The organism is Magnetospirillum sp. SS-4 (assembly GCF_902729425.1).
In the GTDB taxonomy this organism is placed as follows: domain Bacteria; phylum Pseudomonadota; class Alphaproteobacteria; order Rhodospirillales; family Magnetospirillaceae; genus Phaeospirillum.
Genome location: NZ_CACVCH010000046.1, coordinates 1 through 55,101, shown reverse-complemented (window position 1 = coordinate 55,101; position 55,101 = coordinate 1). Strand labels below are relative to the sequence as shown.

Here is a 55,101-nt window from a genome sequence, read left to right as displayed (position 1 = left end):
ATAGCCGATGCCGGCCTCGCCTATACCAATCCGTCAACTGAATCCGCACTCGACCAGCAGCCGATGGAAATCGCGCAGATTCTTGTCGCCCTGGCTGGGGTCGGGACAGCTGGCGACGAATTTCTCCTCGAACTGCTTCTGGCGCAGATGCTCGACGACGCGAGCCTTGGCCATGTTGAGGGACTTGCCCTCGATCAGCACGCCCGAGCCGCAGAACTTGACCAGCCGGATGGCGCGGATGGCCAGGGGGTCGTCGGCCTTGTCGATCTTCTCGATGACACCCTCGTCCTGGAGATAGCGGACCATGACGTCGTCGATCAGATCGGCCAGCGCTTTCCGGAACCCATCCACCAGCACCGGGCAGGAGCGCAGCGATTTGTTGGCGGCGGTCAACGCCGCCATGCGGGCCGGCGGCGACAGCCGAACCGGCACCCAGTGATCGATGTGACGCGACCGGCGGACATGGCCGTCCAGCACCTCGGTCAGGATGTCGCCCATGCTCTTGCCCAGCGGCGAGGCGCACAGGGTCAGCAGGAATTGCAGCCGGACGCAGCCGTCGGCGAGGGTGCCCAGCAGATTTTCCAGCGCCTGAAGGGCGGACATGGATTCGCCGTCGCCCTTCATCACCTTGGAGCCGCGTTGCAGCAGCGATTCGGCCAGGGGCGGCCCGCCGGTGACGCCATCCTTGTCCACAAGACGTTGCAGCATCTTGTGGAACATCTCGAATTCCTGGCCGGGATCGTTGCGCGACAGCGGATTGCCGCCGCCGATCTCGCGGATTACCCGGGCCATCAACACCTGACGGGTCTGGGGCAGCCCCCCGCCGGCGAACAATCCGTTCAGGGCGGCGAAGGTCGGGGGAGCGAACTTGGCAGGCTCGGCCTTGCCCTCCACCAGATTGACGATCTGGCACAGCGCCGCCGACAGGTTGGCCTGGAACCCCAGCAGATCCTGGATGACCTGGGCCGGCACCACCAAGTCGGCAATGATGCCGTCGATCATCCCCATGTGATCGGCGGCGGCGGGCTCGGCGGCCCAGGCGATCATCAGGTCCAGCTTGCCGAACCAGCTGCGCCGTTCCAGCAGGGCCAGCGTCGTCAGGGCGCGCAGCGCGAACGAATCGCCGCCGCTGCCGGCCACCGCCTCCGCCAGGGTCTGCGGCGCCTTGGCCTTCTTCTCGGCGAAGGCCTTGGCGCGGGCCAGCAACTGCTCCCACGACTTGTCGAGAAAGTCCTTGCGCGCCTTGGAATTCTCCTCGCCCGCCGCCCTGGCCTGAAGCGACGACACCCGGTCGATGGCGGAATAGAGCAGGTTGCCCTTGTCGCCGAACCGCTTCATCTCCTTGGCGTCATGCAGCAATTCGGTGGGCGTGATCAGCGCCTCGTCCAGGTACTTGCGCAACAGCCGCCCGATGGTGGTGCGGGACGGCTGGCCGTAAAGCTCCTCCAGGGTGGCGCAGGGCGGCGCCTCGGTGATCTGGGCCAGGGTGGGATCGCCGCCGCCCTTGATTTCGCCCTGCTTTTCCAGCAGCACGGTCTCGCTGTGGGTGCCGTCGATGCGCTGGTAATCCTTGACGACCCGGACGGCGGCATGGTTGCCGGCCTGGAGCAGGTTCTCGGCGAAGGCCTTCGCCTTGTCCTCGTCGCCGGCCATGGAGGCGATGACCCAGCGCTTGTCGTCCAGCACCTGGATTTCGTAGGTGGTCTTGGGCGAGCTCATGGGACCGCCTCCGGCAGGAGGCCGGCACGGCGGCGGCGGGATTCGGCCACCCCCGCCTCGCCCAGATGGGCGGCCAGCACTTCGGCGGACCGGCGGGCCGGCCCCGCCACGGCCTCGACGCCGGAATCCGCGGCGAGACAGAGCCAGCAATGGGCCTCGACCAGGTCGGCGGGAACGCCCTGTCCGCGCTCCAGCAGGATGGCCAGATGGTACTGGGCGCCGGGATTGCCGGCCCTGGCGGCGCGCCGCAGCCACTGGGCGGCGGCGGCATCGTTGCGGTCGACGCCGGTTCCGGTCAGCAGCATCAGGCCGTAATTGAACTGGGCCGAGGCCAGCCCCTGTTCGGCGGCACGGCGGCACAGCACCGCCGCCTCGACCGGATCGGCCTCGGTGCCGCGTCCCTGGCGCAGCATGTTGGACAGGTTGAACTGGGCCTCGGCCTCGCCGTGCTCGGCCGCCTCGCGATACAGCTCGGCCGCCTGGACCTCGTCGCGCTCGACACCGCTCCCGCTCTCGTACAGGGTCGCCAGGGCGAACAGGGCGGCGGCGTCGCCCTGGTCGGCGGCCTGACGGAACCATTTGGCCGCCACGTCGGGGCTGGCCTCGACGCCGCGCCCCTGGCGGATCATGTTGCCCAGGTTGAACTGGGCGGCGGCGTCGCCCTGCTTGGCCGCCTCGCGGAACCATTTCAGGGCATGGGCGTTGCTCTGGGCGGTGCCAAGGCCAAGATCGTACATCACCGCCAGCGAGTACTGGCCGCGGACGTCGCCGGCCTTGGCCGCCAGCGAATACAGCCGCACCGCCTCGGCCGGGTCGGCGGCGACGCCCCGTCCCAGGCGGTAGGCGTTGCCCAGCGCCACCATGGCGGCGGCATCGCCGCCGCCGGCCAGGGCGCGCAGACGATCGGGATCAGGGGAAGGATCATCCTCGCCGAACGCCAGGGGATCGGTCTCGGCCTCGACCGTCGGCAGCGGCGTCGCGCGTGGGTCCAAGACGGCGGCCGGCGGCGGAGGCTGCGTGGACGGATGATGGGGCGGCGAGGCGGCGGCCTCCGCCGCCACCTGGCCTCCCTCGGCCGCGTCCGGTTCGCCCGGGACAGCCCCCCAGTCGATGCGGGGAGCCGTCTGACGCGGGCCGGGCAGATCATCGACCCGGCGGCGGACGTCGACGCCTTCGGCGGCCATCTTCTTCAGCAGGCCGATGGCGTCCTTGTTGCCCTGGCGGGCCGAACGCACCAGCCACACCACCGCCTCGTCCATGTCGCGCTTGACCTGATAGCCCAGGCGGTAGAGATCGCCCAGCTTGCATTGGGCCACCGGGTCGTTCTCCAGCGCCAGCCGGCGATAGCGGGTGACGATCTCGGGTTCTCGCGCCATGACGTTCTTCCACCGAAAATACCCTGTCCCGGCAACAATGCCGGAACACCGCCGGGCTGTCGAGGCAGTAAGCTGCGGCAATCAGGCCAAGATCAAGGCGCATTCCCCCGGTCATGTCTCCACCGGCAAGCCGGCCAGACGCCATTCCGGGAAGCCGTCCTGCAGGCGCCGGGCGGCGCGGCCGCACTCCCGCAGGGATGCCACCGCCTCGAAGGCCAGGACGCAGTAGGGGCCCCGGCAATAGGCCACCACCTCGGCGCCGTCCGGCAGTTCCCCGAGGCGACGCTGCAATTCCTTGAGGGGAATATTGATGGCTCCGGGCAGATGGCCGGCGGCATATTCCTCGGGCGGGCGGACGTCGAGCAGAGTCACGGTTCCATCCCCCAGGCGCCCGACCAGTTCGTCGCGCGAGACGGGCTCCAGGGCATCCCGCTGGTGGAAGAAGCCCTGCATCAGCCGGTCGATCTCCTCCACATGGCGCGCCGCCGTCCGCCGCAGCGCGGCCAGGAGTTCCAGAACATCATCCCCGGAGGTCCGGTAAAGGACGTGCAGCCCGCTCCTGCGCGAAACAGCCAAGCCGCTCCGCCGCAGGACCTGGAGGTGCTGCGAGGTATTGGCGAAGGACAGGCCGCTGGCCGCCGCTAGTCCCTCGACACTGCGTTCGCCCTGGGCAAGCAGTTCCAGGAGGTCGAGGCGATGGGGATTTCCCAAGGCCTTCGCCACCATGGCGATCTGCTCCAGAATGGACAGTTTCGGACTGCTCTTGGCTGCCAAGCTCGCTCCTATCCTCAAGCCGACGTATTCGGGAATCATGCCCGAAGATTGACGGCCTGCCTATGGCAGCATACTATTCAACAAAGTTATTGAATAACAGGCTATCCTCATCTATCGGAGAAACCGCGCCGTGAGCGCATCCAGCATCGGCCCCACCCGTTATGCCGCGTGGCGGAAAACGTCGCTTGGGCGAATCGTCGAACGCCTGGAGCATCAGGCCCTGCTGGGAATCGCCCCTCCCTTGCGGGGGCTGAATGTCCTCGATATCGGTTGCGGCGATGGTGTCCTGGCTGCCGAGATGGCGACGGAGGGAGCCCGCGTCACCGGCATCGACGCCGATCCGGCCATGATCATGGCCGCCCGCGCTACCGTGACGGAGGGCCAGTTCCTGGCGGGTGACGCCTGCCGGCTGCCATTTTCCGACGCCAGTTTCGACCTCGCGGTGATGAACACGGTTCTGTGCCTGATCCATGATCGCCGGGCCGCCCTGGCGGAAGCGGCCAGGGTCCTGCGAGGCGGCGGCCATCTGCTGATTGGGGAACTGGGACGCTGGAGCCCATGGGCGGTGATCCGCCTCATGCGCGTCTGGCTTGGGACCCGCTTGTGGCGGCAGGCACATTTCAGCGATGCCCGATTGCTGGCGGCCGAGATGGCTTCGATTGGATTGGCGGTGGAAGCGATGCGGGGTGCCGTGTTCTTCCCGCCCTGGAGATGGGCGGCGCGCTTGATGGCGCCATTCGACCCGGCTCTTGGCGCACGGACCACGGTGGGCGCCGCCTACATCGCCATGACGGCACAAAAGATATGAGGGGGGAACACATGGACCGGCAGTCGCATTGGCAGACGGTTTACGAGACCAAGGCCGAGAACGAGGTCAGCTGGTACCAGGACCATCCGAAAACTTCCCTGGCCCTGATCCGCGACACCGGCCTGGGACCGGAAGGCAGGATCATCGATGTCGGGGGCGGTGCCTCGCGGCTGGTGGATTGCCTGGTCGAGCAAGGTTTCCGGCGTGTCACCGTTCTCGACATCGCCCCGGCGGCGCTGGAACGGGCGCGCCGCCGCCTGGGCGACCGGGCCGCCCTGGTGGAATGGCTGATCGCCGACGTGACCGGATGGACGCCGCCCTCCCGTTTCGACCTCTGGCATGACCGCGCCGTGTTCCACTTCCTCACCGAAGCCGCCGACCGGGCCGCCTATGCCGCCGCCATGGCCGCCGCCGTACCGACCGGCGGGCACGCGGTGATCGGGACCTTCGCCCTGGATGGGCCGGAGCGGTGCAGCGGCCTGACCATCCGCCGCTATGACGCCGATGGCCTTGCCGCAGAGTTCGCACCTCATTTCGAGATGCTCGCCGCCATGACCGAGGATCACCCGACCCCGGCAGGAAAAATCCAGCGCTTCCAGTTCTGCCGCCTGCGGAGGCGCTGAGCCATGCCCGCTCCCCAACCCCCCATCCTCGATCTCAAGGACACCGATGCGCCCTCGGTGTTCCAGCCGGCCAACCTGCTGCGCGAGGCGAGGCGCCAGCGCGGCCTTACCCATACCGAGGTGCCCGCCCTCTGCCTGCTCGACCCCGACGGCGACATGGTGCGCTACCTTAAGCGCACAGGCCAGGCGCGGCCGGTCGAACACTGGGCCTGCTACCATACCGAGATGTGGCGGTTCGAGCATGAGGGGCTGGAGTTCGGGGTGGTCGGCTGTGCCGTCGGCGCCCCCTTCGCCGTGCTGCTGGCCGAACAGATGTTCGCCAGCGGCTGCCGTTTCCTGATCAGCGTCACCTCGTCCGGTCAGATCACGCCGGTGGGCGAGGCTCCCTACTTCATCCTGATCGACCGGGCGCTTCGCGACGAGGGCACCAGCTACCACTACCTGCCGCCGTCCCGTTTCGCCGAAGCCGCCCCCGACGTGCTGGGGCGTTTGGCGGCACTGCATGAAACGACTCCCGTCGTTCTTCACCGGGGGGCGACCTGGACCACCGACGCTCCCTACCGCGAGACCGAGGCGGCCATCGCCGCGCATCGTGACGCGGGCATCCTGGCGGTGGAGATGGAAGCGGCGGCGCTCTACGCTTTCTCGCGTGCCCGAGGTTGTCCGGTGGCCTGTTTCGCCCATGTCACCAATACCATGGCGAGATGCGAGGGCGACTTCGAGAAGGGCGAGGCCGACGGCGCCCTGGACGCCTTGGCCCTGGTGGCCGCGGCGGGGCGGGCGTGGCTGGCCCCGGAACTACGGTGATCCTGCAACGCCAAAGCCGACCGTGACGGCGATATCGCCCTGGCCGGTGTCCTGGCTGAAGCCGGCATAGAGAAGAGAAATGGCCATCCCGATCATTACCAAAGCTTAACCGCAGCGAAATGATGCGGTAATCCTGCCGGTGGCATGATCCCATCATAAGGTTGGAACGGTGGCTCGGCGGCAAGTTTGCGCTCCCTGCCGGTGCCGTTCGAACCCGGCGGATCCGAACTCCCCGCCGCCGTGTCCCTCTCGTTCCCCCCGAGGCGGACGCGACTCCACGACGGACGTATTCCCCCCGCGTCCGGACACCGGAAAAAGGCCCCCGCGCTCCCCCCCCTGGCGCGGGGGCTTTTCCGTGGGAAGGGAAGACGTTAAGGTCGGCTGCGACGAGAGGGTTGAAGTTCATATGCGCATCCTGCTGATCGAAGACGACAACGAGGCCGCCGCCTACATGGCCAAGGGCCTGCGCGAGGCCGGCCATGTGGTCGACCATGCCGCCACCGGCACCGACGGGCTGTTCCTCGCCACCTCGGAACGCTGGGACGCCATGGTGGTGGACCGCATGCTGCCCGGCATCGACGGACTGGCGATCATCCAGGCGATCCGCGCCGACGGCAACACCACGCCGGTGCTGGTGCTGTCGGCGCTGGGCAAGGTCGACGACCGGGTCCGCGGCCTGAAGGCCGGCGGCGACGATTATCTGGTCAAGCCCTACGCCTTCGCCGAATTGCTGGCCCGCATCGAGGCGCTGGCGCGGCGGGTGTCGGCGGCCCAGCCGGAAACCCGCCTGAAGGTGGAGGACCTGGAAATGGACCTGCTGGCCCGCACGGTTCAGCGCGGCGGCCAGACCATCGACCTTCAGCCGCGCGAGTTCAGGCTGCTGGAATACCTGATGCGCTACGCCGGTCAGGTGGTGACGCGAACCATGCTGCTGGAAAATGTCTGGGAATACCATTTCGACCCCCAGACCAACCTGATCGACGTGCATATCAGCCGGCTGCGCCAGAAGGTGGACAAGGATTTCGACCCGCCGCTGATTCACACGGTCAGGGGCGCCGGATACACCCTTCGTGCAGCCCGCTAGCCTTCTTCGCACCACCACCTTCCGTCTGGCGCTGAGCTATCTCGCCATCTTCACCATATCGGCCATGGCCCTGCTGATGCTGGTGTCGTGGAGCACCACCATGTTCATCGAATGGCAGGTGCAGGAAACGGTCGAGGCCGAGGCCACCGGTCTGGCCGAAGTCTATCGGGACCGCGACCTGGTGGGGCTGGCCGACGTGATCGGCCAGCGCACCCGCCAGGATGTGGAGGGCCGCGTCTCCTATCTGCTGATGGGCCTGGACGGCTCGCCACTGGCCGGCAATCTGCGGGCGTGGCCGGCCGAGGTCGGCAGCCAGCTCGGCTGGGTGCGCTTTCGCATTCTGCCGCTGGGCGGCATCGGGCCGGGATTCGAGGTGATGGCCAGGGCCTACGAACTGGCCGACGGCTACCGCCTGCTGGTGGGACGATCGCTAGCCGACGCCAAGCGGGTCAAATCGGCCATCAACCGGGCGCTGGGCTGGGGTCTCGCCGTCACCATCCTGCTGGGCGTGGTCGGCGGCTACTTCACCAGCCGCCACCTGTTGCAGCGGGTCGAGGAAATGAGCCGCACGGCGCGCAGCATCTTCGGCGGCGACATGAGCCAGCGCATGGCGCTGTCGGGGACCGGCGACGAGTTCGACTCGCTGGCGGAAAGCTTCAACGAGATGATGGACGAGCTGGAACGGCTGCTGGAAGGCATCCGCACCGTCTCGGACAACATCGCCCACGACCTGCGCACGCCGCTGAACCGGCTGCGGTCGCGCATCGACCTGGCGCTGCTGGGACCGCCCGATTGCGAAGGATTCCGCCGGACGCTGGAAGAGACCCTGGCCGAGGCCGACAACCTGCTGGCCACCTTCAGCGCCATCCTGACCATCTCGCACGCGGAATCGGCGGCACGGCTGGAACGCCTGGAAAGCCTGGACCTGTCGCGCCTCGCCGAGGACGCGGTCGAGCTTTACGAACCGCTGGCCGAGGAAAAGGAGGTGGAACTGACCTGCCGGGCCGAGCCGGACCTGCGGGTCCGGGGTGACCGCCACCTGCTGTTCCAGGCCATGGCCAATCTGGTGGACAACGCCGTCAAATACACCCCGGCGGGCGGCCATGTGGCGGTCGGCGTCGCCGCGGGCGAGGACGGCACGGTGGAACTGACGGTCACCGATTCAGGCCCCGGCATTCCGGAGGAATCGCGGGAACGGGTTCTGGAACGTTTCATCCGCCTGGATTCGACCCGCTCGACCCCCGGCAACGGCCTGGGGCTGTCGCTGGTCCAGGCGGTGGTGCGGCTTCACGGGGCGCGGCTGGTGCTGGACGACAACGCCCCCGGCCTGATCGTCCGCCTCGTCTTCGCCCGCCATGCCGACAAGGCCGATAAGGCCGACGCCAGAAGCGGCCGGATTCACGCAGATGAAAAGGACCGCGCGAATCCGGAAACCGCCCCTACTTGCCGGGAGTGACCATCAGGCGCTCGACCGGCACGTCCTTGACGAAGTGGGACGCGACGATCTCGTCGATATCGGCCGTGGTCTGGACCTTGTACCAGACGCCCTGGGGATAGACCACCATCAGCGGGCCGGCCTTGCAAAAGCCCAGACACGAACTGGAAGCGACGCTGATGCCCGCCTCCCACAGGTTCAGTTCGCTCATCTTGCCCATCAGGTGCTGGAACAGCGGCTGGCCGCCGCCCTTGCTGGAGCAGCAGCCGCGCGGATGTCCCTCGGGACGGCTCTGGGCGCAGATGAAGGCGTGGTACTTGTTGGGATAATGATTCACGACGGTCCTCCTCTCTCTTGGTCTTCGTTACGACTGGCGCCGCTTCAGCTCCGTGTCGGTGCAAAGGTCGAAGCGGGTCATGGCGCTGTCGACGGTCTTGCCGGTCAATTCACGCCATTTTTCCATGGCGTCCTTGCGGGTGAACGGCCCGTGCACCTCCTGCCGGCGCCCCGGCGCGATGGTCTGGAAAGTGGTGTCGGCGTATTCGCCGCCCACCACGTACCAGGTCTCGTCCGACACCTCCTCGGTGGAACGGATGAAATAGCGCACCATGGCGTTGTCCACCGACTTGCCGGTCAACGCCCGCCAGCAGATATGGGCTTCCTGCTCGTCGAAGGGGCCGAAGCGCTCCTCGGCATGGCCGGGGGCGATGATGGTGAACGACGTGTCGGCATATTCGCCGCCGACGACAAAGTAGATCTTGGCCATGGGGGATGTTTCCCGTCCGAAGAAGTGCGGCGGCGTGCTTATACCCCATCGGCCGCCGGGAAGGAATGTCCTTTGGAACATGGCCGCCCGGCAGGATTTGCCGCCCCTTGCGGTGTGGAAATCCAGGATTTCCGCGCCTGACGGCATGGCACGCCCCGTGCATCGGCAGCGGCAGGCCCTCTCCATTGGAGAACGACAATGCAAGTCACCACCGTCGGCACCTCGCACCTGCTGCTGAACCGCAAGGACGACCCCGCCAGCCATGACACCCGCCCGGCCAGGACCGGCCCGGCCAGCGCTTTCGCCACCCACGCCTTCGGTCCCATGGACCTGCCCGACAAGAACAAGGCCACCACCATCGACGGCACCCGCCAGGGCGGCGCGGGCGGCAACACCTCGGTGTCGGCGGCAACCTCGTCCTCGATCGGCTGGCTGACCCATCTGGCGGTATCGCAAGGCATGAAATAACCAGGGCCGCCCGGCGCACGCGGGCGGCTTGCGCCCTCTCCCCCCGGCGGCCTATCCTCCGGCCATGACCGCCAGCATCACCCTTTGCGCCGACGATTACGGCCTTGCCCCCGGACTGGGCCGCGCCATCCGCGCCCTGATCGCGGCCGGCCGGCTTCAGGCCACCGGCTGCATGACCGCCAGCCGGTTCTGGCCGGACGAGGCCGCCCTGCTGAAGCCACTGGAAGGCAAGGCCCAGTTCGGCGTCCATCTGATGCTGACCGATCACGCCCCCATCGGGGAAATGCCCGATCTTGCCCCCGACGGCCGGCTGCCCGGAATCGGCGCCCTGGTCAAGCGGTCGTTGCTGCGCCGCCTGGACGCCGCCGAGATCAAGGCCGAACTGGAGCGGCAGGTGGAGGCGTTCGAGGCCGCCATGGGCCGCCCGCCCGACTTTCTTGACGGCCACCATCACGTCCACCAGTTGCCCATCATCCGCGACGCGGTGCTGGATATCTGGCGCCGTCGCCTGAAACCCGGCGGCGGCTGGGTGCGGTCGTGCTGGGAAAACCCCGTCGCCATCCTGGGCCGGGGCATCGATCCGGTGCGCGCCACCATCATCGCCCTGCTGGGACTGCGGTTCCGCCGGATGCTGAAGACCGCCGGCATTCCCCACAACCGCAGTTTCCGGGGAGTCTACGACTTTTCCGGCAAGGTGCCCTATGCCGAGCTGTTCCGCGTCTTCACCGATGCCCCCGGCCCCGCCACCCTGGTCATGTGCCATCCCGGCCTGGTCGACGAGGCGCTGAAAGCCTGCGAATGGCTGACCGGGCAACGCGAGGTGGAATACCGCTTCCTCGCCTCCGACGACTGCCTGGAATCCTTGGACCGGCGGGGAATCGCGCTGGCATCCCTATGACCCGCCGCTCCGCCGCCATCCGGTTGGCAGCGTTCTACGCCGCCATCTTCGCCGCCGTCGGCATCCACATCCCGTTCTGGCCGCTATGGCTGAAGGATCAAGGCCTCGGCCCCACCGAGATCGGCCTGCTGGTCGCCGCCGGCTACCTGACCCGGCTGGTGGCAACCCCGCTGGTCGGGCATTGGGTCGACCATCGCGGCGACCGCAAGCGGCCGATGCTGATCCTGGCGGTGGCGGCGACCCTGCTGTGGCTGCTGTTTCCCGCCGTCCAGGGCTTTCCCGCCCTGCTGGCCGTCACCGTTCTGGCCATCTTTCCTTTCACCAGCCTGATGCCGGTGGGCGATTCACTGTCGATGATGGTGGTCCAGAACCACCGGCTGGATTACGGCCGGGTGCGGCTGTGGGGGTCGCTGTCGTTCATCGCCGCCGCCACCTTGATGGGCAAAGCGCTGACCGACTGGCCGGTGGCGTCGGTGCCCTGGCTGGTCGCCGGGCTGCTGGGCCTGACCGCCGTCACCTGCGCCATGGTGCCAGACACCCGGGTTCCGCCCAGGGACGAACCGCCGCCACCGCTGCGGCCGCTGCTGGCCAGCGGCGTCTTCCTGCTGTTCCTGGCCGCCGCCTCGCTGAACCAGGCCGGCCACACCGTCTATTATGCCTTCGCCTCCATCCACTGGAAGGCCTCCGGCCTGTCCGACTGGGCCATCGGCCTGCTGTGGTCCGAGGGCGTGGTGGCCGAGATCATCCTGTTCGCCTTCAGCGGACGGGTGGTGGCCAGATTTGGCCCGGCCCGGCTTCTGCTGGCCGCCGCCCTGGGCGGCGCCCTGCGCTGGGCCATCTTGGGAATCACCGCCGACATCGCCTGGGTCGCCGCCGCACAGATCCTCCACGCCGCCACCTTCGGCTGCGCCCACCTGGGCGCCATGCATTTCATCCAGCGCGCCGTGCCGCATTCGCTGTCGGTGCGCGCCCAGGGGCTTTACGCCGCCATCGCGGTCGGACTGGCCCCCGGCCTGATGACGCCGCTGGGCGGATTCCTGTACGAACGGGGCGGCGGAAGCTCCTTCCTCGCCATGGCCGCCCTGTCGGCGGGCTCGGCGGCGCTGGCCTGGCATCTGGTCCGCCGCTGGAATGGCGGCCGGCTGATCGGGGAGTGACGCCGGCTCACCCCCGATCCAGCGGAACCAGCCGCCCCCCGCGCTTCAGCGCGTAGGGCTGGCCGCGCCACACCACCCGGCGGCTGAAGATCGACCAGAACCACACCGCGAAGCACAGGATTTCCCGCAACGGCACCATCCAGAACGGCGCCGGCCGCACGATGGCGAAACGGACCCGCACCGCCCGGTCCAGCGCCAGCCGCAGCAGCAGGTACAGCCCCAGCAGCAGCCCCCCCCACCAAGTGGGATGGAACACATGCAGCGCCAGCAGCAACGGCAGCACGCAGGTCACCACCGTCAGCAGATGGTCGAGCGGCCGCACCGCCCGCACGGTATGGGCCCAGCGAACCTCGTGACGGAACAGGGTGGACAGGCTTTCCTCGTGCACCATGGTGTGAACGGTGTGGGCGGACAACCGCACGGCCCAGCCGGCCCCGGCCAGCCTTTCGCCGATCTCGTGATCCTCGGCCAGGTAGTCGGCCACCGCCTCGAATCCGCCAATGGCGTCCAGCGCCTGGCGCCGCAGCAGCATGGCCGGGCCAAGGCTGGCATCGACTCCGTTCAAGGCCCGGTCCAGCAGCACCGACGGCACGATCCAGCCGTTGATGTTGAGCGCGCCCAGCACCGAGACCCAGCCTCGGGTCGGATACCCCTTGTAGATGCAAGAGACCGCCCCGACATCGGATTGCGCCATGTCGGCGACCATGGCGCGGAAGCAGTCGCGCCCCACCTCGACATCGCTGTCCGACACCAGCAGCAGATCGTGACGGCAGGCCGTCATGATGTTGAGAACGTTGCCAATCTTGAGATTGGCGCCGTGAAGCCGGCCGTCGCTCACCAGGGTGATGGAAAGATCGGGAAAGTCGCGCCGCAGCCGCTCGACCACCGTCACGGCGGGATCGTCGCCCTCGCGTACCCCGAATACGATCTCGAAATCGGGATAATCCTGATCGCAGAACGAGCGCAGGCATTCGTACAGCCGGGGTTCGGCCCCGCACAACGGCTTCAGCACCGACAGCGGCGGCAGCACATCCGGCACGGGGGCGGCGACGCATTCCCGAAACGCCAGGACATGGCGCAGCGACAACGACAGATAGACGATACCGGCCAGGGCAAGCAGCAGCAGGACGATGTCGCTGACGCCGGCGTTCCAGTCCGTCACCCTACTTGCCTTGAATCAGTTCGATCCGGTAGCCGTCCGGGTCCTCGACAAAGGCGATGACGGTCGAGCCGTGCTTCATGGGGCCTGGCGCCCGCACGATCCTGGCGCCTTCGGATTCCAGCCGGGCGCAGGCGGCGTGAATGTCGCCAACCCCCAGGGCGAGATGGCCGAAGCCGCCGCCCAGGTCGTAAGACGGCGTATCCCAGTTATGGGTCAGCTCGACGACGGTATTGTCCGCCTCGCCGCCATAGCCGACAAAGGCCAGGGTGAAGCGCCCCTCGGGATAATCCTGCCGACGCAGCAGCTTCATGCCCAGCAGGCGGGTGTAGAAGTCGATGGACCGGTCCAGGTCGCCGACCCGGATCATGGCGTGCAGAAATTTCCAACCGCTGTCGTTCATGTGGTCTCTCCGATGAAATCCAGCACCGTCGCGGCCGCCTTGGCGCTGGGACTGTCGCCGCCCAGACCCAGCTTGACCAGGGCGCGCCGCGCGCCTTCCACCTGGGCCTGCCGCGCCGGGGCGTCAAGCAGCAGACGCTCCACCGCCGCGGCCAGCCGATCGGGGCGGCAATCGTCCTGAAGCAGTTCCGGCATCACCCTTTCGTCCACCAGGATGTTGACCAGGGTGACGAATTTGAGGTTGAGCCCCAGGAAGCGGGTGGCAATGAAGGCGGACAGCCGGGACACCTTGTAGGCGATCACCGCCGGCAGCCCGGCCATGGCCAGTTCCAGCGCCACCGTCCCCGATGCCGCCAGGGCGACGTCGCAGGCGGCGAAGGCGTCGTGCTTTTCCGCCGTTCCACGGACGACCACGTTGGGACAGGGCCAGAAGCGGGCGGCGGCGGCGACCTCGCCGGCCACCGTCTCCACAGTGGGCGCCACCGCCCACAGGCCGGGATGACGCGCCGACAACAGGGCCAGCGTCCCGGCGAAGGGCTTCAGCAGCCGCCCGGTCTCGGAATGGCGGGAACCGGGCAGCACGCAGACCACCTTGGCCTCGGCTGGAATGCCGTGACGGGCGCGAAAGGCGGCGCCGTCGCCCTTGCCGGCATCGCCCTCGATGACCGGATGACCGACATGGACGCTGCGCAGGCCCTCCTTCTCGAACCATTCCGGCTCGTTGGGCAGCAAGGTCAGCAGCAGGTCGAGGACGCGGGCCAGGGTCCTGGTCCGTCCCGACTTCCAGGCCCACACCATGGGAGCGACGTAGTGGATGCGGCGGATGCTCGAACCGCGTTTCTTCAGTCCGGCATGAATGCGGCCGGTGAATCCCCAGGAATCGATGGTCAGCACCGCGTCGGGCCGCTTCGCCTCGATGTCGGCCAGGGTCTGGCCGATGCGGCGGAAGATGTTGGGCAGGCGCGGCAGCACCTCCACCAGCCCCATGACCGACAATTCCGACATGGGGAACAGACTGTCCAGCCCCTCGGCGCGCATGGCCTCGCCGCCGATGCCGGCGAAACGCACCCGCCCACCGCCGCGCTTTTTCAGGGCGGCCATCAGACGGCCGCCGAGCAGATCGCCCGAGGGTTCGCCGGCGATGACGTAGATGAGGGTCATTCGCCCTCCCCGCTCCCGATGCCGACCACGAACAGACCCAGCCGGTCGGCCTCGGCCGCCACGGCGTCGCGCCCCAGCACCAGGGCTCCGCCCGCCTCGACCGCGACGCCGCGCAACCCGGCGGCGGCGGCGTTGGCAAGGGTGGCGGCGCCAATGGTGGGCAGGTCGACGCGACGGTCCTGGCCGGGCTTTCTCAGCTTGACCAGCACTCCCCCCGGTCCCTGGCGGGCCAGGTCGCCGCAGCGGGCCAGCAGCCGGTCGGTGCCCTCGACAGCCTCGACCCCCAGCACGATGCCCTGCTGCACCACCACCGCCTGACCGACGTCCAGCGCCCCCAGACCCCGCGCCACCTGGACGCCGCGGGCGATATCGGCCTCGGCCTGGGCATCCGGGGCATGACGGCCATAGCGGCCGGGGACGGCAAGGCAGTCGGACAGCACCTCGTCGACCCCCACCACCTTGAACCCCTCGCCCTCCAGCTCGGCCACCACCGCCCGCAGCAGGCCGTCGTCCCCCAAAGCCTTCAGCCCGACCCGGGCGAAAAAGCGGGCGGTGCGGAAATCAGGGGCAAGTTCGCCAATGGACGGCCGGCGCACCGGCCCGATCATCACCACCTCGGCGACACCGGCCTGGCGCAGCTTGTCGAAACCGGTTCCGGCCTCGCCCAGCCGAATCCAGTCGGCCGGCCCATCGCCGATCACCAGGGGATCGGCGTGGCCGCTAAGCGCCAGAATGTGGTAATCGCGCCCCTCGGCCCGGCAGGCGGCGGCGACGAGCCCGGGAAGCTCGCCCCCCCCCGCCACGATGCCGAGCTTAGCCCGCATCGCCGGTGAATTTGGGAGTGCTGAGCGAGCGCGACGAATCCGAACGGATGAACGCAACGATCTCCATCACCGCCGCGTTGCCCTGGAACTGCTCCTCCACGTCCGACAACCGCTCCTGCAACGTTCCTTCCGGCGCGAACAGCAGGCGATAGGCGTTGCGCAGGGTGTGGATGTCGTCGCGGGAAAAGCCGCGCCGCTTCAGCCCGACGATGTTGAGACCGTTGAGATGGGCGCGGTTGCCGATGACGGTGCCGAACGGAATCACGTCGGCCTCGACCCCGGACATGCCGCCGATCATGGCATGGCGTCCGATGCGCACGAACTGGTGCACCGCGCACAACCCGCCCAGGAAGGCGAATTCCCCCACCAGGACATGGCCGGCCAGGGTGGCGTTGTTGGCCATGATGACGTTGTCGCCCAGGATGCAGTCATGCGCCACATGGGCGCTGGCCATGAACAGGCAGTTATCGCCCACCCGCGTCACCATGCCGCCGCCCTCGGTGCCGGGATTCATGGTGACATGCTCGCGGATCTGGTTGTTGCGGCCGATCTCCAGGGTCGAGGGCTCGCCGCGATACTTCAGGTCCTGCGGCCGGTGACCGATGGAGGCGAAGGGAAAGACGCGGGTGCCGGCGCCGATGACGGTCCGCCCCGCCACCGCCACATGCGAGACCAGTTCGACGTCGTCGTCCAGACGGACCTCGGGACCGATCACGCAGAACGGACCGACGACGGCGGAGGCGGCGATCTCGGCCCTGGAATCGACCAGCGCGGTGGGGTGAATGTTGGTCATCGTGTCCTATTCATCCAGGATCATGGCGGCATAGGTCGCCTCGGCGACCAGGGTCCCATCCACCTTGGCCTCGCCACGGAATTTCCAGACATTGCCGCGCGAGCGTTCCTTGGTGACATGGATGTGAAGCTGGTCGCCCGGCCCCACCGGCTTGCGGAAACGGGCGCCCTCGACGCTCATGAAATAGACCAGCTTGCCCTCGGCCGACGGCCCCAGGGTCTCGACCACCAGGACGGCGGCGGTCTGGGCCATGGCCTCGATGATCAGCACGCCCGGAAATACCGGCCGCGAGGGAAAATGCCCCTGGAAGAACGGCTCGTTGATGGTGACGTTCTTGATGCCGACGGCGCTTTCGTTGGCCACGACTTCGACTACCCTGTCCACCATGAGGAAGGGATAGCGGTGGGGGATCATCTGGATGATCCGGCTGATGTCGATGACCTTGCCCTGGTCGTTGACGGTAGTGTCCATATGCAGCCCTGCCTTGTCGATACCGGTCCCGAATGCAACTCAACCCTTCTTGCGCGCCATCCTGGCCAGGATGGCGCTCTGGCGCAGCCAGTCGGCCATGGGCACCGCCGGGGCGCCGCCCACGGTCTCGCCCGGCCCGACGTCGCGCATCACCCCGGCCTGGGCGGCGATACGCGCCCCCGAGCCGATCTTGAGATGGCCGGTAAGCCCGGCCTGACCGCCGGCGGCGACGAAATCGCCCAGCCGGGTCGAGCCCGAGATGCCCACCTGCGACACGATCACGCAGCCGCGCCCCATCTGGACGTTGTGCCCAATCTGGACCAGGTTGTCTATCATGCAGCCGTCGCCGATCACCGTATCCGGCCCGGCGCCGCGGTCGATGGTGGCGTTGGCGCCGATCTCGACATTGTCGCCGATGACGACGCGCCCCAGCTGCGGCACCTTCAGGTGCCCTTCCGGCCCCATGGCGAAGCCGAAGCCGTCCTGGCCGATCCGCGCTCCCGGATAGATGTTGACCCGACGCCCCAGCAGGGCATGGGAAACGGTGGCGTTGGCGCCGATGATGCAATCCTCGCCAAGACGCACCCCCCTGCCAATGACGGCGTTGGCGCCGATGCGGCAGCGCGGCCCGACCTCGGCGCCGGCCTCGATCACCGCGCCCGGCTCGATGCGGCACCCCTCGCCGATGGTGGCGTCGGGATCGACCCAGGCGGTGGGCGCCACCCAGGGATCGGGAGCCGGAACCGGGTAGAAGGCCTGGGCGATGCGGGCATAGGACCGATAGGGGTCCTTCGACACCAGCAGGGCCATGCCGGCGGGGGCCTTGTCCACCATCTCGGGCGCGACGACGCACAGCCCGGCCTTGCTGGCCTGGAACGCCGCCACGTATTTCCTGTTGTCCAGAAACGACACGTCCGAGGCGCCGGCGGTCTCCAGCGGCGCCACGTCGGCGAACATCGTCTCCGGATCGGCCCCGGCAGAGGGAACGGCAACGGCGACATCCGCCAGCCGGCCCAGGCTGAACGGTCCGGAGACGGTGAAGAATCTCGAATCGGCCATGACTCTACTTCCTGCCCGGCTTGGTTCCGGCCGGAGCCTGGGCGGGCTCGTCAACCACCGGAACGGGGAAATTGATGGTGGACATCCGGCGGTTCAGCCGCTCGATCACCAGACCGGTCACGTCCATACGCGGCTCGTGCAGCACCACCTGCTGCTTGGGCAGCACCAGATTGGCCCCCATCTCGCTGGCGATCTCGCCGGTGATGCCAAGGATTCCGTTCATCAGTTCGGCCCCGGCCAGTTCGGTCGACTTGTCCAGGGCGCGGACCGCCACCTGGGTCCGCCGCTGGAAGGCGATCACCCGCTGTTCCAGTTCCTTGGCCTTCCGCTCGTAGGCTTCCTGGGTCAGGCCGCCCTTCTGCTTGGCCAGCTCCTGGTCGGCGGCCTGCAATTGCTGGCGGGCGGTATTGAATTCGTGCTGGAAGCTCTGCTGGTACTTGTCGCGCTGGGCGAGCAGGGCCTTGCCCGCCAGGGATTCCCGCTGGGCGGCCTGGACATCGACGATGATGATGGACACCGGAGCGGCGGCGGGGGCCTTCTGGGCCAAGGCCGGGCCGGCCGTGACCGTGGCCACGGCCAGGGCCGCCGCCGCCAGCCAGGCCCTCATCCTCGATCGACCTCTGGTATCGGACATCCGGGACAACGGCTAGAACCTGGTTCCGAAGCTGAACTTGAAGATTTCCTTCTCGTCGAAGGCCTCCTTCACCAGCGGATAGCCGATATCGATGGCGACCGGCCCCATGGGCGATTTCCACGACAGGCCGAAGCCGGCGGAAATGCGGATGGAACTGGCATGGTTGACGTCCGAGAGATCGTCCACGTCCGCCTGCCCGACCGTTCCCACGTCGGTGAAGGTGTGGCCCATGACGCCGAATTCCTCCGGCAGGCCGAGCGGGAAGCGAACCTGCGCCGAACCGGTAGCCATCCAGTTGCCGCCAAGGGCATCGTTGGTCTGCTTGTCGCGGGGACTGACGCCGCCGGTGGCGAAACCGCGAAGGGAATCGCCGCCGGCATAGAAGCGGTCGGTGATGCGCACGCGCTCGCCCAACCCATAGATGTACGAGCCGCTGGCGGTCAGCGACAGGACCCAGCGCTCCACCCACAGCGGGAAATACTGACCCGCCATGGCGGTTCCGCGCAGGTAATGGGCGTCGCCGCCAAGACCGGCGGCCTCGGTGATGCCACGCAGGAAATAGCCCTCGGAAGGCTCGATGCGGCTGTCGCGCTTGTCGTAGGTGACGGACTGCAACACCGACGACGTGATGCGCGAGCCGACCTGCTCGCGGATATAGCGCGAGGAGGTGTTGACCGACTTCACCGTGTCCTGCTTCAGGGTGTACTTCCAGTCCTGGCGCAGCGGCTCGGTGATCTGGTAGCCGATCCGCAGGCCGCCGCCCTCGGTGGTCGCGCTGTACGAGCTTTCATCCTGAAGCTTGCGCTCCATGGCGAACAGGTCGAATCCGGCGGCGATCTCGCGTTCCAGGAAATAGGGTTCGGTGAACGAGAAGTCGATCTGGGTCCGCTTGGTGCCCAGCAGGCCCGCCAGACGGACATCCTGGCCACGGCCCAGCAGATTGCGCTCGCGCAGCGACGCCTCGATCATGGGACCGATCAAGGTGGAATAGCCGACGCCCAGGGACAGTTCGCCGGTGGACTTCTCCTGGACGTTGACCTTGATGACGGTGCGGTCGGGGGCGCTGTCGGACGGGACGTTGGTGACTTCGGCCTTCTCGAAGAAGTTGAGATCGCGAATACGCTGCTGGGACCGGCGCAGCTTGGCCGAATTGAAGGCGTCTCCCTCCACCAGTCGGAATTCGCGGCGGATCACCCTGTCCAGGGTGCGGACGTTGCCGGAAATATCGATGCGCTCGACAAAGACCCGCGGGCCTTCCTGGATGTTGTAGACGATGTCGATGGTCTTGGTTTCGGCGTTGCGGTTGACCTGGGGGCGCACGTCGACGAAGGCGTAACCCTTGGTTCCGACGGCGGTGGTCAGCTTCTGGACGATATCCTCGACCTGATCGGCGTTGTACCAGTCGCCCTCCTCGCTCTCCAGCAGCGGAACGAGTTCCTCGGCCTTGAGATCGCGCAGGCTGGCGTTGATGGTCGACTTGCCGAACGCGAAGCGCTCGCCTTCCTCGATGGTGTAGGTGATGAAGAAGCCGTCGCGATTGGGGGTGAGTTCGGCGATCGCCGACGACACCCGGAAATCGGCATAGCCGCGCTTCAGGTAGAAGCGGCGCAGCAGCTCGCGGTCATAGGTGACGCGGTCGGGATCGTAGGTGTCGTCGGAGGACAGGAAGCGATACCAGCGCTCCTCCTTGGTGTGAAGGACCTCGCGCAGCTTGTCCTCGTCATAGCGCTTGTTGCCGACGAAGGAGATGCGGCGGACATTGGTGGACTGGCCCTCGCTGATCTCGAACACCAGGTCGACGCGGTTCTGCTCCAGCTCGATCAGCTTGGGCTCGACCACGGCGGCGAAACGGCCACTGCGGCGGTAGAGTTCCAGGATGCGCTTGACGTCGTTCTGGACCTTCGAGCGGGTATAGACCGTGCGCGGGCGCAGTTGCACCTCGGTCTGCAACTGCTCGCTGTTGAGGCGCTTGTTGCCCTCGAAGGCGATGCGATTGATGATGGGGTTCTCGATCACCCGCACCACCAGCTGGTCGCCTTCGCGGCGAAACGACACGTCCTTGAACAGACCGGTGTTGAACAGCGCCTTCAACGAACGGTTGATCCGGTCGGGATCGTAGAGGTCGCCCTCGGCGATGGTCATGTAGGACTTGACGGTCTCGACCTCGATGCGCTGGGTTCCCTGCACCGAAATGGATCGGACGCTCCCGCCCTCCTGGGCCACGGCGGCGAACGACCCCACCAGCAGGCCTGCGAGCACGACCGACAACAGCACGAAACGCATCGAGCCCCCCCTTCAGGTCCGCCACACCGATTCGCGGACCTGGGTCACGAAAACAGCTGCTTCACCACTTGCCAGATGGGCAACGCCACGATGTCATTCCTGGTGGCAAAGACCATCAACGCCAATACCAGAAACAGCCCGACTCGGAAACCATATTCTTGGGCCCGTTCTCCCAGGGGACGGCCAAGAATCGCCTCGATGGCGTAGAAAACAAGATGGCCGCCGTCCAGCACAGGGATAGGAAACAGATTGATCAGCCCCAGATTGAGGGACAGCAAAATCGTGTAGAACACTACGCTGGACAGCCCCAACTGGGCGGCCTCGCCTGCACCCTTGGCGATTCTGATGGGACCGCCCAGTTCGTCGCTGTCGCGGGTCCCGTTGATCATCTGGCCGATGCCGATGAAGGTGGAGCGGACCATGCCCTCGGTCTCGCGCAGCGCCTCGGCCAGGGCGGAGCCCGGCGTATGACTGATCAGGGTGGTGCGCGCCGAATCGGCGGCGATGCCCAACACCGGCACCTTCTCCATGTCGCCGAACACGCCTTTGCGCTGGACCACCTTCGGCCTGGCCTCGATGGCGAGGGTTTCGGTCCCGCGCTGAACCGACAGGTCCAGCGGCCGCTCGATCTCAATGCGGACAATGCGCTGGATGTCCTGGAAACGATCGACCGGAGTGCCGTTGATGGCGTTGATGCGATCGCCGGCCCGCAGCCCGGCGGCCTCGGCGGCGGAGCCGGCCTGGACGGCGCCGACCACCGGTTCGGTCACCGCCTGGCCGAGGACCAGGAACAGTCCGGCGAGGCCCAGGATGGCGAAGATGAAATTGGCGGCCGGTCCGGCGAACACCACGGCGGCGCGCTGCCCCACCCGCTTGTGCTGGAACGAGACCGCCTTCTCCTCGTCGGTCATGGGGCGGTCGTCGCCGGTGGCCGACGCGGCGTCGGCGTCGCCGAAGAACTTCACGTAACCGCCCAGCGGCACCAGGCTGAACCGCCAGCGCGTGCCGGTCTTGGGATCGGTCCAGCCCCAGACCTCCGGCCCGAAGCCGATGGAGAAGACATCCACCCGTATCCCGTTCCAGCGGGCCACCAGGAAATGCCCCATCTCGTGGACGAACACCACCACGGTCAGGATCAGCAGGAAGATCACCACGTAGTACCAGACTCCGTGGATCACGCTGTTCAGCAGGGTCGAAAGTTCCATGGTGCTCCGGTCAATCAGGAAACGCGCCCGACCGTGGCGGATGCGAACGCGCGCGCCTTGTGGTCCTGGGCAAGAACATCGTCAATGGAGCCGAGATTGCAATGCTCCACCCCTTCGATCGTCCGCTCGACCACCTGGGCGATGTCGAGGAAACCGATGCGGCGATCAAGGAAGGCGGCCACCGCCACCTCGTTGGCGGCATTCATCACCGCCGCCGCCGAACCGCCGGCCCGCAACGCCTGGCGCGCCAGACGCAACGCCGGAAAGCGCACCGGGTCCGGGGCCTCGAAGGTCAGGGTGGCGATGGCGGCCAGATCGAGCTTGGGCGCGGGCGCCTCTATCCGGTTGGGCCAGCCCAGGGCGTAGGCGATGGGGGTGCGCATGTCGGGCGAGCCCAGCTGCGCCAGCACCGAGCCGTCCACATAGGCCACCAGCGAGTGAATCACCGATTGGGGATGGACGACGATGTCGATCCGTTCCTCCGGCATGTCGAACAGATGATGGGCTTCGATCAGTTCCAGCCCCTTGTTGAACATGGAGGCGGAATCCACCGATATCTTGGCGCCCATGGACCAGTTGGGATGGGCCACCGCCTGTTCCGGGGTCATGTCGGCCATCTCGTCGCGGGTCCTGGTGCGGAACGGCCCGCCCGAGGCGGTCAGGATGATCTTCTCGATCTTGTCCTTCTGGTCGAACTCAAACACCTGGAAGATGGCGGAATGCTCGGAATCCACCGGCAGCAGGGTGGCGCCGTGCTTTTGCACCTCGGCCATCATCAGCTGGCCGGCGCAGACCAGGCATTCCTTGTTGGCCAGGCCGATCACCGCGCCGCGCCGCGCCGCCGCCAGGGTGGGGGCCAGGCCGGCGGCGCCGACGATGGCGGCCATCACCCAATCGGCCGGCAGCTCGGCGGCGGCGATCACCGCCCCGGGACCGGCGGCCGCCTCGATGCCGGTTCCGGCCAGGGCATCCCTCAGGGCGGGATAGGCGGCCTCGTCGGCCACCACCGCCAGCCTCGCCTTCAGCCGCCGCGCCTGATCGGCCAGGATGTCGACCCGCGAATTGGCCACCAGCGCCTCGACCCGGTAGAGATCGGGACGGGCTTCGATCAGTTCCACCGTGTTGCAGCCGATGGACCCGGTCGAGCCGAGAATGGTGACGCCCCGTCTTGCGCTCATCGCGATACCTCTTTCACCAGGCCAGGACCGAACGGCCGCCGGCCAATGTCAGGACCGCCACGGCCAGCGCGGCGGACAGCAGGCCATCGACGCGGTCCAGCACGCCGCCATGGCCGGGAATGATGCCGCTGGAATCCTTGACGTTCCAACGGCGCTTGACCCAGGACTCGAACAGGTCGCCGGCCTGCGCCACCACGGCGCCGACGGCGCCGAGGGCCATCACCGCGCCAGGAGCGGACAGGCCGAAGGCCCAGGCCACCGGCGGTCCGACCAGGGCGGCCGACGCCATGCCGCCCAGCAGCCCGGCCCAGGTCTTCTTGGGACTGACCGCCGGCAGCAGCAGCGGCCCGCCGATCAGCCGGCCGCAGGCATAGGCGCCGATGTCGGTCGCCCACACCATCAGCAGTAGCCACCACACCACCGCCTCGCCGAAGACCGGGTCCAGACGCAGCCAGACCAGCGCCACCGAGGGCAATCCGACATACAGCAGGCCGCCCGTAGCCCAGGCGCGGCCGGCGCGGCCGGCCATCACCGCCATCAGCGCCGCCGCCGCCGCCACGACGGCCATCGCCGCCGCCGGATGGGACACGGCCAGGATGGAGGCGGCGACGCATCCCGCCGCTGCGGCCTGCCCCGCCCTGCCAAAGCCGCCGAGGGCGATGCGGTGCCACTCCCAGCACATCAGCGCCGCCGCCAGCGCCACCATGGCGGCGAAGGCGTAGCCGCCGGCCCAGGTGGCCAGCAGAGCCGGCGGCGCCAGGGCCAGAGCGGAAAGGGCACGGGTCTTCAGCACGCGGCGGTCACTTGGTGGCGCCGTAGCGGCGGTCGCGGCCATGATAGTCGCGGATGGCGTTTTCCAGTTCGGCACGGCCGAATTCCGGCCACAGGGTCTCCATGAACACCAGTTCGGCATAGGCTCCCTGCCACAGCAGGAAATTGCTGATCCGCTGCTCGCCGCTGGTGCGGATGATCAGGTCGGGGTCGGGAATGCCGGCGGTGAACAGATGGCCGGCGACCACGCCTTCGTCGATGGCGTCGGGCGCCAGCCGTCCCGCGGCGACATCGGCGGCGATGCGCCGGGTCGCCTCGACCATCTCCTGCCGGCCGCCGTAGGACAGGGCCAGCACCAGGGTAAGGGCGACGTTAGCGGCGGTCTTCGCCTCAGCCTCGTCGATCAGCCGGACGATGTCGGCGCCCAGACGGTTGCGGTCGCCGATCACCTTGAGACGGATGCCGTTCTTGTGAAGGGCGGCGACCTCACTCCTCAGATAGAGGCGCAGCAGGCCCATCAGGTCCGACACCTCGCCGGCCGGACGCTTCCAGTTCTCGGACGAAAAGCCGTACAGCGTCAGGTAGGACACCCCCATCTCGCGCGCGGCCTCGACCGTGCGGCGGACGGCTTCGGCGCCCCGCTTGTGCCCGGCGGTTCGAGGCAGCCCCCGCGCCTTGGCCCAACGCCCGTTGCCGTCCATGATGATGGCGACATGGGTGGGCGGCGGCGGCGGGCCGGCGTGGGACGGGGCGGGTTCCATTCCGTCTAAACCTGCATGATTTCTTTTTCTTTGTGCGCCAGATGTTCGTCGATCTTCTTGATGGTGTCGTCGGTCAGAAGCTGGATTTCCTTCTCGTGCTTCTTGATCTCGTCCTCCGAGACGTGACCGTCCTTTTCCATCTTCTTCAGCGTGTCCATGCCGTCGCGCCGCACGTTGCGGACCGAGACGCGGGCCTGCTCGGCATACTTGCCGGCCACCTTCTGCAATTCCTTGCGGCGTTCCTCGTTGAGCGCCGGAATCGGCACGCGGATCATCTGGCCGTCGGCCTGGGGGTTGAGACCGAGGCCGGCATCGCGGATGGCCTTTTCCACCGCCTTGACCTGGCTCTTGTCCCACACCTGCACGGTCAGCATGCGGGGCTCGGGCACGCCGACGGTGCCGCACTGGGACAGCGGCATGGTCTGGCCATAGGCCTCGACCACCACCGGGTCCAGCAGATTGACCGAGGCGCGGCCCGAGCGCAGGCCGGTGAATTCCTTCTTCAGGACTTCGAGGGCGCTGTCCATGCGGCGCGACACGTCCTTCTTGAGGTCGTTCCAGTTGGTCGGAGCGGACACGATCGACTCCCCTTTCCTATTCGTTCGCGATGATGGTGAACAGCCCGCGGCCCGACACCACTTCGGCGAAGGCGCCGGGGCGGTGCAGGTCGAACACCACGATGGGAACCCGGTTCTCGCGGCACAGCGCGATGGCGGAGGTATCCATGACCGCCAGATCGCGGGAAATCACGTCGTTGAAGGTCAGGCGGTCATAGCGGGTGGCGTCCCTGACCTTCTTGGGATCGGCGGAATAGACGCCGTCCACCTGGGTCGCCTTCAGCAGGGCGTCGCAGCCCATCTCGACGGCGCGGAGCGCGGCGGCGGTGTCGGTGGTGAAGAACGGGTTGCCGGTGCCGGCGGCGAAGATCACCACCCGCCCCTTTTCGAGATGGCGGATGGCGCGGCGGCGGATGAAGGCCTCGCACACCGTCGGCATGACGATGGCCGACTGGACGCGGGTCTCGCAGCCGACCCGCTCCAGCGCGTTTTGCACCGACAGGGCGTTGATGACGGTGGCCAGCATGCCCATGTTGTCGGCGGCGGCGCGTTCCATGCCGCTGGAGGCGCCGGAGACGCCGCGGAAGATATTGCCGCCGCCAATGACGACGCAGACCTCGATTCCGAGGTCGCGAACCGACTTCACCTCGCGGGCGATGCGTTCGACGGTGGCGGGATCGAGCCCGTATTCACGGGTTCCCATCAGGCCTTCGCCGGAAATCTTGAGGAGAACGCGGCGGAATTTGGCGTCGCTGTCCATGGTCTCCCTCGGGTCTGGTGAGGCCGGCATCGATGTTTCACGGCGGCGGGCGGCGGCGATCATACACCATTCCGTCCGCCTGTCGCGCCCCTTGTCGGGGAAACCGGGCCGCCTTCGCGGGAAAGGCGGCCCGGAGGTCACGGAGCGGATGGCCGCGCGACGTCAGCGGCCGAGCTGGGCGGCCACTTCGGCGGCGAAGTCCTTCTCTTCCTTCTCGATACCCTCGCCCAGGGCGAAGCGGACGAAGCCGGTCAGCTTGACCGGCGCGCCGATCTCCTTGCCGACGGTCTCCAGCACCTTGGAGATCTTGTTCTCCTGGTCGATGACGAAGATCTGCTCGACCAGGCAGACTTCCTCGTAATACTTGCGGATGCGGCCCTCGACCATCTTCTCGATGACGGCGGCCGGCTTGCCCGAGGCCTTGGCCTGGTCGGTCAGGACGGCGGTCTCGCGCTCCAGGGCGGCGACATCGACCGAGCTGGGGTCCAGGAACTGGGGATTGGCGGCGGCCACATGCATGGCCAGCTGCTTGCCCAGTTCGGTCAGGCGGGCCTGGTCGCCGGTGGATTCCAGGGCGACGAGGCAGCCGATCTTGCCCAGACCGGGAGCGATGGAGGAGTGGACGTAGGAGGCGACGACGCCGCTGGACACTTCCAGGCGGACGGCGCGGCGCAGGTTCATGTTCTCGCCGATGGTGGCGATCAGCGCGGTCAGCTGCTCGGCCACGGTCTTGCCGGCGCCGGGGCATTCGGCGGCGTTGATGGCGGCCACGTCGCCGCCCTTGTCCAGCGCGACGGCGGCCACGGCCGACACGAAGCCCTGGAACTGTTCGTTGCGGGCGACGAAATCGGTCTCGGCGTTGACCTCGACGGCGACGCCCCGGGTGCCGACGGCGGCGACGCCCACCAGCCCCTCGGCGGCGACGCGGCCGGCCTTCTTGGCGGCGGCGGCCAGGCCCTTCTTGCGCAGCCAGTCGATGGCGGCCTCGACGTCGCCGGCGGTCTCGCCCAGCGCCTTCTTGCAATCCATCATGCCGGCGCCGGTCTTCTCGCGCAGTTCCTTGACCAGCGAAGCGGTAATTTCGGCCATGGGTCTTCCCTCTCTCGGATAAAGGCTCCCGCGGAGCCCTAAAAGGACACGGATGATCTCTCAAGCGAATGGCGGCGAACGTGTGTCGCCGCCATTCCGATACTCACACGCGGTTCAGGCCGACTGGGCGGGCGCGGCCTCTTCGGCGGCGGCCTCGGCCACTTCGGGGATCTGCTCCACCGGGGCCTCGGCGCTGGCGCCGACATCGCCGCCGCTGCGGGTGATCTCGGCCTGGATGCCGTCGAGCACGGCGCCGGCCATCAGATCGCAATAGGTCTGGATAGCGCGGATGGCGTCGTCATTACCGGGAACCGGATAGGTGACGCCGGCCGGGTCCGAGTTCGAGTCCAGCACCGCCACCACCGGGATGCCCAGCTTGTTGGCTTCCTGAACCGCCAGCTGCTCCTTGTTGGTGTCGATGATGAACAGGATATCGGGCAAGCCGCCCATCTCCTTGATGCCGCCCAGGGCGCGTTCCAGCTTGTCGCGCTCGCGCTGGAGCACCAGCTGTTCCTTCTTGGTCAGGCCCGACAGGGCGCCCGAGGCCAGCTGCTCGTCCAATTCGCGCAGGCGCTTGATCGAATTGGAAATGGTCTTCCAGTTGGTCAGCATGCCGCCGAGCCAGCGGTGGTTGACGAAGTACTGGCCGCAGCGCCGCGCCGCCTCGGCGACGATGGGCGACGCCTGGTGCTTGGTGCCGACGAACAGGACGCGGCCGCCGCCGGCGGTCACGTCGCGCACCGCCTGCATGGCGCGATGCAGCATCGGCACGCTCTGCTGGAGGTCGATGATGTGAATGCCATTGCGGATGCCGAAGAGGTACGACGACATCTTCGGGTTCCAGCGGCGGGTGTTGTGGCCGAAATGGACGCCGGCCTCGACGAGCTGACGCATGGTGAAATTGGGCAGAGCCATCGGAAAATCCTTTGCTTCTCCGGTTGAACCTCCGCGGGAGTAGTCGAGCATGGCTCGACACCGGAGCGAACGGACGACGCAAACACGCCGCCGCCGCGATCCCGCGTGCGGATTGGTGGCCGGGTTCTACGCCCTTGCGCGGTGATTTGCAAGGGGCATGAACGGATTCAGCGGGCCGGAATGCCGCGGCACGCCTCGGGCAGCCGGCGGCTCTGGACATGGGCCTTGTCGGGCGGAGCCGGCGACGTGGGCCTGACCAGCCACGACGACAATTCCTCGCCGCAGCCGTCGCCCTCGGGAAACGGCTTCTGGGGTTCGCAATCGGGACTGTCGGCCGGGCAGGCCAGCCGGACGTGGAAATGCTCGTCATGCCCCCACCAGGGCCTCAGCTTGCCCAGCCAGCCGCGATCATCCGCCGGATGCGACCGGCACAGCGCCTGCTTGATGACGGGATTGACGAAGATGCGCTCGACCCGCCCGGACCGGGCCGCCAGTTCCAGCAGGCGGGCCTGGGCCGGCATCCACTCGGCCGAGACCCCCAGGCGGTCGGCGGCGACCATGCGCGCCGGACGGGGCGAATTCAGTTCGTCGGCGCCAAGCCGCTCGGGAGACAGCCGGAACCAGATATCAACGTCCAGGCCGTTCTGGTGGCTGGCATGGCCGAACGACATCGGGCCGCCCCGAGGCTGGGCCATGTCGCCGATCAGCAGACGGCCGATGCCCTCGGCCGCCGCCGTCCGCGCCAAATCCTCGACGAAGGCGACGGTGGCCGGATGCCCCCAGTAGCGATGCCGCGCCGGCCTTAGCGCCTGATGGTTCTCGCCTTCCAGACGCAGCGCCTGGGCGCCCTGGACGCAGCCGGCGGCGGCCGAGCCGATCACCGCCGGCGCCCCGGCCAGCGGCCGGCGTACCGACGACCAGCCATCCTGCGGCTGGGCCAGAACCGGTCCCGGAATGGCCGACAGCAGGACCAGCGCGGCAGCCACCGCCCGCTTCAATCGAACACCGTCTGTTCGACCCGGGCCTGGATGGAAACGATCTCGGCCTCGCTTTCCAGCAGGGCCGCGACGCATTCCGCATCGAACTTCCCGCCGGAATTCTCCCGCAGAAGATCGAAGGCCTCCCGGTTGGTCCAGGCCTTCTTGTACGGCCGTTCCGACGTCAGGGCGTCGAACACGTCGGCGACCGCCGAGATGCGGGCCTCCAGCGGAACCGCCTCGCCCGACAGGCCGTTGGGATAGCCGCTGCCGTCCAGCGCCTCGTGATGACAGGCGACGATATTGCGCAGGATGCGGAAATGGGGCAGCGACTGGATGCCGAAATTGGCGGCCATCATGTCGATGATCTCGACGCCCTTGCTCACATGCCCCTGCATCACCTTGATTTCATGAGGGCTCAGCCGGGCCGGCTTCAGCAAGATGTGATCGGGCACGGAAATCTTGCCCACGTCGTGGATGGGGGCGAACTGGTAGACGTATTCCACGAACTCGTCGCTGAGGCCATGGCGCGCTGCCAGCCGGAGGGCGATCAGGCGGGCATAGGCGGCCATGCGGGCGAGATGGGCGCCGGTCTCCTCGTCGCGGGCGGTGGAGACCTGCCGGATGACCTTCACCGCCGCGTGCATCATCCGGACGGTGTCGAGTTCGCGCAGGATCACCTGGGCCATCAGTTCGGCATAGGGGCGCAGCCGATGGATCACCTGGGGGGAAAAGAAATCCTTCCGAAACGAGTTCAGGAACAAAAAGCCGTAGAACCGTCCCTTGGAGCGGATGGGAACCGTGTAGCTGGAGCGATAGCCGAACGACAGCAGCCGGCGGGCCTGATCCTGCCCGGATTCGGCCACCGCCTCCAGGTCGTTGATGGTGCGCCGGCCGCCGGTCATGGCCAGCGTCCTCAGCGTCGGCATGGCGGACAGCCGGGCCGAGGCGTGATCCAGCGGATTGGCGGTCTCGCTGGAATGGACGAAGGTTTTCAGGATGTCGCTGGTCTCGTCGTAGATGGCGACGGCGATGCGGCTGAGCTCCATCAGATCGGCATCGCCCTTGATCTCGTCATGAAGACAGATCAGGCGGTCGGCCAGCCCCTGGTGCATGTCCGGCAATGACTTCCCCTGCTGCGGGACCACGGCGTCACCAATGCTCCAAAGTCTTGACAAAAATCAATTTAATCATAGCCTATGACCGCGCCTCCGGTCAAATGCGGTATGACCACTTCTGCCCGGAAATACTTGTGGAATCAAGGGCGATACCATGGACATACCCACAACGGGATGCTGGTCCGAGGCGGTGGGGCGAGCCCCTGGGACGACACACAATATCCATTGAAAAATTGTGGATACTTCAATAGCCTCCACCCCTCGCCGGACCCCAGTTCCCGGCCGTCCAAGCGGAGAGATATCTTGAACCATCCCGGGCGTATCCAACCCGATATCATCGCCGACGACATCGAATCCCCAAAGGGCTGGCGGTCCTTCGCCGCCCACCTGTTCGCCCCCATCAAGATCACCTGGGGCCAGTTCTTCGACCTGCTGGTGCCGCTGCGCCATTCCCCCCACATCCGCCGCCACGCCGCCTCGGTGATCATCTCGCGCATCCAGTTGGTGGCCGCCCTGTTCGCGGTGATGGTGCCGCTGTGGTCGATCATCGACTGGTTCGTCTTTCCCTGGCCGCAATGGGCGCAGATGACGGCGCTGCGGCTGGCCTCCGGCGCGATCTTCCTGCTGCTGGCCTGGCCCTGGACCATGGGGAAGACCCGGATTCAGGCCGACGCCATGCTGATGGTCATGCTGCTGGTGCCGCCGGTATTCTACCTGCTGTCCATCGTGATCACCGCCGATCTCCAGGTCACCGGCACCGCCCTGCTGGTCACCAAGATGTACGCCCTGATGCCCAACATCGTCCTGGCCGGGCTCGCCATTTTTCCGCTGACCGCCTTCGAGGTGGCGCTGTTCTCGGCGCCGGCCTTCATCTTCGCGGTGGCCGGCCTGATCATGGGCGGCGAGGCGCTGTCGCTGGACCAGCACGGTCCCATGCTGTGGCTGATGGTGCTGGTGATGGGGGTGGCCATGTTCTCGGGCATGAGCCAGCTTCACTACATCACCGCCCTGGTCAACCGCGCCATGATCGACCCCCTGACCGGGGCCTATACCCGGCGGTCGGGAGGCGAGGCGCTGGACCTTCAGTATCGTCTGGCGGCCATGAAGAACACGCCCATGGCGGTGGCGTTCTTCGATCTCGACAAGTTCAAGTCCATCAACGACACCTATGGCCACGACGAGGGCGACAAGGCGCTGAGGGGACTGGCCGACAAGCTGCGGGAGGGATTGCGGCGCGGCGACGTGCTGGTGCGCTGGGGCGGCGAGGAATTCGTCGCCATCCTGACCGAGACCGGAGCCGACGGCGCCAAGATCCTGCTTGAACGGCTGCGTCAGAGCGGCTTCGGACTCCGCCCCGACGGAACCCCCATGACCGCCTCCATCGGGGTGGCCGAGCGCAACGCCGACAATGTCAGCGACTGGCCGCAACTGATCGAGCTTGCCGACCAGCGCATGTACGAGGCGAAACGCGGCGGCCGCGACCGCGCCGTCCTGCCGGGCGGCGTGGTGCTGAAATTCGGTGACAGGGATATCTTCTGACAGGCGCGGCCGGCCCTCTCCCCCGCATCGCGGCGGGAAGAGGGCCGGAGCGGCTCAGTCCTCGCCGAGCGGATCGCCGCCGGCCGCGTCGGGATCGAAATCGACGCCGTTCTCGTTGATGGACATGCCGTCCTCGACCATCTCGTCCTCGTTGGCGACGGTCTCGAAGGCCAGATCCCCATCGGGGATGAAACCCTCCATCTCGTCCTCCTCCGGCTCGTCCACCTCGACGTGCTTTTGCAGCCCCTGGATCAGGGCGTTCTGCAAGCCGTCGAGCGGAACCGTCTCGTCGGCGATCTCGCGCAGGGCCACCACCGGATTCTTGTCGTTGTCGCGTTCCACCGTCAGCCGGGCGCCGGAGGAAATGTCGCGGGCGCGCTGGCCGGCCATCAGCACCAGCTCGAAGCGATTGGGAACCTTGAGAACGCAGTCTTCAACCGTAACGCGGGCCATCGGTGATCCTTGAACTGTCCGGATAGCGAAAGAAGTCAGCTTATATATGCCGGGCCGGGGGGAACGCAAGCGCCAGACACTTGCAGTTCAGCCCGCATACGCATAACGTGGGTCATTATACCCCGATCACAATAGCCGATCCACACATATTTCAAGAAAGAACAGCGATGCAATTCTATTCAACAGAGAGAATCGGCCTGTTCATCGATGGCTCGAACCTGTACTCGGCGGCCCGCGCCCTGGGCTTCGACATCGACTACAAGAAGCTGCTCCAGCTGTTCGCCGCCAGGGGGCGGTTGATTCGCGCCTTCTACTACACCGCCCTGATGGAGGATCAGGAATACTCCCCGATCCGTCCGCTGGTGGATTGGCTGGACTACAACGGCTACACCATGGTCACCAAGCCGACCAAGGAGTTCACCGACGCCGCCGGCCGCCGCAAGATCAAGGGCAACATGGACATCGAACTGGCCATCGACGTCATGGAGATGTGCCAGTACCTGGACCATGTGGTGCTGTTCTCGGGCGACGGCGATTTCCGCCGGCTGGTCGAGGCGGTCCAGCGCAAGGGCGTGCGCGTCACCGTGGTCAGCACCATCCGCTCGCAGCCCCCCATGGTCGCCGATGAATTGCGCCGCCAGGCCGACACCTTCGTCGAGCTGCTGGACCTGGAACAGCAGATCGCCCGGTCCCTCGGCCCCCGCGACGACCGTTCCGTCCCGCAAGGCGACATGGATTGACGGACGCGGCCGAGACCCGGCGGCACCAGCCCGAATCCGACTGCCCGCTGTGCCCCCGTCTGGCCGATTTCCGGCGCGCCAACCGCGTCGCGTGGCCCGGCTGGTATCACGATCCGGTGCCGTCGTTCGGCACCCTGGACGCCCGCGTCCTGGTGGTGGGGCTGGCGCCGGGACTGAAGGGCGCCAACCGTACCGGCCGCCCCTTCACCGGCGACTACGCCGGCGACCTGCTCTATTCCACCCTGATCCGGCTGGGACTGGCGAGCGGACCCTATGACGCCCGCATCGACGACGGCCTTATCCTGGTGGATTGCCGCATCACCAACGCCGCCCGCTGCGTACCACCGGCCAACAAGCCGCTGCCGGCCGAATTCGCCGCCTGCCGGCCGTTCCTGGCCGCCGAGATCGCGGCCATGCCCCGTCTGCGCGGCATCTTGTGCCTGGGCCGCGAATCCCACGATCAGGTGCTGACCGCCCTGGGCCACCGCAAATCGGCCCATCCCTTTGGCCATGGCGCGCTGCACCGCCTGGGCTCCGGTCCGGTGCTGGTCGACAGCTATCATTGCTCGCGCTACAACACCAACACGCGGCGTCTGACCGAGGCCATGTTCGTGGCGGCGGTCGAAACCCTGCTGGACGCAATTACTGGCGAGTAGCGGCGGACAGGCCGGCCCTGGCGTCCATGAAGCGGGCGCGGCGCAGCTGATATTCCGCCACCCTGGCGGTGCGGTAAGCGGCGGCGATGCGGCTGGCCTCCTGACGCTCCAGGGCCGCCTGCTCGCGCCAGGCGCGGCGGGCCTCCTCCACTCTGGGCGATCCAGGAACCGCCGTCAGCGCCGGGGCGTGCGGCACCGGCCTGATGCCGCGCGGCGGCGCCGAAGCCACCTGGGTGGCGGCCGAACCGGTTCCGTTCCACACCTTGACCAGACGCTCGCGATAGGCGGCGGCCAGGTTGGGAGTCTGGGAGTGGTAATAGGACGCCGCCGTCAGCCAGTGGCCGGTGGCGTCGAACAGCCCCTTCAGGAAGCGGGCGGCATAGGCGACGTTGGCCGCCGGGTCGAACGCCATGTCCAGATTGGCGAAAGCGTCGGGGTGATAGCGCAGGTTGATCTGCATGCAGCCGACGTCAATATTGCGGACTCCCTCGGCCTTCAGCTTCCTCACCTCGGCGATGGCCTCGGCCTTGGTGGGAAAATAACGCCCCTTGCCTTCCGCCATCACCGTCCACGGCCAGGCAATAACTGCCCGGCGGTCCGAATTGTAGCGGCCGGATTCGACGATGGAGATGGAGTGGAGCAGGGCGGCGGGAATACCGTACAGACGTTCGCTGGACGAGGTCTCGGCGGCGCAGGCGGCCTCGGGATGCACCGGAACCACCGCCCTGGCGGCGACGGCGGCAAGCAGGATGACGGTGAATGCCGCCGTTCCCCATATCGCCCGTCCGATGATCATGGCTCCGCTCCGCATGCCCTGTCTCGCCAATCATTCTTGCACGGACCGTGCCAACCACGCCAGCCTCAGTGACGACAGGTGGTCATACCTGTATCCCATGCAGGACAACCCATTGTAAATGGATGACTTTCCAACGCCGCGATCAATTGCCCCCAGCTTTTCTCTTGCAGTGCAGCATCTTAATCGCTATATATTGCACTGCAACAAACGGAAAGCCCTCTGGCGGTCCCTTGTTGCCTTTCTTGGACGTTTCCTCCCAAACTCAAGCCGCCGGGGCGACCCGGCGGTTTTTTTTGGCGGCAACATCATACGCCTACCTGGCGGGAGCGGAGGCGGGCGCGGAAGCCGCCGCCGGGGCGGAACCGCTCTTGTAGGGAGTCTCGGAGGGAATCCCCATGGGCGGCGAACAGCGTTCCGGGGCGCATTCGACCACGGTGGAAACTCCGCCCGGCTGCCAGGTCTTGCCGGTGCCGTAGCGCACCGTCACCGCGTTGCCGCCACCGGCCGACACCACCACGGTGGCGTCGAACACCACCTTGCCGGCTCCGTCGATCACCGACAGGGTGGTGCCGCCGGGATACTTGCCGAACAGGGTGAGACCGCGCGAGCCCTGCACGGTGACGTCGGCGATGGCGGGATTGCCGACCACCACCTGCCGGGCGGCCTGCTTCAGCGGCACGGCGACGGCGCCGCCCAGCGGAACCACGATGCTCTCGCCGGCCCAAGCCGCCGGAGCAGCCAGCAGACCGGCCGCAAGCAAGGCCAATGACAATCCAGAACGCATCGACAGCCCCGCTCCATTAGGTTATGCTTAGCCCCACGATGATAGCGCCCAAGCAACGGCACAGCAACGACCGTTTTGTTTTACGCCCAACAAATAACCATGCAAATTAACCGAAAATTCAGGCGATTTCATCTGTTGCCGGAGACCGCGTCCATGACTGTCCGCCCTGCCCTCCTCGCGATCCTGCTGCTGACCGGCTGCGCCGGCTCTCCCGGGGATGGCGAACGCGCCGTGGCCGAGGCGGTGGAACCGTCGCTGCGCGCCGCCGCCGCCGCCGCCGAGGCCAACCGCGACTACAAGGGGGCGGTGCAGCATCTCGGCACCATCCACCTCCGCCGGCCCGAGGATCGCGGCATCACCGTCGCCCTGGCCCGCAACCTGCGCTATGGCGGTCAGCCGCAAGCGGCCGCCGACGTCATCCAGACGCTGTTGCCCCGCTTTCCCGCCGATGCCGACCTGTTGATCGAACTGGGCAAGGACTATCTGGCCGCCGACCGGCTGGCCCTGGCCCGCCGGACCCTGGACCAGGCCCTGGCGGCGGCGCCGGAACGCTGGGACGCCCATGCCGCCATGGCGGTGGTGCTCGACACCCAGGGACTGGGCGACGAGGCCAGGGCGGCCTATGCCCGCGCCCTGGCGCTGTCGCCGGACAATCCTCCGGTGATGAACAATCTGGCGCTGTCGCTGGCCCTGGCCGGGCGGCTGGACGAGGCGGTGACCCTGATGACGCGGGCCGCCGACCTGCCCGCCGCCACCACCCAGATCCGCCAGAACCTGGCGCTGCTGCTGGCCCTGAAGGGCGATTCCGCCCAGGCGGAAAAACTGGCCCGCCACGACCTGCCGCCCGACATGGCCCGGTCCAACATCGAGATTCTGCGCGCCCTGGCGGCGGCGGCCGGCAGGCAGTAGCGGGACGGACGGAATCACTGGGTGATGCGCAGGTTGCTCAGTTGCACCGCGATGGCGGCAAAAGCGCTCTTCAGATCCGCCTGAGTGGGCGAGTCGAAGTATTTCTGCGGGTCCGACGCGCAATTGCGGTAGATGTCCTTGGTGCTTGAAGCCAGGTTCGACGTGAAGGTCACCGTATAGACCACGATGTTCTTGGCCTTCATCTCGGCGCACAGGGTGGCCAGCCGCCCGTCGATGATGGTTCTGGCGCCGCTGATGGTGGTGGCGCCGACCATGCCCAGTTCATCCAGCCGGCCATAGGCGGTGAAGTCGGAATTGACGGCGGTGTTCTTGTTGTTGGGACCGGCCGCGCCGGGCAGCTTGTAGACCTCGTTGTTGCCGTCGGTCATCAGGATCACCGCCTTGGTCAGGTCCTTGGTTCCCCAGGGCTGCCCCTGGGTGAAGGGCGGTTCCGGCGACAGCGCCCGCAACCCCCAGGCCATGCCGATGTCGCCCAGGGTGCCGCCCCGGCTCCAGGCGGCCATGGCGTTGACCGCCCCCTGAAGCTCGGCCTTCACATTGGTCAGCGGCGTGATGGCGGTGGGACATCCCAGATTGGGGCCGGTGCTGCCGTTGCCGTAGGACGGATTCGACAGGATGCTGGACGGGTTGGACAGGCTGTAGTTGTTGTCCACCGCCGGCTGCCAGACATAGCGCGCCCACAGGGCGGTCGAGGCGGGTACGTCGGCGTGGGTGTGGGGAGAGGCGCGCTCCATGACGCAGCCCTTCCAGCCGGCCGGATCGGTGGGGGCATGGGCCGAGCCCGCCCCCACCAGCCCGGCGGCTTCGTTCCCCGGATTGACGGCGGCGGAAAAGGGGACCAGGGCGATCTTCAGGGTGGGATGGGTGGTGTAGCTGCCGAACAGGATGTCCAGCAGGCTGGCGGCGGCGTCGCGCAGGGCTCCGATATTGTTGTTGGAGGTCATCGAGCCGGTGTTGTCCAGCACCATGGCCAGTTCCAGGCCGGTGATCTTGCGCATCACCGTACTGGTGGCGGCCACGTTCAGCTGGTTGATGCCGACCACGTTCATGATAACCGTCGGAATGCTCGCGCTGGCGCTGCCGGTGATGATGTCGCCGTTGACGGTGAAAGTGACCGCCGGCGTCGCGTCCAGGGTGCCGGAGGGGAAGTTGGCGTTGAAGAAGTTGCTGCCCACCTGCTGCAACTGGGCATTGGTGCCGGTGGAGGACCCCACCGCCAGGGCGGCGGCGTCCAGGGCGGCGGCCATGCGGCTTTTCACCGCGTAGGCCCGGGTGATGTCGACGCCGAAGCCGACGCTGGCGATGACCGGGATCAGGCTGAGGGCGAACATCACCGCGATATTGCCGCGCCGGCAATGGATCAGTCGCGAGAGCGGTCCGGGCGAATGGTGTGTCATGGCTACCCCGTCACTCCGTTCAGGGCGATCTTGCGGACCAGCCTGGGTCTCGAATACGACACCTCGTTGAAGGTGATCTCGGGCACGATCTGATGGATCAGGGGGATGCAGGTGTAAGACAGTGACACCAGGATGACGCTTTCGCCCGCCACGCCCAACCCTTGGGCGCCGGTCAGCGGAATCGAGGGCGCGCTCTTGCCCCAGCTGAACTGCCACAGCTTGACCGGCTTGTTGGTGGAATCGTAGCCGACGCTGACGATGTCGATGCCGAGATTGGTGGCGTCGCTGGCGAGCGGGTCCAGCACCCGCTGGGCGGCGACGACGATGGAATTCATCTGCGACGTGGTCAGGCTGGACGATTGGCTGGTGAGGTCGGCCACGGTCTGCGACGCCGACACCGCCTTGGAATAGGAACTGACCAAGTTGGAAATCTCCACCGTCCCCAGCATGGCGGTCAGCATCAGCGGCAGGATCAGGGCGAATTCCAGGGCGGCGAGACCGCCCTTGTCACGGGCCAGGGACCGGAGCCGGCGGCGGGTCATTGGTAGGGCTCCGTCTTGAAGACGGCGGTCGCCACGATGGGCAGGCTGTTGCTGGCCCCGGTTCCCATCATGGTTCCCACCAGCGGCGTGGCGAAAACATACTGATGGGCGACCCTGACGGTGGTGACGCTGCCGGCTCCGCCGGGCTGGAACACCACGTTCGAGGGAATACCGTTGGCATCGTACTGGATGGCCGGCAGGTTGATGGCGGCGAAATCGGAGAAGGTCCGGACGTCGAAGCTGAACGTATTGCAGTCGTAGACGCCGAACAGATTGTCGCAGAAGGTCTGCTTGAACGCTCCCAGGGGATCGGCGCTGGCCTGGACCGAGCCGGTGCGGACCTTGCGGGCGGCCTCGCGGGTGGCGCCTTCCACCACCGCCTCCTCGAAGATCATCATGCCGATTTCGATGGTGCCGAACAGGATCATGAAGGTGGGAACCGCCGCCAGGGCGAATTCGATGGCGGTGGTTCCCTTGGTGTCGCGACCCAGCCTGCGGAACGGGGACAGCATGTCCAGACCCTTTCTCGACGGCCGGAACGCCTGGGCGCGCCGGGCCGTGCATGTAAGTCCGCATGCTAGACCCTGGAAACGACCGTGTCGGTGGTCTCGCTCACACAATCGGCGACGGGGACGGCCGGCAAGACGACGGTGACGGTGGTGCCCGCCCCCGGCCGCGACTCGATGGCGATGGAACCGCCCAGCAGCCCGGCGAGGCGATGGCAGATGGCCAGCCCCAACCCGACGCCGCGGGCGGGGTCGGCCCGCAGCGGGTCCACCCGCTGGAACGGATCGAAGACATGGTCCAGCTTGTCGGCGGGAATGCCGCAGCCGGTATCGGCGATCACCAGCCGGACCGAAGCGTCATCGCCACGCCCGACCGCCAGGGTGATGGAACCACCCCGCGGCGTGTATTTGATGGCGTTGCCCAGCAGGTTGATGAGAATCTGCCGCACCGCCCGTTCGTCGCTGCCGCCCCTGACGGCGGCGCCCTCGTCCATGTCGATGCCGATGGCCTTGGCGATGCATTGCGGCCGCAGCATGGCGACGCATTCGCGGCCGATGGCGGTGAAGTCGGTCGGCTTTTGCTCGATGCGATAGCTGCCCAGCTCGATCCGGGTGATGTCCAGCACCTCGTCGATGATCGCCAGCAAGTGGCGGCCGCTGACCACGATGCTGTCCACATAACCGGCATAGGCTGGGGGCAGCGGGCCGGCGACCTCCAGCGCCATCATCTCGGAATACCCCAGAACGGCGGTCAGCGGCGTGCGCAGTTCGTGGCTCATGTGAGACAGGAACACGGTCTTGGCGCGATTGGCCTCGTCGGCGGCCTGCCAGGCGGCCCGCAGGTCGGCTTCGGCCTGCTTGCGCTGGGTTATGTCCTCCTTGACGGCCAGATAATGGATGACGGCGCCATCGGGCGAACGGATGGGAGAGATGGAGGCGCGTTCCCAGAACAATTCGCCGTTCTTCCGGCGGTTCTGCATCTCGCCTTCCCAGGTCCGGCCGTCCGAGATGGTGGACCACAGGTCGTGATAGGTCGCGTCCTGGGTCATGCCGGACTTGAGGATGCGCGGATTCTGGCCCCTGACCTCGTCGGGGCCGTAGCCGGTGACGGCGACGAATTTCGGATTGACGTATTCGATGTTGCCGCGGGGATCGGTGATCACCACCGAAACCGGGCTTTGCTCGACGGCGCGCGACAGGGTCAGCAGGCTTTCCTGCGAGCGCTTGGTCTCGGTGATGTCGGCGTGGGTGGTGACGAAGCCGCCATCGGGCAGCGGCGTTCCCACCACCTCCAGGACGCGGCCATCGGGGCGGATGCGCTGGAAACGGTGCGGCAGGAAATTGGCCGCCAGTTCAAGCCGCCTTGCGACCAGTTCATCGACGTCGCAGGGGCCGTATTCGCCGCGCTCGGCGTTATAGCGGAAATAGTCGGCCAGCGGCGTTCCCGGCCGGTCCATGCCGGACGGCAATCCCAGCAATTCGATGAAGCGCCGGTTGCAGATGACCAGCCGCAGATCCCGGTCGTAGAGACTGATGCCCTGGCTGATGTTGTCCATGATGGTTTCCAGCGTCGCGGTCTTGCGCTGGAGTTCCCGACGGCTGTGGTCGAGATCGGCGGTACGCTGGCGAACCCGGTCCTCCAACTCGTCGTGGGCCACGGCCAGGGCGAGGCGGGCGGCGTCCCACCGCCCGGCGACATGGCTGGCGATGGCGAAACCCAGGGCCGAGACCAGCAGCAGCAGGCCGCCGACGATGGCGGTGATCCGGGAGACCTCGGGCCGGATCTGGCTGATGAAGGTGGAACGCCCGCGGGCCAGCGCCACCGCCCAGCCGGATTCCAGCCCCACCAGATTGGCCAGGACCTCCTCGTCGCGGCCGGGGTCGGAATAGACCCGGCTGACGACCTCGCCAGGCCGGGGATTTTCCGCCTGGAACCGCCTCACGGCGGCGATCAGGGCGTCTTCCGACAGACCGGCATCCTCGGCATGACGCGAGGCGGCGATCACCTGCCCCCGCCGGTCGAGCAGCAGGGCCACGTCGAAGGGTTCGGCGATGGTGGCGGCGAACAGCTCCTTCATCCGCTCCAGATGCAGCACGCCGCCCAGATGCAAGACGATATTGCCCGAGGAATCGCGCCTTGGAATATTGATGACCACCGCGGGAACGCCGTCGGCGCCGACAAAGGCGTCGGAGACCACCGGCTCGCCGGTCCGCGTCGCCTCCTGGAAATAGCCGCGGTCGGCGAGGTTGAAGCGGGTCAGGCGGGCCTGGACCTCGTAGGGATGGCTGAGATAGTGATCCCCATTGGGCAGAAGAACGAACAGGACCGAAAAATGGCCGTGTCCCATGACGCTGTCGAGAATCGTCCGCTTCTCGACGTCGACGCCCGGAGGAATGCCGTTGAAGCGGCGATCGACCTGATGGGCCTCCGGCACGGTGGCCATGGCCGGAAGATGCGCCGCCATCTTCAGGTCATCGGTCATGTCCCTGATGGAGCGGTCGAAGCCTCGGGCAAGGGCAAGCGTTCCGACACCGCGCTCCTTCTGCCATTGGGCAACGGCGGAATGCTCCAACTCCCATTGCAGGTAGGACATGACGACCACAATCAAAACAAGGCACGTAGCCGCCATTGCAATCGCAATGCGGGTCCTTAATCTGATCCAGCTTTCTCCAGCCATGATACCCATAGCATCCCTGCGGGTTTGCCTCGTCGATTTGGCATCAACTGGCCGCCCGGCGCAAGTTTACTTATCACCTGATGCCGCAATATCACAGTTTGTCACTGGGAAAAGCGGGACCGTCAGTCGTCGTGGTCCTCGCCGCCGCGCTGGCCGGCCTTGACGTAGATCGGCGAATAGGCGCCGCCGTCCTGGCGCAGCACCAGACGGCCCTGCTTGGCCAATTCCAGGGCGGCGACGAAAGTAGACGCCATGGCCGACTTCATCTTGAGGTCATCGCCCTCCAGCGCCGGAAGATAGGCCATCAGGACCGACCAGTCGGGCAACCGTCCCAGCCCCAGCATGCTTTCCAGCCGTTGCAGCGCGTCTTCCACCGACCACAGATCGGAAGCCTCCACCGTCAGGGTGCGGACCGAGTGGCGCACCACATGGTCGGCATAGGCCTTCAGCAGGTCGTAAAGGTCAAGGTCGAACACCGAATGGCTGATCACCTCGATGCCGTCGGGCTGGCCGGAACGGAACACGTCTCGGCCCAGCAGCTTGCGGGCGAACAGGCCGGCGCCGGCATCCTTCATGGCCTGAAGCCGTCGCAGTCGGAAGGCCAGCGCCGCCGCCATCTCGGCCGGCGACGGTTCGTCCTCGGCCACCGGCTCGGGTTCGGGCAGCAGCAGCCGCGACTTCAGGTAGGCCAGCCACGCCGCCATCACCAGGTACTCGGCCGCCAGGTCGAGCTGGGTATGGCGAATCCGGTTGACGAAATCCAGATACTGGTCGGCAAGCCTCAGGATCGAGATGCGGGCCAGATCCACCTTCTGGTCGCGGGCCAGTTGGAGCAGGACGTCCAGCGGCCCTTCCCAGACGTCGAGATCGAGCATCAGCCGGTCGGCGGCGGGGCGGCCGCTCCGCTCTGTCTCCTCCTCGAAGGCGTCGATCTGCACGGCCGGCCTATTTCAGGATATCGACCAGGAAGCGCCCGACCTGCTCCACCGGCCCATGGACCAGCCAGCGGAAGATATCGAGGTCGAAACCCAGCTTGTTGCCAAGAACCGGCAGCAGGAACAGCGTCGCCAGCAGGATCAGGATACCGGCCTTCTCCAGCCGCGCCACCCGCCAGGCCAGCGGCGCCGGCAAGATGCCCACCAGCACCCGCCCGCCGTCCAGCGGCGGCAGGGGCAGCATGTTGAAGATCGCCAGCAGCAGGTTGAAATAGATGGCGTTGTCCAGGTTGAGAAGCAGCCACCCCTGTACCGTCTGGGGCATGTGGGGCAGGATGTGGATGGCGACCAGCACCGAGACGACGGCCAGGGCGATGTTCATGCCCGGTCCCGCCGCCGCGACGACGATCATGCCGAGGCGCGGATCGCGCAGGCGGGCGAAATTGACCGGCACCGGCTTGGCCCAGCCGAACATCACGCCCCCCAGCAGCAGCAGCAGACCCGGCAGGATCACGGTGCCGAACGGGTCGACGTGGCGCAGCGGATTGAGCGATATCCGGCCCATGCGCTGGGCGGTGTCGTCGCCCATGGCCAGGGCGGCATAGCCGTGGGCGGCCTCGTGCAGGGTGACGGCGAAGATCAGCGGCAGCGCCCAGATGGATATTCCGAACAGCAAGGCGGCGACGTCGCCCATCAGCCGCCCCCCGCCAGCAATTCCTCCACCCGCCTCGCGGCGGCGGCGGCATCGAAGACGGCGGGAGAGCGCTTCATGGCCACACCCCGCGCCAGACGTTCCTCGGCGCGTTCCGACAGCGGCGTCACGGCGGAGGCGATGGCCCGCATTTCCGCCATGTCGCCGTTGCAGTGCAGCACCACGTCGCAGCCGGCTGCCAGCGAGGCGCGGGTACGTTCGTCGAAGCCGCCGCCCAGCGCCTTCATGGACAGATCGTCCGAGATCAGCAGCCCATCGAAGCCGATGGCGCCGCGAATGACCGTTCCGATCACCGTGGCCGAGGTGGTGGCCGGCGCGGCGGCATCCAGGGCGGTATAGACCACATGGGCGGTCATGGCCCAGGGCGCGTGGGCCAGGGCGCGGAACGGCGGAAAATCCTGGGATTCCAGTTCGGCCAGCGAGGCGTCCACCACCGGCAGGCCTTGGTGGCTGTCGACCATGGCGCGGCCGTGGCCGGGAATATGCTTGATCACCGGCAGCACGCCCTCGTCCAGCAGACCATCCATCACCACGCCGGCCAGACCGGCCACCTCGGCGGCGCTCCGGCCATAGGCGCGGTCGCCGATGACGTCGTGGGCGCCGGCCACCGGCACGTCCAGCACCGGAGCGCAATCCACGTCGATGCCGAGATCGGCCAGTTCGCGCCCAATCAGCCGGAAATTGAGGCGCAGCGCCTCGCGGGCGGCGGCCGGATCGCGCCGGGCCAGCCGGGCGAAGGGCTCGCCCGGCGGCGCGCTTCGCCAATGGGGCGGCCGCAGCCGCTGGACCCGGCCCCCTTCCTGGTCGATCAGCACCGGCGCGTCGGCGCGGCCGACCGTTTCCCTGAGATCGCGCACCAAGGCCCGGACCTGATCCGGCGACTCGATATTGCGGGCGAACAGGATGAAGCCCAGCGGATCGGTCTCGGCGAAGAAACGGCGTTCGTCATCGGCGAGAACCGGACCTGAACAACCGAAGATGGCGGCTGCGACCTTACCTGCGGACAAGAATGCACCCCTGGTTGCGCAGCGCCATTTCGGCGCAGATCTGGCGGGCGGCCTGCTCGGTCAGCGGCACGCCGCGAATCCGCCAATAGGTCCCCTTTCCTTCCAGTTCCACCTTGACGATATCCGGCTTCAGATTGCCCAGCAGATCGGCATTGCCCTTCTGGATGCGAAGCCATTCCTTCTCGGCCAGATCCTGGGCGCGAACCGCCCCCAGCTGGACCGCGTAATCTCCGAACGTCGCGGTCTTGGCCGGCGACGGCGCGGCGGGAACGGGCGGCGGCGGCGGCGCGCTGGCGACCTGGGCAGGGGTGATCACCTGATCAGCCGGATTGGGCTTGGCGGAAGCGGCGACGGCCGGCGGGGCTGGCGGCGGCGTCTCCATGGATTGGGCCGCGACCTTGGGAGCGGGAGCCGCCTTGGGGGGCGGCGGCTCGCCCGGCTTGGGCGGCAAGGGCTGGGTCGGACGCTGAGGCGCCTCGACCACCGGCGCCGGACGCGGCGGCGCCTTGGGAACCTCGGCCTGGGGCAGCAGGCGCTCGACCTTCGGTTCGGCCTCGCCGCCCTGTTCCATGCGCTCGTAGACCAGCTTGTCCTGATTGGGCACCTGCATACCGCCGCGATCATCGGGGCGGACCTTGATGGGGCGGTCGTCGGCCTTGATCACCGGCACGCCCATGCCGCCGCCCTTGCGGCCGCCGAGGAAGTGCAGGCCGGCGGCGACGATGGCGCCCACAGCCACCACCGCCAGGGTGATGGTGACGATGCCGCGCAGACGATGCCCGGCCTTGGCCTGGCGGGAATCGGCGTCGAAATCGTAGCGTTCGGGAAGGTCCGGGATGTCCCGGTCATAATCGTCGTCGGGACGCTTTGCCATGTCAGCGCATCTCCTCCACCGGCCGGACGCCGAAAATGGCGAGGCCGGAAGCGATTACATTGGTCACCGCCTTCAGCAGGGCCAGCCGGGCCAGCGACAGCTCGCGGTCGTCCTCGATCAGGAAGCGCAGACGGGACTCGTCCTTGCCCTTGTTCCACAGGCCGTGGAAGCCGGCGGCCAGATCGTAGAGATAGAAGGCGATGCGATGCGGCTCGTGAGTCTCGGCGGCGGTCTCCAGCAGGCGCGGCCATCCCGCCAGCAGCCTGATCAGGCCCAGTTCGGCGGGGTCGAGCAGGCGGCCCAGCACGGCGGCGTCGGGGTGCTCGACGACGGCGGTCCAGTCGGGCCAGAGTTCGGCGGCGTGGCGCATCACCGAGTGACAGCGGGCATGGGCGTACTGGACGTAGAACACCGGGTTGTCGCGGCTTTGCTCCATCACCTTGTCCAGGTCGAAGTCGAGATGGGCGTCGTTCTTGCGCGTCAGCATGATGAAGCGCACCACGTCCTTGCCGACCGCCTCGACCAGATCGGCCAGGGTGACGAAGGTGCCGGCCCGCTTGCTCATCTTGTAGGGCTGGCCGCCCTTCAGCAGGTTGACCATCTGGCACAGCTTGACGTCCAGGTCGGCCTCGTTGCCGCTGACCGCCTTGACCGCGGCCTGCATGCGCTTGACGTAGCCGCCGTGGTCGGCGCCCCACACGTCGATCATGGCGGTGAAGCCGCGCCGGTATTTGTCCAGGTGATAGGCGATGTCGGACGCGAAATAGGTCCACGATCCGTCCGACTTCCGCAGCGGCCGGTCGACGTCGTCGCCGAACGAGGTGGCGCGGAACAGGGTTTGCGGCCGGGGCTCCCAATCGTCGGGCAGCTTGCCCTTGGGCGGTTCCAGCACGCCTTCGTAGATCAGCCCCTTGGAATCGAGGAAATCCAGCGCCGCCTGGACCTTGCCGTCCTCGACCAATCCGCGCTCGGAGACGAAGACGTCGTGCCTGACCCCCAGCCCGGCCAGATCGTCCTTGATCATGCCCAGCATGGCGTCGACCGCGAATCCCCGGAACGCCGCCAGCCACTCGGCCTCGGGCGCATCCTTCCATTTCGGGCCATGAATCCGCGCCAGTTCGGCGCCGGCCGGCTTCAGGTACTCGCCGGGATAGAGCCCCTCGGGAATCTCGCCGATGGCGTCGCCCAGCGCCTCCAGATAGCGCAGATGGACCGAGCGGGCCAGCACGTCCACCTGGGCGCCGGCGTCGTTGACGTAGTATTCCCGCGTCACGTCAAAGCCGACCCTGGCCAGCAGCGAGGCCAGGGCGTCGCCGGTCACCGCGCCTCTGGCGTGGCCGATATGCATGGGGCCGGTGGGATTGGCCGAGACGTATTCCACGTTGATCCGCCGGCCGCCCCCCAGATCGGACGAGCCGTAGGCGTCGCCCTCGCGCAGCACGTCGGTCAGGCGCTCGATCCAGAACCAGTCGGCCAGACGCATGTTGATGAAGCCGGGACCGGCGACCTCGACCCCGGTCACCGCCTTCAGGCCGCGCAGCTCGGCGGCCAGCCGCTCGGCCAGATCGCGGGGCTTCTGGCCGGCGGCCTTGGCCAGAACCATGGCGGCGTTGGTGGCGACGTCACCGTGGGCCTGCTCGCGCGGCGGCTCGGCGGTGATGCGCGAGGTGTCAAGACCGGGAACGACCCGTTCGACGATGGCGACGATCTCTTGGCGGAAAAACTTGAACAGATTCATTGTGTCAGGGCTTCTCTTGCATGTCGAACAGCCGGCGATGCTCGTCGAGGGCGAAGCGATCGGTCATGCCGGCGATGTAATCGGCCACCACGCGGGCGGTCTTGGCGGTTTCCCGTCCGTCGGCCAGCCGCCGCCATTCGGGCGGCAGGCATTCCGGCTCGGCGAACAGCAGGCGGAACAGGTCCTTCACCACCCGCCGGCCCTTACTGGTCATGCGGTTGACGGTGAAGTGACGGTACATGTTGGCGAACAGAAACTTTCTCAGCGCCGCGTCGTTGGCGCGCATGCCGTCCGAGAACGCCACCAGCGGACGGCCCAGCCGGCGAACGTCATCGGCCGAGCGCGGATTGGATTCCGCGATGCGCCGCCTTGTCTCCTCGATCAGGTCCAGGATCATGATGCCGATCATGCGGCGCACCACCTCGTGAATGCGCAGCGAATCGTCGGATTCCGGATAATCGCGGGCCACCCGATGAAACAGCGGCCCCACCAGGGGCACGTCGGCGAGATCGTCGATGCTGAACAGGCCGGCGCGCAGGCCGTCGTCGATATCGTGGTTGTTGTAGGCGATGTCGTCGGCCAGGGCCGCCACCTGCGCCTCGGCTCCGGCATAGGTGTCGAGGTCGAGATCGTGCAGCAGGGCGTATTCGGCGATGGCGCCCGGCAGCGGCCGGTCCTTGCCGACCGCCAGCGGGCCGGTCAGCGGGCCATTGTGCTTGACCAGCCCCTCCAGGGTCTCCCAGGTGAGGTTCAGTCCCTCGAACTCGACATAGCGGCGTTCCAGCTTGGTGACGATGCGCAAGGACTGGGCGTTGTGGTCGAAGCCGCCGTATTCGGCCAGGACGTCTTGCAGCGCGTCCTCGCCGGCATGGCCGAACGGGGTGTGGCCGAGATCGTGGGCCAGCGCCAGCGCCTCGGCCAGATCCTCGTCCAGGCCCAGGACCCGGCTGATGGAGCGCGCGATCTGCGACACCTCCAGAGAATGGGTCAGGCGGGTGCGGTAGTTCTCGCCCTCGTGATAGACGAACACCTGGGTCTTGTATTGCAGGCGGCGGAAGGCGGCGGAATGGATGATGCGGTCGCGGTCGCGCTGGAACGGGGACCGGGTGGGACTGTCCGGCTCGCCATGGAGGCGGCCGCGCGTCTCCTCCGGCCGGCAGGCATATCCGGCCAGCGCAAGAGAGCGATTTTCAGCGGTCGCGATCATGGCTGGGACACTACAAGCCGCCGCGATCCAGCGCAACCGGCGTTGGTGCCCTTGAATTCGGTATTCGCATACCTAAATTGCATCCGGTCCCCCTTTCCTCCGGGAGCTCCAGGGTGATATTGTTCTAAAAGATCTCCCGACCGCCAGATCAGAGGACCACCATGGCCGAGACCGAACACAACTACGCCGCCCGCGTCAGCGTCACCGAAAGCGCGGCAGAGCGGGTGCAGACCCTGATCCGCATGGAGGGAAAGCCCAACATGATGCTGCGCGTCGGCGTGTCGGGCGGCGGCTGTTCCGGCTTTCAGTACGGCATCTCGCTGGACGACACCATCGGCGACGAGGACCGCGTCTTCGAGGAATTCGGCATCCGCATGGTGATCGACCAGACCTCGCTGGACATGCTGGACGGCTCGGTGGTGGATTTCGTCGAGGACCTGGTCGGCTCGTCATTCCAGATCAGGAACCCCAATGCCTCGTCCACCTGCGGCTGCGGCAGCTCGTTTTCCGTCTAGCCCCACCCGCTCCGCCAGGGAAACAAGATGACCGATCCCCAGGCGCTGCGCGTGGCCGAGGCGCTGATCTTCGCCGCCACCGACCCCATCACCGAGCAGGCCATCGCGTCCCGCCTTCCCGACGGAACCGACGTCCCGGCGCTGCTGGCGGAATTGCAGACCCATTACGCCGCGCGCGGGTTCAACCTGGTGCGGCGGGGTGCCGGCTGGGGGTTCCGCACCGCCGCCGACCTGGCCGAGGAACTGAAGGTCGAGCACACCCAGGAACGCCGGCTGTCGCGGGCGGCGGTGGAAACCCTGGCCATCATCGCCTATCACCAGCCGGTCACCCGCGCCGAGATCGAGGAGATCCGGGGGGTGGCCCTGTCCAAGGGAACCCTGGACATCCTGTTCGCCGCCGGCTGGGTGCGGCCCAGGGGACGGCGGCGCACTCCGGGACGGCCGCTGACCTGGGGAACGTCCGAGGCCTTCCTGGATCATTTCGGCCTGGAATCCCTGGACGACCTGCCGGGGGTAAAGGAACTGGAGGCCGCCGGCCTGCTGGATTCCCGCGCCGCCGCCGGCGCCTATGGCAACCGTGCGATCGATGGCGATCGGTTGGTGGACACCGGGCCGGAGGCCGAGGATACTCAGCTGGAATTGCTGGACGACGACGAATTGCTGGGAATCGGCTGATCCTGGCGAGGGAGGGTGAGCGATGCCTGGCCTCAGCAACAACCTGCTCAAGGGCGCCAGACTGATGCTGATCGGCGAGCGCCAGCTCGCCCGCGAACTGCTGGTGTCGTCGCTGAAGCAGGCCGGGGCCGGAACCACCATTCACGGCCCCGCCCACGAGATGCTGCAAAGACTGGCCGAGTTCAAGCCGCAGATGATCTTCTGCGAGTACGACATGGAGCCGCTGAACGGCTGTTCCTGCGTCCAGCACATGCGAAAGCACAAGGTGGAAACGCCGGTGGTGATGCTGGTGCACAAGGGCGATGCGGCAGCGGTGACGCGGTCCAAGGCGGCCGGAGCCGATCAGGTGATCCAGATTCCCTTCACGGTGGCCGACGTCCTGGCGACGGTCCGACGGATCGTCAGCCCCGACCCGACGCCCAAGCGGCGGGAGCTCTATTTCGGCGATTAGGGTTTCCGGCCATTGCGGAGGGCGCGGTCTTTTGCGATGATCCGCCGCCGGGCCGGAAACATGGCCCGCACGTTGTCAGGGAGTGGTTTGGTATGGGAACCTGGAGTATCGGCCATTGGCTCATCGTCCTCGTCATCGTGCTGCTTCTGTTCGGCGCGAACAAGATTCCCAAGCTCATGGGCGACATGGCCAAGGGCGTGAAGGCGTTCAAGCACGGCCTGAAGGACGAGGACGATGCTGCTGCGGCGGCCCCGCAGACGCCCCCGTCGCCGGCCCAGCCCCAAGCTCGCGTCACCGAGGGCGAGGCGGCGAAGCCCGCCGCGCAGCCCGACACCGCCGCCAAGTCGTGAGCGGCGTCACGGCGCGGGTGATGGTGCTGCACCTTCACTCGCCCGCTCACCGGGGGTAGCCGGATGTTCGACATCGGCTGGGACGAGATGGCGCTGATCGCCGCGGTCAGCCTGATCATCATCGGCCCCAAGGATTTGCCGACGGTGCTTCGCCAGGTCGGGCGCTGGACCCGCAAGGCCCGCGAGATGGCGTCCGACTTCCAGCGCGGCATGGACGACATGGTGCGGGATTCGGAACTGGACGACCTCAGGAAGCAGGTCTCCAGGGTGGCCGAGCAGCCCAATCTGCTGCGCGAGGAAATCGACAAGGCCATCGACCCCACCGGCGAGATGGCCAAGGCGATGCAGGTGCCGCCGCTCGACCTCTCGTCCGGCGCCAGCCCCGCCCCCACGCCCGCCGACCCCGTTCCCGTGCCCATCGGCCAGGATGCGCCGCCGTCGCGTCCGCCAGAACCCTAGGGACGCATCTTGAGCGCTTCTTCCGACGACAAGACCATGCCCCTGCTCGAACATCTGGTCGAACTGCGCCAGCGGCTGATCTGGTCGGCCCTGGCGTTCCTGGTCGCCTTCGGCATCTGCTTTTATTTCTCCAATGCCATCTACGAGTTCCTGCTGGAGCCCTATTCGCGGGTGGCGCTGGAAAAGGGCGGCAACCGCCGCCTGATCTACACCGCGCCGACCGAGGCATTCTTCACCTTCATGAAGGTGGCCGCCTTCGCCGCCGCCGCCCTATGCTTCCCGGTGTGGGCGGGACAGTTGTGGGCCTTCATCGCCCCGGGGCTCTACAAGCACGAGAAACAGGCCTTCTACCCCTTCCTGCTGGCGACGCCGGTGCTGTTCGCCATGGGGGCGGCGCTGGTCTATTTCATCGTGCTGCCGGGATTGTACACCTATCTGCTCAGCTTCGAGAACCTGGCCGCCGCGCCGGGGCAGTTGCCGATCCAGCTGGAAGCCAAGGTCAACGAGTCCCTGACCCTGATCATGACCCTGATCTTCGCCTTCGGCATGGCCTTCCAGATGCCGGTGCTGCTGACCCTGCTGGCCCGCGTCGGCATCATCACCGCCGAGGGCATGGTGGAAAAGCGCCGCTTCGCCATCGTCGGGGTGTTCGTCTTCGCCGCCATCGTCACGCCGCCCGACGTGGTCAGCCAGCTGTCGCTGGCCATTCCCATGGTCATTCTCTACGAGATGTCCGTCTACTCGGCCCGCTGGGCCGAAAGGAAGCGCGCCGCGGCGCTGGAGGATGACGGGGACGGCGACGACAAGGCCGTGGACGAAACCGATTTCAATTCCTGAACCCGGAACCCTTGCCATGCATGACCTGAAGTCCATTCGCGACAACCCGGACGGATTCGATTCCGGCCTGAGGCGGCGCGGGCTGGAGCCGCGTTCCGCCGGAATTCTGGCGCTGGACGAACGCCGCCGGGCGGCCCAGACCGCCTTCCAGGAGATGCAGGCCCGCCGCAACGAGGTCTCGCGCCAGATCGGCGTCCTGAAGAAGAGCGGTGGCGACGCCCAGGCCCTGATGGACGAGGTCGCGGCGCTGAAGGAGCGGATTCCGGCGGTTGAGGAGGAGGACCGGCAGTTGGGCGCCGAGATCGATTCCATCCTGGCCGCCATTCCCAACCTGCCCGCCGCCGACGCGCCCGACGGCCCGGACGAGGATCACAACGTCGAACTGCGCCGCTGGGGCACGCCCGCCGTCTTCGACTTCGAGGCCAGGGACCACGACGCCCTGGGCGCCGGCCTGGGGCAGATGGATTTCGACGGCGCCGCCCGGCTGTCGGGCGCCCGCTTCGTGGTGCTGAGGGGGCCGCTGGCGCGGCTGCAACGCGCCCTGGGCCAGTTCATGCTGGACCTTCAGACCCTGGAGCACGGCTATACCGAGATCGACCCGCCGCTGATGGTCAAGGACGGCGCCGCCTTCGGCACCGGCCAGTTGCCCAAGTTCGGGGACGACCTGTTCAGGACCAATACCGGCCACTGGCTGATCCCCACCGCCGAGGTGCCGCTGACCAACCTGCTGGGCGACGCGATCATCGACGAGAAGGCGCTGCCCATCCGCATGACGGCGCTGACGCCCTGCTTCCGCTCCGAGGCCGGCGCGGCGGGCAAGGACACCCGCGGCATGATCCGCCAGCATCAGTTCCACAAGGTCGAGATGGTCTCCATCGCCCACCCCGACGCCTCCGACCTGGAGCATTCGCGCATGACCGCCTGCGCCGAGGCGGTGCTGCAACGCCTGGGGCTGGCCTATCGCGTCGTGGCGCTGTGCACCGGCGACATGGGCTTTTCCGCCCGCAAGACCTACGACATCGAGGTCTGGCTGCCCGGCCAGCAGCGCTATCGCGAGATTTCGTCCTGCTCCAATTGCGGCGACTTCCAGGCCCGGCGCATGAAGGCACGCTTCAAGGGCGAGGGCGAGAAGGGAACCCGCTTCGTCCATACCCTGAACGGCTCCGGCCTCGCCGTCGGCCGCGCCCTGATCGCGGTGATGGAGAACTATCAGCAGGCCGACGGCTCGATCCGGGTGCCCGAGGCGCTGCGGCCCTACATGGGCGGGCTGGAGGTGATCGGTTGAGATGTTCCAGCCCGTAGACGACCTGTCAGGCCTCCGCATCCTGATCTCCAACGACGACGGCGTCAACGCGCCGGGAATCAAGGTGCTGGAACGCATCGCCCGCTCGCTGTCCAGGGACGTGTGGGTGGTGGCGCCCGAGCACGAGCAGAGCGCCGCCGGCCATTCCCTCACCATCCGCCGTCCGCTCAGGGTGCGGCAATTGTCCAGGCGGCGCTTCGCCGTCGACGGCACACCGACCGACGCGGTGCTGCTGGGGGTCAACCATGTGCTGAAGGGCCGCAAGCCCGACCTGGTGCTGTCGGGCGTCAACCGGGGCTCCAACCTGGGCGAGGACGTCACCTATTCCGGCACGGTGGCGGCGGCGATGGAAGCCACCATCCTGGGCATTCCCGCCATCGCCCTGTCCCAGTACGTCAACCATCCCCACCCGGTGAAATGGGCCACCGCCGAGCATTGGGCGCCCGACATCATCCGCCGGGTCATGGCGGTGGGCTGGGGCCGCAACGTGCTGATGAACGTCAACTTCCCCGACGTCGTCCATTCCCATGTCTGCGGCATCGAGGTGACCCGCCAGGGCAAGCGCAAGCTGGGCGATTCCATCGTCGAGCGCGCCGACCCCCGGGGCGAGCCCTATGTGTGGATCGGCGCTCAGCGGGCCGAGGAACGCACCACCCCCGGCACCGACATCGAGGCGGTGTGCCGCGGCGCGGTGTCGGTGACGCCGCTGTGCTTCGACCTGACCGACCGCGCCACCATGCAGGCGCTGGCCCCGGTCTTCCCCTGAGTCCCCGCCGTCCTCCCCCCTGCCCCGCCCGCCCGGCCGGGCTTCGAATCGAATCTCGGAATCATGGCACGGCATGTCTTGACAGTACCGGGGAAAGCACTTTATACCGTCCGCTCTCGAGCCGTGGCGGGGTAGCTCAGCTGGTTAGAGCACGGGAATCATAATCCTGGGGTCGGGGGTTCAAGTCCCTCTCCCGCTACCAATTAAATCAAGGGGTTAGCTCAGAAATGGGCTAACCCCTTGATCGTTTTTGGGGCTCTAGGGGACATTCTAGGGGACAAAAAAGTATAGGGGATGCGGGCTTGATGCGGCCAATGCGGCAGTTTCCCCAATCCTGCACGGTTTTCCTGGGTTTTCGTGGGCTCCTATCGGCCCGGATTTTTGTTACCCACGGGTGGTGAGGCTGGGCCGTTTGTCCCCTAGGCGTCCCCTAAGAGTGTCCCCTAAAGCCGTTGAGGGGGGCATGCCTGCCGTTGGCGAATCTCTCGACAGGTATGCGACCGTGGCGCTACCATTCCCCTGCCTACCGGTGCGGCTTTTTAACCGGGGCATCGCGATGCCTCCCGAGAGGGAGAAATCCGATGATCCAGTTTGATAAGCGGCTCGTGTCGAAGAAAGAGCTCAAGAGCGTCTGCGGCATCCCGTATACGCCTCAACATATCGGGCGGCTCGAAGCGGCGGGAAAATTCCCCAAGCGGGTAAACCTTGGTCCGGGTCGGGTCGCGTGGTTGATGTCCGAGGTGGATGCGTGGGTGAGCGAGCGTATTGCCGAACGCGATACACCCACTCACGAGACTTCCTTTTGACGGGGCGGGGATGGCCGGTGTGCACAACCGGCCATCCCTTTTTCCGAATCTATGAATATATGGTTCTGAGTGCTATAGTTCTCAGTGTTAGGGTTCATCAGTGCGAATTTTCAAGACGAAATGGCTGGCGCGGTTTGTCCGGCGCGGACAGATTTCCGACCACAGCTTGCGTGAAGCTATCGAAAGGGCGGAGCGCGGTATCATTGATGCCGATTTAGGCGATGGCCTTATCAAGCAGCGTGTCGCCCGCACCGGCCAGGGACGATCCGGCGGCTATCGGATGTTGGTTGCGTATATGGCGCAAGATCGAGCCGTGTTTTTGTATGCGTTCGCCAAGAATGAACGGGATGATATCGGCCAAGACGAATTGCTGTCTCTTCGAGAGATTGCGGCCCGATGGCTGGCCATTGATCTCGCTCAAATCACGAAAGCTATCGAGGCGGACGAGCTACAGGAGGTTTCCTATGACGAAGACGGCATCTGATCGCTTGACGAAAGCCATCCTTGAAACATCCGAGGGCATGCACCGGATTGGCGTCATGGATGACGCTACGCATGAAAAGATCACGCTTCGGCACCTTGGGGAAAAAACCGTCAGCACTGCCGCCCCTATCAGTGGCGACGAAATCCGATCCATCCGTGAGCGGGCACACCTCAGCCAAGCCGTATTCGCCCGATATCTCAACCTCACCGTCGGCTATATCTCGCAGTTGGAACGTGGAGCGAAACGGCCAACGGGGCCAGCGCTGGTGTTGCTCAACGTCATCCGCCAAAAGGGGATTGACGCCATTCTATAGCCGATATCTTGGCGGACTTGGACGCGGGAGGTTGTGCCGGTAAATCGGCGGCCAGGGCAAAAGAGGTTCTTCCCCACCGCCCAAAATCAAGAACTCCATACTGCCTGGGAAAATCTAATTTGATTCTTCTATTTCTTTAATTGTGAAATCAGCAAGAGCTATTGATGAAACTGATATCATCGACGAAATCCAGCCAGATGAAATTAGTGCCGCCGCTGTGCTTGCATAGGAATTAACATTTATTTTAATCAGTACGTATGCAACTGCTGATCCAATAAGAGTTGCAATCGTTAATACACATCCAAAAATAACTCTATTTTTACACCGTATATATAGACCTGAATCCAATAGCAACCGCCTATTCTTCGATAGCAAGCTTGTTCCGGAATTGTAGGCAGCAACAACAAGTGCTGTTGGGAATGCGAAGAAGCCGAGGATAAAATTTGGAGTGTCCCACGGAAAATATGACAGTATGCTTTGCGCATACTTGTCGAAAATTATGCATGCTGTTGTTGCGATTAGTGTCGCAACAAATTCAGGAGATATTATAATTAGCCTGGCTATATCGGCAATATTGTTGCGCATCAATGACCAAGGCCCCTCCTCACCATCCATC

At 66.7% G+C, this 55,101-nt stretch carries 61 protein-coding genes and 1 tRNA gene; 24 read left to right on the top strand and 38 right to left on the bottom strand.

What is annotated here, in order from left to right:
• Positions 1–33: 33 nt before the first annotated feature.
• The 3 genes from MTBSS4_RS06480 to MTBSS4_RS06470 form a co-directional block, all read right to left on the bottom strand.
• Positions 34–1,719 carry a hypothetical protein gene (locus tag MTBSS4_RS06480; protein ID WP_173982585.1) on the bottom strand — a complete coding sequence of 562 codons (1,686 nt, stop codon included), beginning with the start codon at positions 1,717–1,719 and terminating at the stop codon, positions 34–36.
• Complete coding sequence (locus MTBSS4_RS06475; protein WP_173982584.1) at positions 1,716–3,095, bottom strand: tetratricopeptide repeat protein; 1,380 nt, start codon at positions 3,093–3,095, stop codon at positions 1,716–1,718. The genes MTBSS4_RS06480 and MTBSS4_RS06475 overlap by 4 nt, the downstream gene beginning before the upstream one ends.
• Before the next feature lie 111 nt (positions 3,096–3,206).
• Positions 3,207–3,869 carry a metalloregulator ArsR/SmtB family transcription factor gene (locus MTBSS4_RS06470; protein ID WP_254432417.1) on the bottom strand — a complete coding sequence of 221 codons (663 nt, stop codon included), beginning with the start codon at positions 3,867–3,869 and terminating at the stop codon, positions 3,207–3,209.
• A gap of 130 nt (positions 3,870–3,999) precedes the next feature.
• Here MTBSS4_RS06470 and MTBSS4_RS06465 point away from each other — a divergent pair, with 130 nt between their 5' ends.
• The 5 genes from MTBSS4_RS06465 to MTBSS4_RS06445 all read left to right on the top strand — a co-directional run bounded on the left by MTBSS4_RS06465 (position 4,000) and on the right by MTBSS4_RS06445 (position 8,647).
• Positions 4,000–4,677: a class I SAM-dependent methyltransferase gene (locus MTBSS4_RS06465; RefSeq protein ID WP_173982582.1), complete on the top strand. Its 678-nt coding sequence runs from the start codon at positions 4,000–4,002 to the stop codon at positions 4,675–4,677.
• 11 nt (positions 4,678–4,688) lie between these two features.
• On the top strand, positions 4,689–5,300 hold the full coding sequence (locus MTBSS4_RS06460) for a trans-aconitate 2-methyltransferase (RefSeq protein WP_173982581.1): 612 nt from the start codon (positions 4,689–4,691) through the stop codon (positions 5,298–5,300).
• Positions 5,301–5,303: 3 nt separating this feature from the next.
• Positions 5,304–6,107: a nucleoside phosphorylase gene (locus MTBSS4_RS06455; protein WP_173982580.1), complete on the top strand. Its 804-nt coding sequence runs from the start codon at positions 5,304–5,306 to the stop codon at positions 6,105–6,107.
• A 406-nt stretch (positions 6,108–6,513) separates the two neighbouring features.
• Positions 6,514–7,191, top strand: coding sequence for a response regulator transcription factor (locus MTBSS4_RS06450; RefSeq protein WP_173982579.1), 678 nt, complete (start codon positions 6,514–6,516; stop codon positions 7,189–7,191).
• A complete protein-coding gene (locus tag MTBSS4_RS06445) occupies positions 7,178–8,647 on the top strand; it encodes an ATP-binding protein (protein ID WP_173982578.1) in 1,470 nt (489 codons plus the stop codon). Before MTBSS4_RS06450 ends, MTBSS4_RS06445 begins: the two co-directional genes overlap by 14 nt.
• Here the strand turns inward: MTBSS4_RS06445 and MTBSS4_RS06440 are convergent.
• Together MTBSS4_RS06440 and MTBSS4_RS06435 are read right to left on the bottom strand one after the other, a co-directional pair.
• On the bottom strand, positions 8,631–8,963 hold the full coding sequence (locus tag MTBSS4_RS06440; protein WP_173982577.1) for a ferredoxin: 333 nt from the start codon (positions 8,961–8,963) through the stop codon (positions 8,631–8,633). The genes MTBSS4_RS06445 and MTBSS4_RS06440 overlap by 17 nt on opposite strands.
• Before the next feature lie 27 nt (positions 8,964–8,990).
• Positions 8,991–9,392 carry a DUF4170 domain-containing protein gene (locus MTBSS4_RS06435; protein ID WP_173982576.1) on the bottom strand — a complete coding sequence of 134 codons (402 nt, stop codon included), beginning with the start codon at positions 9,390–9,392 and terminating at the stop codon, positions 8,991–8,993.
• Positions 9,393–9,590: 198 nt separating this feature from the next.
• On the opposite strand from MTBSS4_RS06435, the gene MTBSS4_RS06430 reads away from it, so the two are divergent.
• The 3 genes from MTBSS4_RS06430 (at position 9,591) to MTBSS4_RS06420 (ending at position 11,915) form a co-directional block, all read left to right on the top strand.
• Positions 9,591–9,860: a hypothetical protein gene (locus tag MTBSS4_RS06430; protein ID WP_173982575.1), complete on the top strand. Its 270-nt coding sequence runs from the start codon at positions 9,591–9,593 to the stop codon at positions 9,858–9,860.
• 64 nt (positions 9,861–9,924) lie between these two features.
• Positions 9,925–10,758 carry a ChbG/HpnK family deacetylase gene (locus MTBSS4_RS06425; protein WP_173982574.1) on the top strand — a complete coding sequence of 278 codons (834 nt, stop codon included), beginning with the start codon at positions 9,925–9,927 and terminating at the stop codon, positions 10,756–10,758.
• Positions 10,755–11,915: a 3-phenylpropionate MFS transporter gene (locus MTBSS4_RS06420; RefSeq protein WP_173982573.1), complete on the top strand. Its 1,161-nt coding sequence runs from the start codon at positions 10,755–10,757 to the stop codon at positions 11,913–11,915. Before MTBSS4_RS06425 ends, MTBSS4_RS06420 begins: the two co-directional genes overlap by 4 nt.
• A 7-nt stretch (positions 11,916–11,922) precedes the next feature.
• Here MTBSS4_RS06420 and hpnI read toward each other — a convergent pair whose 3' ends face one another.
• The 19 genes from hpnI to MTBSS4_RS06325 form a co-directional block, all read right to left on the bottom strand.
• Positions 11,923–13,077, bottom strand: coding sequence for a bacteriohopanetetrol glucosamine biosynthesis glycosyltransferase HpnI (gene hpnI / locus MTBSS4_RS06415; RefSeq protein WP_173982572.1), 1,155 nt, complete (start codon positions 13,075–13,077; stop codon positions 11,923–11,925).
• Between the two features lies 1 nt (position 13,078).
• Positions 13,079–13,477, bottom strand: a complete 399-nt coding sequence (gloA, locus tag MTBSS4_RS06410; protein WP_173982571.1) for a lactoylglutathione lyase — start codon at positions 13,475–13,477, stop codon at positions 13,079–13,081.
• Positions 13,474–14,637: a lipid-A-disaccharide synthase gene (gene lpxB, locus MTBSS4_RS06405; protein ID WP_173982570.1), complete on the bottom strand. Its 1,164-nt coding sequence runs from the start codon at positions 14,635–14,637 to the stop codon at positions 13,474–13,476. The genes gloA and lpxB overlap by 4 nt, the downstream gene beginning before the upstream one ends.
• Complete coding sequence (locus MTBSS4_RS06400; RefSeq protein WP_173982569.1) at positions 14,634–15,461, bottom strand: LpxI family protein; 828 nt, start codon at positions 15,459–15,461, stop codon at positions 14,634–14,636. Before MTBSS4_RS06400 ends, lpxB begins: the two co-directional genes overlap by 4 nt.
• Positions 15,451–16,254 carry an acyl-ACP--UDP-N-acetylglucosamine O-acyltransferase gene (gene lpxA / locus MTBSS4_RS06395; protein WP_173982568.1) on the bottom strand — a complete coding sequence of 268 codons (804 nt, stop codon included), beginning with the start codon at positions 16,252–16,254 and terminating at the stop codon, positions 15,451–15,453. The genes MTBSS4_RS06400 and lpxA overlap by 11 nt, the downstream gene beginning before the upstream one ends.
• A gap of 6 nt (positions 16,255–16,260) precedes the next feature.
• Positions 16,261–16,725 (bottom strand): 3-hydroxyacyl-ACP dehydratase FabZ, encoded by a 465-nt coding sequence (gene fabZ, locus MTBSS4_RS06390; RefSeq protein ID WP_173982567.1) that lies wholly within the window; start codon positions 16,723–16,725, stop codon positions 16,261–16,263.
• Positions 16,726–16,764: 39 nt separating this feature from the next.
• Positions 16,765–17,784 carry a UDP-3-O-(3-hydroxymyristoyl)glucosamine N-acyltransferase gene (gene lpxD / locus MTBSS4_RS06385; RefSeq protein ID WP_173982566.1) on the bottom strand — a complete coding sequence of 340 codons (1,020 nt, stop codon included), beginning with the start codon at positions 17,782–17,784 and terminating at the stop codon, positions 16,765–16,767.
• A 4-nt stretch (positions 17,785–17,788) separates the two neighbouring features.
• The gene (locus MTBSS4_RS06380) at positions 17,789–18,391 is read right to left on the bottom strand and encodes an OmpH family outer membrane protein (protein ID WP_254432416.1); all 603 of its coding nucleotides are present in this window, start codon (positions 18,389–18,391) and stop codon (positions 17,789–17,791) included.
• Positions 18,392–18,430: 39 nt separating this feature from the next.
• Positions 18,431–20,701, bottom strand: coding sequence for an outer membrane protein assembly factor BamA (gene bamA / locus MTBSS4_RS06375; protein WP_173982564.1), 2,271 nt, complete (start codon positions 20,699–20,701; stop codon positions 18,431–18,433).
• Between the two features lie 44 nt (positions 20,702–20,745).
• A complete protein-coding gene (gene rseP / locus MTBSS4_RS06370; RefSeq protein ID WP_173982563.1) occupies positions 20,746–21,906 on the bottom strand; it encodes an RIP metalloprotease RseP in 1,161 nt (386 codons plus the stop codon).
• Positions 21,907–21,920: 14 nt separating this feature from the next.
• Positions 21,921–23,084, bottom strand: coding sequence for a 1-deoxy-D-xylulose-5-phosphate reductoisomerase (locus MTBSS4_RS06365; RefSeq protein WP_173982562.1), 1,164 nt, complete (start codon positions 23,082–23,084; stop codon positions 21,921–21,923).
• A 13-nt stretch (positions 23,085–23,097) separates the two neighbouring features.
• Positions 23,098–23,877, bottom strand: coding sequence for a phosphatidate cytidylyltransferase (locus tag MTBSS4_RS06360; protein WP_173982561.1), 780 nt, complete (start codon positions 23,875–23,877; stop codon positions 23,098–23,100).
• A 7-nt stretch (positions 23,878–23,884) separates the two neighbouring features.
• Positions 23,885–24,616, bottom strand: coding sequence for an isoprenyl transferase (locus tag MTBSS4_RS06355; RefSeq protein WP_173982560.1), 732 nt, complete (start codon positions 24,614–24,616; stop codon positions 23,885–23,887).
• A gap of 5 nt (positions 24,617–24,621) precedes the next feature.
• Entirely contained in the window at positions 24,622–25,194 is a 573-nt protein-coding gene (gene frr, locus MTBSS4_RS06350) for a ribosome recycling factor (RefSeq protein ID WP_173982559.1), read from the bottom strand.
• 16 nt (positions 25,195–25,210) lie between these two features.
• Positions 25,211–25,933: a UMP kinase gene (gene pyrH / locus MTBSS4_RS06345; RefSeq protein WP_173982558.1), complete on the bottom strand. Its 723-nt coding sequence runs from the start codon at positions 25,931–25,933 to the stop codon at positions 25,211–25,213.
• Between the two features lie 162 nt (positions 25,934–26,095).
• Positions 26,096–27,022, bottom strand: a complete 927-nt coding sequence (gene tsf, locus MTBSS4_RS06340; RefSeq protein ID WP_173982557.1) for a translation elongation factor Ts — start codon at positions 27,020–27,022, stop codon at positions 26,096–26,098.
• Positions 27,023–27,136: 114 nt separating this feature from the next.
• On the bottom strand, positions 27,137–27,937 hold the full coding sequence (gene rpsB / locus MTBSS4_RS06335) for a 30S ribosomal protein S2 (protein ID WP_173982556.1): 801 nt from the start codon (positions 27,935–27,937) through the stop codon (positions 27,137–27,139).
• A 167-nt stretch (positions 27,938–28,104) separates the two neighbouring features.
• Entirely contained in the window at positions 28,105–28,923 is an 819-nt protein-coding gene (mepA, locus tag MTBSS4_RS06330) for a penicillin-insensitive murein endopeptidase (RefSeq protein ID WP_254432415.1), read from the bottom strand.
• Positions 28,924–28,931: 8 nt separating this feature from the next.
• On the bottom strand, positions 28,932–30,029 hold the full coding sequence (locus MTBSS4_RS06325) for an HD-GYP domain-containing protein (RefSeq protein ID WP_173982619.1): 1,098 nt from the start codon (positions 30,027–30,029) through the stop codon (positions 28,932–28,934).
• Positions 30,030–30,335: 306 nt separating this feature from the next.
• Between MTBSS4_RS06325 and MTBSS4_RS06320 the strand changes: the two genes are divergently transcribed.
• Entirely contained in the window at positions 30,336–31,571 is a 1,236-nt protein-coding gene (locus MTBSS4_RS06320) for a diguanylate cyclase (RefSeq protein ID WP_173982554.1), read from the top strand.
• Between the two features lie 54 nt (positions 31,572–31,625).
• Here MTBSS4_RS06320 and rpoZ read toward each other — a convergent pair whose 3' ends face one another.
• Complete coding sequence (gene rpoZ / locus MTBSS4_RS06315) at positions 31,626–32,024, bottom strand: DNA-directed RNA polymerase subunit omega (protein WP_173982553.1); 399 nt, start codon at positions 32,022–32,024, stop codon at positions 31,626–31,628.
• A 167-nt stretch (positions 32,025–32,191) separates the two neighbouring features.
• Here rpoZ and MTBSS4_RS06310 point away from each other — a divergent pair, with 167 nt between their 5' ends.
• A complete protein-coding gene (locus tag MTBSS4_RS06310) occupies positions 32,192–32,764 on the top strand; it encodes an NYN domain-containing protein (protein WP_173982552.1) in 573 nt (190 codons plus the stop codon).
• Complete coding sequence (locus tag MTBSS4_RS06305; RefSeq protein ID WP_173982551.1) at positions 32,761–33,420, top strand: uracil-DNA glycosylase; 660 nt, start codon at positions 32,761–32,763, stop codon at positions 33,418–33,420. Before MTBSS4_RS06310 ends, MTBSS4_RS06305 begins: the two co-directional genes overlap by 4 nt.
• On the opposite strand, the gene MTBSS4_RS06300 is transcribed toward MTBSS4_RS06305, so the two are convergent.
• Positions 33,407–34,216, bottom strand: a complete 810-nt coding sequence (locus tag MTBSS4_RS06300) for a transglycosylase SLT domain-containing protein (protein ID WP_173982550.1) — start codon at positions 34,214–34,216, stop codon at positions 33,407–33,409. The genes MTBSS4_RS06305 and MTBSS4_RS06300 overlap by 14 nt on opposite strands.
• 313 nt (positions 34,217–34,529) lie before the next feature.
• Complete coding sequence (locus MTBSS4_RS06295) at positions 34,530–34,982, bottom strand: pilus assembly protein N-terminal domain-containing protein (protein WP_254432414.1); 453 nt, start codon at positions 34,980–34,982, stop codon at positions 34,530–34,532.
• 171 nt (positions 34,983–35,153) lie between these two features.
• Here MTBSS4_RS06295 and MTBSS4_RS06290 point away from each other — a divergent pair, with 171 nt between their 5' ends.
• Positions 35,154–35,909, top strand: a complete 756-nt coding sequence (locus MTBSS4_RS06290; protein ID WP_173982548.1) for a tetratricopeptide repeat protein — start codon at positions 35,154–35,156, stop codon at positions 35,907–35,909.
• Positions 35,910–35,923: 14 nt separating this feature from the next.
• Here MTBSS4_RS06290 and MTBSS4_RS06285 read toward each other — a convergent pair whose 3' ends face one another.
• The 10 genes from MTBSS4_RS06285 to MTBSS4_RS06240 form a co-directional block, all read right to left on the bottom strand.
• Positions 35,924–37,327: a TadE/TadG family type IV pilus assembly protein gene (locus tag MTBSS4_RS06285; RefSeq protein WP_173982547.1), complete on the bottom strand. Its 1,404-nt coding sequence runs from the start codon at positions 37,325–37,327 to the stop codon at positions 35,924–35,926.
• A 2-nt stretch (positions 37,328–37,329) separates the two neighbouring features.
• Complete coding sequence (locus tag MTBSS4_RS06280) at positions 37,330–37,869, bottom strand: TadE/TadG family type IV pilus assembly protein (protein WP_173982546.1); 540 nt, start codon at positions 37,867–37,869, stop codon at positions 37,330–37,332.
• A complete protein-coding gene (locus MTBSS4_RS06275) occupies positions 37,866–38,381 on the bottom strand; it encodes a TadE/TadG family type IV pilus assembly protein (protein ID WP_173982545.1) in 516 nt (171 codons plus the stop codon). The genes MTBSS4_RS06280 and MTBSS4_RS06275 overlap by 4 nt, the downstream gene beginning before the upstream one ends.
• Before the next feature lie 65 nt (positions 38,382–38,446).
• The gene (locus tag MTBSS4_RS06270; RefSeq protein ID WP_254432413.1) at positions 38,447–40,969 is read right to left on the bottom strand and encodes a PAS-domain containing protein; all 2,523 of its coding nucleotides are present in this window, start codon (positions 40,967–40,969) and stop codon (positions 38,447–38,449) included.
• 206 nt (positions 40,970–41,175) lie between these two features.
• Positions 41,176–41,991, bottom strand: coding sequence for a ScpA family protein (locus tag MTBSS4_RS06265; protein WP_254432412.1), 816 nt, complete (start codon positions 41,989–41,991; stop codon positions 41,176–41,178).
• A gap of 7 nt (positions 41,992–41,998) precedes the next feature.
• On the bottom strand, positions 41,999–42,682 hold the full coding sequence (locus MTBSS4_RS06260) for a site-2 protease family protein (RefSeq protein ID WP_173982543.1): 684 nt from the start codon (positions 42,680–42,682) through the stop codon (positions 41,999–42,001).
• Positions 42,682–43,707 (bottom strand): beta-N-acetylhexosaminidase, encoded by a 1,026-nt coding sequence (nagZ, locus tag MTBSS4_RS06255; protein ID WP_173982542.1) that lies wholly within the window; start codon positions 43,705–43,707, stop codon positions 42,682–42,684. Before nagZ ends, MTBSS4_RS06260 begins: the two co-directional genes overlap by 1 nt.
• A complete protein-coding gene (locus MTBSS4_RS06250) occupies positions 43,694–44,581 on the bottom strand; it encodes an SPOR domain-containing protein (RefSeq protein WP_173982541.1) in 888 nt (295 codons plus the stop codon). The genes nagZ and MTBSS4_RS06250 overlap by 14 nt, the downstream gene beginning before the upstream one ends.
• Position 44,582: 1 nt before the next feature.
• Complete coding sequence (gene argS / locus MTBSS4_RS06245; RefSeq protein WP_173982540.1) at positions 44,583–46,319, bottom strand: arginine--tRNA ligase; 1,737 nt, start codon at positions 46,317–46,319, stop codon at positions 44,583–44,585.
• A 4-nt stretch (positions 46,320–46,323) separates the two neighbouring features.
• Positions 46,324–47,526, bottom strand: a complete 1,203-nt coding sequence (locus MTBSS4_RS06240) for a deoxyguanosinetriphosphate triphosphohydrolase (protein ID WP_173982539.1) — start codon at positions 47,524–47,526, stop codon at positions 46,324–46,326.
• Between the two features lie 161 nt (positions 47,527–47,687).
• Here MTBSS4_RS06240 and erpA point away from each other — a divergent pair, with 161 nt between their 5' ends.
• The 12 genes from erpA to MTBSS4_RS06180 all read left to right on the top strand — a co-directional run bounded on the left by erpA (position 47,688) and on the right by MTBSS4_RS06180 (position 54,485).
• Positions 47,688–48,041, top strand: coding sequence for an iron-sulfur cluster insertion protein ErpA (erpA, locus tag MTBSS4_RS06235; RefSeq protein WP_173982538.1), 354 nt, complete (start codon positions 47,688–47,690; stop codon positions 48,039–48,041).
• 27 nt (positions 48,042–48,068) lie between these two features.
• Positions 48,069–48,716 carry an SMC-Scp complex subunit ScpB gene (scpB, locus tag MTBSS4_RS06230; RefSeq protein ID WP_173982537.1) on the top strand — a complete coding sequence of 216 codons (648 nt, stop codon included), beginning with the start codon at positions 48,069–48,071 and terminating at the stop codon, positions 48,714–48,716.
• 22 nt (positions 48,717–48,738) lie between these two features.
• Positions 48,739–49,167: a response regulator gene (locus tag MTBSS4_RS06225; RefSeq protein ID WP_173982536.1), complete on the top strand. Its 429-nt coding sequence runs from the start codon at positions 48,739–48,741 to the stop codon at positions 49,165–49,167.
• Positions 49,168–49,259: 92 nt separating this feature from the next.
• Positions 49,260–49,517: a twin-arginine translocase TatA/TatE family subunit gene (locus tag MTBSS4_RS06220; RefSeq protein WP_173982535.1), complete on the top strand. Its 258-nt coding sequence runs from the start codon at positions 49,260–49,262 to the stop codon at positions 49,515–49,517.
• Between the two features lie 63 nt (positions 49,518–49,580).
• Positions 49,581–49,976: a Sec-independent protein translocase protein TatB gene (tatB, locus tag MTBSS4_RS06215; RefSeq protein WP_173982534.1), complete on the top strand. Its 396-nt coding sequence runs from the start codon at positions 49,581–49,583 to the stop codon at positions 49,974–49,976.
• Between the two features lie 9 nt (positions 49,977–49,985).
• Positions 49,986–50,813, top strand: a complete 828-nt coding sequence (tatC, locus tag MTBSS4_RS06210; RefSeq protein WP_254432411.1) for a twin-arginine translocase subunit TatC — start codon at positions 49,986–49,988, stop codon at positions 50,811–50,813.
• A gap of 16 nt (positions 50,814–50,829) precedes the next feature.
• Entirely contained in the window at positions 50,830–52,098 is a 1,269-nt protein-coding gene (serS, locus tag MTBSS4_RS06205) for a serine--tRNA ligase (RefSeq protein WP_173982533.1), read from the top strand.
• A 1-nt stretch (position 52,099) separates the two neighbouring features.
• Complete coding sequence (gene surE, locus MTBSS4_RS06200) at positions 52,100–52,882, top strand: 5'/3'-nucleotidase SurE (protein WP_173982532.1); 783 nt, start codon at positions 52,100–52,102, stop codon at positions 52,880–52,882.
• 125 nt (positions 52,883–53,007) lie between these two features.
• Positions 53,008–53,084, top strand: a tRNA-Met gene (locus MTBSS4_RS06195).
• Positions 53,085–53,463: 379 nt separating this feature from the next.
• Positions 53,464–53,688, top strand: a complete 225-nt coding sequence (locus MTBSS4_RS06190; RefSeq protein WP_173982531.1) for an AlpA family transcriptional regulator — start codon at positions 53,464–53,466, stop codon at positions 53,686–53,688.
• A 100-nt stretch (positions 53,689–53,788) separates the two neighbouring features.
• Positions 53,789–54,172, top strand: coding sequence for a type II toxin-antitoxin system RelE/ParE family toxin (locus tag MTBSS4_RS06185; protein ID WP_173982530.1), 384 nt, complete (start codon positions 53,789–53,791; stop codon positions 54,170–54,172).
• Positions 54,153–54,485: a DNA-binding transcriptional regulator gene (locus tag MTBSS4_RS06180; protein ID WP_173982529.1), complete on the top strand. Its 333-nt coding sequence runs from the start codon at positions 54,153–54,155 to the stop codon at positions 54,483–54,485. The genes MTBSS4_RS06185 and MTBSS4_RS06180 overlap by 20 nt, the downstream gene beginning before the upstream one ends.
• 114 nt (positions 54,486–54,599) lie before the next feature.
• Here MTBSS4_RS06180 and MTBSS4_RS06175 read toward each other — a convergent pair.
• On the bottom strand, positions 54,600–55,101 hold a 502-nt coding region (locus MTBSS4_RS06175), incomplete at its 5' end, for a hypothetical protein (RefSeq protein ID WP_173982528.1).

Coding starts and splice junctions, on each gene's coding strand:
- rpoZ (WP_173982553.1), bottom strand. CDS start 32,024: ATGGCCCGCGTTACGGTTGAAGACTGCGTTCTCAAGGTTCCCAATCGC.
- MTBSS4_RS06435 (WP_173982576.1), bottom strand. CDS start 9,392: ATGGCCAAGATCTACTTTGTCGTCGGCGGCGAATATGCCGACACGTCG.
- MTBSS4_RS06420 (WP_173982573.1), top strand. CDS start 10,755: ATGACCCGCCGCTCCGCCGCCATCCGGTTGGCAGCGTTCTACGCCGCC.
- MTBSS4_RS06290 (WP_173982548.1), top strand. CDS start 35,154: ATGACTGTCCGCCCTGCCCTCCTCGCGATCCTGCTGCTGACCGGCTGC.
- tatB (WP_173982534.1), top strand. CDS start 49,581: ATGTTCGACATCGGCTGGGACGAGATGGCGCTGATCGCCGCGGTCAGC.
- MTBSS4_RS06220 (WP_173982535.1), top strand. CDS start 49,260: ATGGGAACCTGGAGTATCGGCCATTGGCTCATCGTCCTCGTCATCGTG.
- MTBSS4_RS06430 (WP_173982575.1), top strand. CDS start 9,591: ATGCAAGTCACCACCGTCGGCACCTCGCACCTGCTGCTGAACCGCAAG.
- fabZ (WP_173982567.1), bottom strand. CDS start 16,725: ATGGACACTACCGTCAACGACCAGGGCAAGGTCATCGACATCAGCCGG.
- surE (WP_173982532.1), top strand. CDS start 52,100: ATGTTCCAGCCCGTAGACGACCTGTCAGGCCTCCGCATCCTGATCTCC.
- MTBSS4_RS06365 (WP_173982562.1), bottom strand. CDS start 23,084: ATGAGCGCAAGACGGGGCGTCACCATTCTCGGCTCGACCGGGTCCATC.
- rseP (WP_173982563.1), bottom strand. CDS start 21,906: ATGGAACTTTCGACCCTGCTGAACAGCGTGATCCACGGAGTCTGGTAC.
- lpxA (WP_173982568.1), bottom strand. CDS start 16,254: ATGACCAACATTCACCCCACCGCGCTGGTCGATTCCAGGGCCGAGATC.
- MTBSS4_RS06280 (WP_173982546.1), bottom strand. CDS start 37,869: ATGACCCGCCGCCGGCTCCGGTCCCTGGCCCGTGACAAGGGCGGTCTC.
- MTBSS4_RS06260 (WP_173982543.1), bottom strand. CDS start 42,682: ATGGGCGACGTCGCCGCCTTGCTGTTCGGAATATCCATCTGGGCGCTG.
- MTBSS4_RS06380 (WP_254432416.1), bottom strand. CDS start 18,391: ATGAGGGCCTGGCTGGCGGCGGCGGCCCTGGCCGTGGCCACGGTCACG.
- MTBSS4_RS06480 (WP_173982585.1), bottom strand. CDS start 1,719: ATGAGCTCGCCCAAGACCACCTACGAAATCCAGGTGCTGGACGACAAG.
- MTBSS4_RS06310 (WP_173982552.1), top strand. CDS start 32,192: ATGCAATTCTATTCAACAGAGAGAATCGGCCTGTTCATCGATGGCTCG.
- MTBSS4_RS06275 (WP_173982545.1), bottom strand. CDS start 38,381: ATGCTGTCCCCGTTCCGCAGGCTGGGTCGCGACACCAAGGGAACCACC.
- scpB (WP_173982537.1), top strand. CDS start 48,069: ATGACCGATCCCCAGGCGCTGCGCGTGGCCGAGGCGCTGATCTTCGCC.
- MTBSS4_RS06250 (WP_173982541.1), bottom strand. CDS start 44,581: ATGGCAAAGCGTCCCGACGACGATTATGACCGGGACATCCCGGACCTT.
- pyrH (WP_173982558.1), bottom strand. CDS start 25,933: ATGGACAGCGACGCCAAATTCCGCCGCGTTCTCCTCAAGATTTCCGGC.
- erpA (WP_173982538.1), top strand. CDS start 47,688: ATGGCCGAGACCGAACACAACTACGCCGCCCGCGTCAGCGTCACCGAA.
- MTBSS4_RS06225 (WP_173982536.1), top strand. CDS start 48,739: ATGCCTGGCCTCAGCAACAACCTGCTCAAGGGCGCCAGACTGATGCTG.
- MTBSS4_RS06325 (WP_173982619.1), bottom strand. CDS start 30,029: ATGCACCAGGGGCTGGCCGACCGCCTGATCTGTCTTCATGACGAGATC.
- rpsB (WP_173982556.1), bottom strand. CDS start 27,937: ATGGCTCTGCCCAATTTCACCATGCGTCAGCTCGTCGAGGCCGGCGTC.
- MTBSS4_RS06450 (WP_173982579.1), top strand. CDS start 6,514: ATGCGCATCCTGCTGATCGAAGACGACAACGAGGCCGCCGCCTACATG.
- MTBSS4_RS06400 (WP_173982569.1), bottom strand. CDS start 15,461: ATGCGGGCTAAGCTCGGCATCGTGGCGGGGGGGGGCGAGCTTCCCGGG.
- MTBSS4_RS06190 (WP_173982531.1), top strand. CDS start 53,464: ATGATCCAGTTTGATAAGCGGCTCGTGTCGAAGAAAGAGCTCAAGAGC.
- MTBSS4_RS06355 (WP_173982560.1), bottom strand. CDS start 24,616: ATGGAACCCGCCCCGTCCCACGCCGGCCCGCCGCCGCCGCCCACCCAT.
- lpxD (WP_173982566.1), bottom strand. CDS start 17,784: ATGGCCGATTCGAGATTCTTCACCGTCTCCGGACCGTTCAGCCTGGGC.
- MTBSS4_RS06460 (WP_173982581.1), top strand. CDS start 4,689: ATGGACCGGCAGTCGCATTGGCAGACGGTTTACGAGACCAAGGCCGAG.
- MTBSS4_RS06475 (WP_173982584.1), bottom strand. CDS start 3,095: ATGGCGCGAGAACCCGAGATCGTCACCCGCTATCGCCGGCTGGCGCTG.
- MTBSS4_RS06180 (WP_173982529.1), top strand. CDS start 54,153: ATGACGAAGACGGCATCTGATCGCTTGACGAAAGCCATCCTTGAAACA.
- tsf (WP_173982557.1), bottom strand. CDS start 27,022: ATGGCCGAAATTACCGCTTCGCTGGTCAAGGAACTGCGCGAGAAGACC.
- MTBSS4_RS06455 (WP_173982580.1), top strand. CDS start 5,304: ATGCCCGCTCCCCAACCCCCCATCCTCGATCTCAAGGACACCGATGCG.
- bamA (WP_173982564.1), bottom strand. CDS start 20,701: ATGCGTTTCGTGCTGTTGTCGGTCGTGCTCGCAGGCCTGCTGGTGGGG.
- lpxB (WP_173982570.1), bottom strand. CDS start 14,637: ATGACCCTCATCTACGTCATCGCCGGCGAACCCTCGGGCGATCTGCTC.
- MTBSS4_RS06425 (WP_173982574.1), top strand. CDS start 9,925: ATGACCGCCAGCATCACCCTTTGCGCCGACGATTACGGCCTTGCCCCC.
- serS (WP_173982533.1), top strand. CDS start 50,830: ATGCATGACCTGAAGTCCATTCGCGACAACCCGGACGGATTCGATTCC.
- MTBSS4_RS06300 (WP_173982550.1), bottom strand. CDS start 34,216: ATGATCATCGGACGGGCGATATGGGGAACGGCGGCATTCACCGTCATC.
- gloA (WP_173982571.1), bottom strand. CDS start 13,477: ATGAACGACAGCGGTTGGAAATTTCTGCACGCCATGATCCGGGTCGGC.
- MTBSS4_RS06285 (WP_173982547.1), bottom strand. CDS start 37,327: ATGACACACCATTCGCCCGGACCGCTCTCGCGACTGATCCATTGCCGG.
- argS (WP_173982540.1), bottom strand. CDS start 46,319: ATGAATCTGTTCAAGTTTTTCCGCCAAGAGATCGTCGCCATCGTCGAA.
- MTBSS4_RS06270 (WP_254432413.1), bottom strand. CDS start 40,969: ATGTCCTACCTGCAATGGGAGTTGGAGCATTCCGCCGTTGCCCAATGG.
- MTBSS4_RS06240 (WP_173982539.1), bottom strand. CDS start 47,526: ATGATCGCGACCGCTGAAAATCGCTCTCTTGCGCTGGCCGGATATGCC.